A 57,671-nucleotide genomic window follows, 5' to 3' on the forward strand; every position below is an offset into this window, starting at 1 on the left:
AGCCAACCGGATAACCTTCAGAGTAGGCAAGCAAGCCGGGAACAACCTTCGCATCCACCACTGACTTTTGCATTTGGCGATTGCTTTCACCCTTATTTTCACTGTATGCTTTGCCACGTAATTTCCAGTGCATGCACCAACAGCCGCCGCAAGCACCGTTCTCGCCAAAAAGCATCTCAAAATCGCGCCACAGTTTTTGTGTAAGGGAATGAAAGGAGAGGTCTAATTGTTCGTGAGTCATAGAGGGGATATTGAAATTAACAAATTAATGCTGATGGCTAATGCCCTTCAACAAGGTGTTCAGTATCAATTGTACCTGATGTCCATTCCTTGAATTGCGAAAGAATGACCGCCGCGAAGATCATAACGCAACCGATGATCTGAATGCCTGCCAGGCGTTCATCCAGCAGAAGCCAACCCGAAAGGACAGCAAAAACGGACTCAAGCCCAATGATCAAGGCTGCATCGGCGGGCGGTGTATGCTTCTGTGCCCAGATCTGAAGTGTGTAACATAACCCCAGTGACAGGAAGGCGGTATAACCAATGGCAAACAGGAAGTTGGAGTTGAAGACCGGCATCGGTTCGATGAAGATGCCCACACCGAGGTTAAGCAAGCCACAAACGAGCAACTGTCCCACCGAAAAAGACATCGACTCAAAGTTGTGCGCGTACTTGCCGAGAATAACCACATGAACCGCCCAAAACAAAGCGCCGATAAATTCTAAGAGGTCACCAAATTGAATTTGATCGAGCTTCCCGCCGGTGGAAAGCAAAAAAGCGCCAGCCATTGCCATGATCACTGCAAGGATAAATAACCAATGCGGCTTCTCTCCCCAAAAGAAGAAAAGGATAAGTGGAATGAGGACAACGTACAAGCTGGTAATGAAGCCTGCATTACCTGCAGTGGTGTATTGCATGCCTGCCTGCTGTAAGGCACTGCCCATGAAAAGAAAGAAACCAGCAATGAGCATCCATTTGGTTTGGTCGCGAGAAATGGAAGTCTGGCTTTCTGCCTGACGATTTGTACGTAAAACACGCAATGCAAACGGCAAGACAACCAGTCCCGCCAACAAATAGCGGACTCCGTTAAAGATGTAGACGCTGCCGACCTGCCCGGCGACGCGTTGGGCAACAAAGGCAGAGCCCCAGATGATGGCAATGAAAAAAAGAGTAATATCAGCTTTTAGGCGCATGGAATGATTTCAAGTCTCAAGTGTTTATGGTTTCAGATTTTAGCGAGTAGATTTTACTGTATTTAGCGGAGTGTTTCTTGCTGTGTTCTGTTTGTGCTTGTATAATGCTGTTATTAAGTTCACTTACTAACAGTCCAATTTGAAAAATCAACTTTAAAATACGAGGTACAAATGAAAAACTCCGATGCGCACAATCAACGCATAGCAAAATTATCCTTCGCCTCGGTCTATCCGCTGTATATTGAAAAAGTAGAGAAAAAAGGCAGAACCAAAGCGGAATTGGATCAGGTCATACAGTGGTTAACAAATTTCGATCCTAAGAAGCTGAAAGAACTGATCAAGGAAAATGTAACCTTCGAAAGCTTCTTCCAACAGGCTTCGTTAAACCCCAACGCAACCCTCATCACCGGCGTCATCTGTGGAGTCCGCGTGGAGGAGATCGAGAATCCCCTAACCCAGCAGATCCGATATTTGGATAAGTTGGTGGATGAGTTGGCAAAGGGACGGACGATGGAAAAAATTTTGCGCGGCTCGTAGCTATGACCTATTCGATCCAATATCCACGCAATGTCTTCATCCGAGGCATATTTCGTTCCGCAGTACGCGGTTTATCCCCCCTGCTCTCCCAAACAAAAATTACCGGATTAAAAAAATTCCCAAAACACGGTCCGTTGATCGTAGTGGGCAATCACACCGGCGCAATGGAAGTGGTCTTGATGGGAACCTACTCGCCCAGAGCGCTTGAATTCATGGGTGCCGTGGAAATGCCCTGGAATGGTTGGATGGGCAGGATGATCGATGCGTATGGACTGATCCCCGTGCATCGCGGTTCCACCAGCAACACATCCATGAAGATGGGGATCGACGTTCTCAAGCAGGGCGGCATGTTGGGCGTCTTCCCTGAAGGTGGATTTTGGGAACCGGGCAAACAAAAAGCGCAAACCGGCGTGGCATGGTTAAGTCATCTCTCACAAGCGCCGATATTGCCGATCGGCTTCGGCGATACGCGCGGCAAAATGGCAGAGATCTTCCAATGGAAGCGTCCCCTTTTTGAGATGAACGTGGGCGATGTCCTTCCGCCAGTGAAGCTGGAGAAATCTTCCAACAAAAAAGAAGCCTTGCAACAAGCCGCAGATGCGATCATGGATGCAGTTTGGACGCTCGTCCCGGAAGATGAGCGCAAACGCAAGGAAAGCCAGCCTGAAAATGAAATCTTCACATTGGATATTGCCCTCTTCGATAAAAATGGTCAGCCCGTGGAGATTCCCGCCGCATTGAAGTTGAGCGACGGCTCGTGGATCAGTCGCTTCGCCCACCGCCCGAACCTGATCGACTCCATTCGAGACTATATCTTCCTGCCAGTGCAAGTGCTCAAAGAATTAGACCGAAAGCCTGCGGCAGAGGAAATCTATCAGGCTGCTCATTCCATGCTTGAATATGTGGAACGTGATAACCCGCAATATTTTAATTTTCGCTACGGCTACAAAGACGGAGAAGCCTTTCAAGAGAGTTTCAGTCAACTGCGCGAGTTGATGCGCTGGGCGATGGAGCTTCAACTTCAAGTGGAAGCTGAAGCTCGGTATGAGTACACAGACCCAGGTACGGGTGAGAGGCGCGTTCTTCACATCCCGCAAGAATTGGAACAGTGGTAACGTTTTGAAAATATCCGTGTTTTAGTAATCGTTCGAAAATCCCATTTTCAGGAAGTGACAATGAGCGCCACATCCGAACGATTATCGACCCGTTTCAAAATGTTATTTAGCACAGGCGATCTGAGCACCAGCATTCCGCTGGCAATTTTGGCGTTCTTTCAACTGTATTTTCTCACCGATGTAGCCCGCCTGCGCCCAGACTATGCCGCGTGGGCGATTTTAATTCCGCGTTTGTGGGATGCCGTGAATGACCCGCTGTTCGGCATGTTCTCAGACCGTTTGCGCACGCGTTGGGGAAGGCGGCGCGCCCTTCTTTTGTTCGGGTCGGTGCCGCTTGGGTTGAGTTTTATCTTCATGTGGTTCGTGCCATCGTTCGATCAGCTGGGCTTGGCAATTTATTACGCGATCACGTTCATCCTTTTCGATACAGCTTTCACTGTGGTTCATGTTGGGTATAACGCACTCACACCCGAGTTGACTTCTGATTACGATGAACGCAGTTCGCTGAACGGTTACCGCATGGTTTTCTCGATCAGCGGTACGCTTAGCGCGATCATTTTTGCAACGGTCCTGGGTTGGTATATCACCGATGCGCGTTTACTATTCAGCATTCTTGGGGTCGGCTTGGGGGTGGCTTCCATCATTCCGCCGCTGGTGGTATTTAGCATCACCAAAGAAAAATCCTCCGATGAACAACCAGAACCGCTGCCGTGGCTCGAATCCATAAAGTTAACATTAAGCAATCAGCCGTTTCGATATGTGATGGGGCTCTATCTTTTATCATGGACAACCGCCAGCATCCTCGCCGCCATGTTGGTGTACTTTGCCAATTACCGTTTACGTGTGCCAGAGCAAGCCAATTATTTTGTACTCGCGGCGCAAGGCTCGGCAATCCTGTTCATTCCGTTTTGGGTGTGGGTGGCAAAGAAACTCGACAAACGCCGTGCCTTCATCCTCGGCACGTTTACTTGGATCGCAGTTCTGCTCGGGCTTTCGGCTCTGCCCGCCGATGGAATTGCGTTGGCATATATCTTAGCTGCGCTCGCAGGTTCGGGCATTGCCACGGCGTATGTGTTACCGTGGTCGATGATCCCTGACATCATAGAGCATGACCAGCTGCAAACGGGTCAACGGCGTGAGGGTTCGTATTACGCCTTCGCATCGTTCTTTCAAAAACTTGCCACCGCTCTCGCACTTTGGGCAATGGGACAAGCCCTCGCCGCGAACGGATACATCACCCCCGATGTGAACGGGAGTTTGCCCGTTCAACCAGATTCTGCGATTCAAGCCATCCGCTTCTTTACCGGACCCGTGCCTACCGTCCTGCTTCTTTTAGCTGTGGTCTTCGCCTGGAACTATCCTATCACCCGCGAAAGTCATAATGCGACATTGCAAGTGTTGGCAGAACGAGATACATAAGTAAACCACAGACCATAGTCTATGGTCAGCGGTCTCTTTAAAGCGTTTGATATACTATAAACATGGTCATCGAATTCAAAGGCAAGATCTTCCAATGGCGCGGACCGGCTCCTTATCTTTTTGTAGCTGTGCCGGATAAACAAAGCGCTGATATCAAATCTGTCTCCAAGTTGGTGACGTATGGCTGGGGCGTAATTCCAGTTGTAGTAAGGGTGGGCAAAACCGAGTGGAAAACATCGCTCTTCCCAAAAGATGGACGCTATCTTGTACCCATCCGCATGAGCGCACAAAAAGCGGAAAATCTCAAAGAAGATGATGAAATAAAGTTACAGCTTGAATTAAATTTGTAACCTACTTCACTACCTGCCACCATGATCGCTGACAAAATCATCGTCCCACTCAAACGCTTCCTGCTGATCGCGGAATGTCCCTCAGCCTGGAAGAAATTTGACCTTTACCTATTCCGAGACGAAGAGGTTGTCTTTTATATTGGGCAGTCACATCTTGCGTTTGAGCGCGTCTGGGAGCATTTACTCAATGGCTTCAAAGGGCATTCCATTGTCGGGCGTTTTATCTGGTGTAACTGGCCCAGGTCGATGAGTTTCACAGTTGAATTATTGAGTTCAAAATTCTCCATGTTCGACGCTATTGGGAATGACTTAAATGCTTCTGAGCGGCAGCTTATCCAACAACATTCACCCTGTTTCAATGTATCGTTAAACAATCAGCCAACCCCATTGCCAGATTCCTATCTACCTGCCAACGCCCCTTTCCGGCGCAGACGAAGTCTGAATATGCTCATTCATGAAGCAGAACGAGCCGTCAAAGCAGATGATAACAAACGTTGGCTCGAAAGTTTGGAATAACCGATCCGCATACTGCGGATGATACAATTATTTAAATTATCGTTATGCCCGTCAATACGGACAAGTTCACAGAAGACGATAAAATCAAGTTGAGGTCGGCGTATCGGTAATGACTGAAAATAAAGTTTCAAAAACACACCCGGACTTGCAAGACGCATTAAAAAAGATCCCTGCTATTAATTACAATAAAATGAATCTTTGGCTGATCCGTTTAGGTATAGCACTGATACCCGGTCCGAAAGCCCCAGCCGAAGTATCCATTGAAAATATATTTATTGCGGGGAAAGATGAAAAGTCGAAGATCCGATTAAGAATTTATCACCTAAAAGGAAATCAAACGAATACTCCTGTCCTGCTCTGGATCCATGGCGGCGGGTACATCATCGGCAAACCCGAAATGGAAGATACGATTTGCATCCAATTTGTGCGTGAGTTGGGCATCAGCATCGTTTCGGTAGACTATCGCCTCGCTCCCAAACACGCCTTCCCAGCCGGGCTTGAAGATTGCTATTCAGCCTTGATATGGATAAAGCAAAATTCAGAGTCGTTCGGTTTCGATACAACCCGAATTGCGATTGGCGGCACCAGCGCCGGGGGCGGGTTGGCTGCTTCGCTGGCGCAATTGGCGCATGACCGCAAAGAAGTAACACCTGTTTTTCAATTGCTTACCTATCCCATGCTGGATGATAGAACTGCCCTGCACAGAGACATTGACGATAGCAACAGCCCGGCATGGAGCCAAAAGAGCAATCGCTTCGGCTGGGAATCATATCTCGGGGAACATTATGGAGCCGATGAGAACCTTGCATATTCCGTACCCGCCCGTCGCGAAGACCTTACCGGTTTGCCGCCAGCATGGATCGGCGTAGGCACATTGGATGTATTTTACGAAGAAGATATGATGTATGCTCAACGCTTGAAAGAAGCGGGTATCGAGTGTGACCTGAATGTCGTCGAAGGCGCCTTTCATGGATTCGATGTGATCGATCAACACTTATCCATTGTTCAAGAATTCCGAAAGTCGCAGATCGACGCACTTAAAAAATACCTGATCGGTTGAGCTCAAAATACGGATGATACAATTGCGATAACTTACCGTTATGCATAACTCCGATACGATCGCCAACGAAAAAGAAGAATTCAAAGGAGCGGTTTTGAACGCGCGTCCGTTCAAGCCGCTTTATGTTAAGTTCAAGGTCTTTTACGGCTGCAATCTCAAGTGTGAGATGTGCAACCATTGGCGCGAGACCCGCGAACCGCCCGTCAGCGCAGACCGATTCAAAGAAGTCATCACCGAGCTGGCAGAGATGGGCACGAAGAAAATTCACATTTCCGGCGGCGAACCAATGCTGCGCCCGCACATCCCCGATTTTGTGGAATTGGCATCGTCGCTCGGTATCAAAGTGACCATGACCACCAACGGCACACTCATCACCAAAGAAAAAGCCAAACAATTGGTGGAAGCCGGTCTGCGTGGGGTGAATATCTCCATCGACTCGCCCATCCGCAAAATGCACGAAAAGATTCGCGGCGTGGAAGGCGCCTTTAAGTTAACCACCAAAGCTGTCGGGTTCTTCAATCGTTATAAGCATAAAGGCAAACTAACCATCCGCATCAATACCGTGGTCAGCCGCACCAATTACGAAAGTCTCGCCACCCTCCCAGACCTGGCTCACGAACTCGGCGCGGACGGAATCAATTTAATCCCTGTGGACGACCATTGCGGCGAGATCCTATCCATGCGCAAGAAGGATATCGAAAAGTTCAACAACGAGGTCGCGCCGCGTATTGCCGAACGCGCGCTTGAATTAGGTCTGATCGTTTCGGATGAAGATGCTTTTCCCTTTGGGCGAGACGAGTCCGAGGTCCGCTTGGGACGCGCCGGAAGATATGCTTTCGGCTTTTATGAAAAGCATCCCTGTTATGCACCCTGGTCACATACGCTGATCGATTTCAACGGCAATGTGTATGTTTGTTGCATGACTCGCGAAAAAATCCCCCCGTTGGGAAATATCATTCATAAGTCTTTCAAAGAAGTATGGGAAGGTGACGCATATCGTCAAGTCCGCTTGAAGATGCACCCGCCCTCTCTCAAGCCATGTCAACGTTGCGACGATTTTATTGATGAAAACAAAAAGATCTGGGAGATGATTGGTCCGTATTAAATCATAGGAGCGACTTTGCGAGTCGCTCCTATGGAAGTCAGCTTAGATCAGAGAACATATCGTCCGTGTCGTTATCATTCATAGCGCTGGTGGAGCCAAACAATAACATGTCGGCAGGCGTAAACGTGGAAGCAGCGATCGGCAATGCCACGGGCATTTCCAAGCCTTGCTGACAGGCAAGACAAATACGTCCTTCTTTTGTGGCATTCGTATGTTCATCGCAAAACCCGCGTCCACACTTAACGCATGTTCCCAATGCAGGATTTTCACAACGATGCGGAACCAGATAACCAACAACCATTTCACATTTCGCCATAGAGACACCTCATGAAAATTGCCTTGCTCTCTGAAAAGTATACACCAGACATTGGAGGTCTCGCAATCTCAACAGGACGATTGGGGGATTCGTTATCTGCGGCTGGACATGATGTGCGCCTCTTTGCCCCAAGCTCGAACCTGCCACCCGCCATCAAACAGACTCTTCGCTCTGGCGGGGTTCATGTAACCCGTTTTGGCGCCCACAAACGTGTGGATGACACCTTGGTCGATTGGTTCGAGTTGATCGTGGAAGAACATAAGCGCGAGTCGTTCGATCTGATCCATGCCTACTTCCTGCCTATGGCAGGATTCGTCGGCACCTATGCCGGGAAATATCTAGGCATTCCCAGCGTTGTCTCCATTCGCGGAAACGATATTGAACGCGCCGCCTTCGACCCAAGCAAATTCTCGCATGTGATGTATGCCCTGCAAAACGCAAACGCCGTGACCACCAATGCCAGTGAGCTAGCAAAAAAAGCAAAGGCATTCATTGACCGCGATATTCATATCATCCCTAATGGGATTGATACAGATAAATTCAAGCCGATGGAGAGGAATAATATTTTAGCGGAGGCACTGGGCTTGGTGGATGAAAAGAAGAAAGAAGAAAGAAGGTTTGTTATCGGCTTTGTTGGGGAACTACGCGAAAAGAAAGGACTAGCAACTCTCCTTTTTGGCTACGCGCAACTTGCAAAAATCATGCCAGCTTCCCTGCTCGTCGTTGGCGAGATACGAGAAGGTGAAGATAAAAAGGTATTTGAAGAATTCAAAAGCACCCATCCTAAATTACCCATTACGGTCACTGGACATGTTCCCCACAAAGACCTGCCTGCTTATTATTCCTTGATGGACGTTTTCGTGCATCCCTCACTGCGGGATGGCATGCCCAATGCTGTTCTCGAAGCCATGGCATGCGGAAAAACCGTCATTGCCACACCAGTTGGTGGTGTGTTGGATATCGTTGAAGATGATGTAAATGGATTCTTTGTGAACGTGAATGATGCACAGGAGCTGGCAGAGAAAATGGCTGTGGCATTGAATCAGCCTGAAAAAAGGGAAACCATTGGCAGGGCTGCGAGAGAAGCTGCACTGAATCGATTTACGCTTGAAAAAGAATTGCTGGCAAATATACACATCTACGCAAGTCTTGGAGTTAAATCATGAAGCATCGACTTGAACACGATCTATTAGGTGAACGTGAAATCCCACGTGAAGTGTATTACGGCGTTCACACTTTGCGGGCCTTGGAAAATTTCCCCATCAGTAAAATTCCGATCAGCAACTACCCCAGCCTCGTAAATGCCCTGGCGTGTGTAAAGGAAGCTTGCGCAAAAGCAAATTTGGAATTGGAATTACTCGACACAGAAAATGCGAACGCGATCATCAAAGCCTGCAAGGAAATTCGTGCCGGAAGTTTGCATAACCAATTCGTCGTGGATGTGATTCAAGGCGGCGCGGGTACTTCCACAAACATGAACGCTAACGAAGTCATCGCCAATCGCGCGCTGGAGATCCTTGGGCATGAACGCGGGGAGTATAAATTTTTACACCCACTGGAGCATGTCAACCTAAGCCAGAGCACGAATGACGTGTACCCAACGGCAGTGAAAGTGGCTTTGCGATTTTTGATCAACGACCTCATCGAAGGCATGGAAGTGTTGCGTCTCGCCTTTGCAGCCAAGGCTGAAGAGTTCAAAGACTTGCTAAAAATGGGACGCACTCAATTACAAGATGCAGTGCCCATGACTCTTGGGCAGGAATTCAGCACCTATGCTGTGATGCTCGAAGAAGACCAACAACGTCTGCGCGAAGGGGCATTACTCATTCAAGAAATGAACCTCGGCGCAACCGCGATCGGCACAGGCATCAATGCCCACCCCGAGTATGCGTCATTAGCGCGAAAATATCTCAGCGAGATCACTAGTATTGAATACATTACCGCGGGAAATCTCGTGGAAGCGACTCAAGACGTTGGCTCGTTCGTGCAGCTTTCAGGTGTGTTTAAGCGTGTGGCGGTAAAACTTTCAAAGATATGCAACGACTTGCGCCTCCTTTCTTCTGGACCTCGAACTGGATTCGGCGAGATCAACCTGCCCGCCGTTCAAGCGGGTTCGAGCATCATGCCCGGCAAGGTCAATCCCGTCATTCCGGAAGTGGTTAATCAAATTGCGTTTATGGTCATCGGCAATGACGTCACCGTCTCTTTTGCAGCCGATGGCGGGCAGTTGCAACTCAATGCCTTTGAGCCGATCATCGCGCGCAGCCTCTTTGACAGCCTGATCTATTTGCGTAACGGCTGTGTCACTTTAGCGGAACGCTGTGTGAAGGGCATCACTGCCAATGAAGAAAGACTGAACGAGCACATGACCCGCTCGGTGGGAATCGTCACAGCGTTGAATCCGTTTATTGGGTATGAGAATGCAAGTTCAGTGGCGAAAGAAGCGTACACATCCAACAAAAGCGTGACCGAGATCGTGCTGGAACGCGGTCTGCTGACAAAGGCAGAACTGGATGAAATTCTTAAACCCGAAGTGCTAACCAAGCCGCGCTGGATCAAGAAATAAACATGGCAACGAATATTCAAACCTACTTAACCAGAATTGAATACCAAGGTTCACTGGAGCCGAATCTGCAAAATTTGTCAGCACTGCAAAAAGCACACATGCGGACGGTCCCTTTCGAAAACTTGAGCGTTCATTACAAACAGCCGATTTTGCTAAATGAAGAGGCGTTATACAAAAAGATCGTGGAGCAGAATCGCGGCGGATTCTGTTATGAATTGAACGGTCTGTTTGCGTGGCTGTTGCGTTCACTGGGCTACAAAGTGGAAATGCTTTCCGCTGGCGTGATCACAGACGACGGCGGGTTTGGTCCTGAATTCGATCATATGACCTTACTTGTTCATATAGATGAAGACTATCTTGTGGATGTTGGTTTTGGAGATTCTTTCCAGGAGCCGTTGCGAGTCAACTTTCGGGGAGAGCAAAGGCAGGGCGGCATGTCGTATCAATTGTCGGCGGACGCGAAGCGTGATGCGTTGGTCTTATCCGAGCAGAATAATTTGGATGAAAACCCAAACATGCAGCCGCAGTATCGCTTCACATTGAATCCGCATCAAATGAATGAATATGAGGGCATGTGCCAGTATCACCAGACTTCACCCGCTTCACATTTTACACAGAAGCGGGTTTGTTCACGCGCCACTGAAAGCGGGCGGTTTTCCTTGTCTGATCTCAAGTTGATTGTGACGAAAAATGGTACAAGGGAAGAGAAAATACTGGCATCCGAAGATGAGTTCCACGCTGCATTGAAAGAATATTTCAATATCGACCTGCATCTCCATCCATCTAAATAAGATGAAAATACACATTGGACCGGGAGCGCCCGTCAGAAAATCGACCGTCGCATCGTCCAAGTAAGATAGACCCTGAGGAGACATATGAGCACAATTTTCGATTCAACCAAGACCGTAAAAACCGAACTCTCAAAGCAAAATTACATCGCTTCGGATGAGATCGCAACCATCGTCTACCTCGCCCAAAAATTAGGCAAACCTTTGCTGGCGGAAGGTCCCGCAGGTGTAGGCAAGACGGAATTGGCAAAAGCCATTGCCTCTGCAACGGGGCGTGAACTCATCCGCTTGCAGTGCTATGAAGGGCTGGATGAATCCAAGGCATTGTATGAGTGGGAATATTCCAAGCAATTGCTTTACACGCAATTACTGCGCGATAAATTGAACGACACGCTTGGCAAAGCCGAATCTTTGAGCGAAGCCGCAGACAAACTGGCGAAGGAAGAAGATGTCTTTTTCTCCACGCGCTTTTTGCTGCAACGTCCGTTATTGAAGGCGATTTTGAGCGAGAAACCAACAGTTCTTCTCATTGATGAAATTGACCGTGCCGATGCGGAATTTGAAGCCTTCCTTTTGGAAATCTTGGTTGACGTCCAGGTCTCGGTGCCGGAACTCGGAACGCTTGTTGCGAAACATAAACCTGTTGTTGTGCTGACTTCCAACAATACCCGCGAACTCTCCGAGGCGTTGAAGCGTCGCTGCTTGTATCTGTTCGTGGATTACCCAAGTCTGCAAGAGGAACTGGCGGTCGTGCATTTGAAGGTTCCGAATCTAAATCCCAAATTGGCGCAACAAGCCGTGGAATTCGTGCAGAAACTCCGCAAAGCGGATATGCGTAAATCTCCATCCATCAGTGAAACCTTGGATTGGGCAAATGCACTCGTGGCATTGAACGCAACAAATTTGGATAAGGATGTTTTGGAAGATACGCTTTCTGTTTTATTGAAGCATGAAGCCGATCTACAAAAGGCAAAGCGGCAGTTGATGAGTCCGCCGCAAAACCCGAAGCAACGCCCACCTGCGGATGATTTTGGTAAATTCTCCGGGAATTGATCATGTTCAGCGTGGATTATCGCGACCAAGTATGTAATTTCATACTTGGTATGGCAGACACAGATAACCGCATCACTTCAGGTGCTGTTGTCGGCTCGCTTGCATTAAGCGAAGGCGACCGTTGGTCTGACCTCGACCTGACCTTTGCAGTGGCGGACGAGTTCAATCAACTCGATGTGTTGGAAGATTGGACAGACCGGATCGTTGAGAAATTCAACGCGGCTCATCTTTTCGACCTGCCGAGCGGAGCATCCATTTATCGCGTGTTTCTGTTACCTGGTTGTTTGCAATTCGACCTCTCATTTACACCCGCATCAAAATTCGGCGCCACGGGTCCGAAGTTCAAATTACTCTTTGGAAGTGCCGTTGAAAAGCCATACAACCCGCCTCCCGCCGCACGTGACCTGTTCGGCTACGCTGTACATCATGCTTTACGCGCACGCTTTTGTATCGAGCGAGGAAAATTATGGCAAGCTGAATATTGGGTCCACAGTACTCGTGATTACGCGCTAAACCTCGCCTGCCTGCGCCTGGGGCTTCCAAGCAATAATGGTCGCGGCTACGACGCGCTTCCAAAAGAAGTTCTGGATGCCTTCAAAGATACTTTCGTCATAACCCTCGAAAAGAACGAACTACAAAAAGCCCTCAACAATTGCATTAAGGGATTATTGAGTGAGACACACCTTGTTCAAGACCTTGCCTTACAGGTAGAACCACAACTGCAAATTCTGACCGCAGTTTGGGAAGGAATGTAATTTATGGAATCTCGCATCCTCCAATTGATCTCAGCCTTGCGCGCCAGCGGGGTGCGCGTGTCACTCGCCGAATCTGCCGAGGCGTTTTCGGCAGTGGATCTGATGGGCATTCAAGACCGCGAGTCGTTTCGGCTGTCTCTTCGCGCGACCTTGATCAAAGATGTGAAAGACCTCTCCACTTTTGACAAACTCTTCCCGCTCTTCTTCGGCTCAGGGACTCCGCCGGAGATGGGCGGCAACCCATCCGATGACCTGTCGCCGGAAGAGATTCAGATGCTGGCTGAGGCGTTGAAGAATTTCGCGGAGAATCTTCGTCAACGCATGGAAAGGCTGATGAATGGCGATCCACTTTCCCGTGCGGAGTTGGAGGCGCTGGGACAACTTGTCGGCTTGAATCAGGCGGATAATCTCCAATATCAAAACTGGATGACCCAACGCATGATGCGCGCGATGGCATTCCCTGAAGTGCAAAAGGCGATGCGTGAGTTGATGGAACAACTGCAACAGATGGGCATGAACCGCGAGCGCGTGGAGCAGATCCGCGAGATGATCCAGCAGAATATGCAAGGGATGCAGGAACAGATGCAGCAGTTTGCCGGTGAGCGTATTGCTGAGAATATGAGCGAACGCCCGCGCGGCGAAAATATCGAGAACTTGATGAACCGTCCGTTTCAGGCGTTATCCGATTCGGACAAAAAAGTTTTACAACGTGAAGTGAAACGCCTCGCCGCTGCTTTGCGCACAAGAATTGCCTTGCGTCAAAAGAGAATGAAGACCGGGCAAATGGACCCGAAGGCAACCATCCGCGCGAATTTGAAATATCAAGGTGTGCCGATGGAGATCAAACACCGCGACAAGATCCGCAAGCCCAAAATTGTAGTGATCTGTGATGTCAGCACCTCGATGCGTTTTTGCTCGGAGTTGATGTTGAGCTTTCTATTCGCTCTGCAAGGACAAGTACGCAAGACGCACGCCTTTGCCTTCATCGACCATCTTGAATCCATTTCGGAAGATTTCACCGGCACGAATGCGGATGAGGCGATCCAATCTGTGCTGTGGCGTATGCCAAGCGGACATTACAACACCGACCTGGGCTGGTCGCTCAATGATTTCAACAAAGAATACATGGACACACTCAACAGTGGCACCACCTTGCTCATCGTCGGCGATGGGCGTAATAATTACAACGATCCGCGCATTGATATTTTTTCGACGATGGCACGCCGTGCCACCCGTACCATTTGGCTCAACCCCGAACCCGATTACATGTGGAATGGGGATAGTGACATGAAAAAATATGCACCCCTGTGTAATAATGTGCTTAAGGTCAGCAATCTACGCGAGCTGGCAAATGCAGTAGATGAGTTAATGACTGGATGATTCACGAACCTCCTCTAGTCGGGCCTCGTACACAGGAGACAAATGAAAAGGTTATCAAAATTTTTGGGAGCGATCTTGCTTTTCGCATCTCTGAGCGCTTGCGCCGCACCAACTCCAGCGCCTACCCCAATCCCCACGATTGCGCCAACCAATACGTCGATCCCGGATAATTCCCTCCACCTGGGGGTGTGGCATGATATGTTCTACCATGAAGGGCTTGGGCGGATTGTCCTGGTCAATGGTGGACCAGAAAGCGGCAAGTTGGGCAGTGACCCTCTGGAGCTATGGAGTTGGAACGGACGCCAATGGTCATTGCTAAGCTCGGAAGAAAAGGGTCCACGCTGGCGAAATTATGCAAGCATCGCATATGACTCTCAACGCGATGTACTCGTTCTATACGGCGGTTTAACCGAAGAACGAAACTACAACGACACATGGGAGTGGGATGGGCGTAACTGGACTCAGTTCCCGGTGGAAGGTCCGGGTGCAAGAGAAGCAGCGGGAACAACGTTTGATACCGCCCGCAATAAAGTCATCCTGTTCGGCGGCAGTCAATCTGGCAAGTTAATGAACGATATTTGGGAATGGGATGGAAATCAATGGACACAAATTCCAGCACAAAGCTCCCCTGAGCCGCGCTTCCCGGGAGGCTTTGTATACGATCAAACCCATCAAAATGTTTTTCTTTTTGGCGGGCGCAGCGTTCAAGATGAAAAATCTATCACCTATTCAGACACCTGGATATGGAATGGTCTTGGTTGGGAAAAAATCGCTGTAAACGGACCTTCAAAACGGGAAGGAGCCCGCGCTGTATTCGACTCTGTCTTCGGGCATATCGTTCTTTTTGGAGGCGCAGACGCTAGTGACAAGTTCAAACCCCTGAACGACACCTGGATATGGGATGGTATAGAATGGCTAAAACTGGCAGGGAACGCCCCGATTGCCAGAGCGTACCCTGCCATGGCATATGATCCCAAACGCTCCGTGATCGTTCTGACCGGCGGATCAAACGCTCCAAACATCATTCTCAACGATACATGGGAATGGAATGGAGAGAATTGGGCTTGTGTAAGTGAATGCAAATGAATCCAAAAGAGGCGGCTGATTGCCGCCTCTTTTTGTATAACTTCCAGATAGATCACGAAACTGACGTTCCAAAGAGTCTTCCAACGAGGGCGGTTGCCAGCATGGCAAGCAATCCCCAGAAAGTGACGCGCAAAGCGCCCACCCACATATTCGCTCCACCTAGTTTCGCTGCCACCACCCCCATGATCGCCAGAAATACAAGGGAACTTCCTACAACAATTGAGATCATCATTTCAGATGGGGCGAACAACACCGCCAGCAAAGGCAGGATTGCGCCTACAGCAAACGATAACGCCGAAGCCAAAGCGGCCTGAATCGGTTGAGCTGTATGGATCTCGTTTAACCCGAGTTCATCACGGGCATGCGCCATCAAGGCATCTTTTGCCATGAGCTGATCGGCAACTTTTTTTGCCAACTCTGGCTCCAGCCCGCGCTGAATATAAATATTGGTAAGTTCACGGCGTTCCCCCGCGTCATCTGTCTCCAATTCCTTTTTCTCGCGTGCCAGATCGGCTTTCTCAGTATCGGACTGCGAACTGACCGAAACATACTCGCCCGCCGCCATGGACATGGCTCCTGCCACCAGCCCTGCGATACCAGCCACAAGAACATCACCGCGCACTGCGCTTGCCGCAGCCACCCCCACCACCAGACTTGCCGTTGAAACGATCCCGTCATTTGCGCCTAGTACCCCAGCACGCAACCAGCCGATCCTATCGGCATAATGTCGCTCGAAATGAGTTTTAGGCACTGTATGCCTCCTTTTGTTATGCAAATCGCTCTGCATCCACATTCATTCTAGTGCATATTAACGCCCAGGTCACTTCAAGTACAGGTCTGCTGCCGAGAATGCAATCCCCTCTGCGCCTTCCTGTGAATAATCCAAATTCAACAATACGACCACCGTCAATTCTTTTTCTGGAAAACGAAGGTAATAAGACTCGAAGCCCAGCCATGCGCCAGAATGACCTACATAGGTTTCACCTGCATATTCGCCAAGGTCAAAAGCAAAGCCATAAGCCGTTTCATCCCCATTATCAAGAACTCCAGAGACAAAAGCCTCCGCCAACGAATCCTGAGCGACCAATGTATCGGTATACAATGCCTGGTCGTATAGATATAGATCCCCAAGAGTGGAGTAAATACTCCCTGAACCATTCAAAGCATCCAATACATCGGGCTCATAAACACCATCAACAGAATAGCTTTCAGCCACTTTTTCACCATTTAAACGCTCGTCGTTCGGAACAGCAAATGTGCTTGTCATTCCCAACGGTCCAAAGATGCTTTCTTCCATGAACACCGGATACTTCTCTCCAGAAAGCCGTTCGATTAGAGCACCAAGAATATCGTAGCCAGTGTTGCTGTAACTATATTCCTCACCGGGGTCGGTAAGCATGCCACCCTGTTCTGCCAACACACTCAACAAATCCTCGTTTGACGGTCTATCAGAAGACGCCACCAGCGCATTATAGATCTCGTCACTATCGTCATATCCCATTATTCCAGATGTATGGTGCAACAGACGCCGAATTGTCACATCGCTGCCCATCCATTCCAATTCAGTCAAATGCATTCCGATCGGATCGTCATATGTCAACAACCCCTGCTCTTCAAGCATAATAACGCCCAATGCTGTAAATTGCTTCCCCACCGAGCCCAAATGGAAAACTGTATCTATCGTGATCGGCACACCATTTTCCACGTCAGCAAAACCGTATCCTTTTTGATGGACGATCTCACCATTTTTTATAACCATAACCGCGCCGCCAGGACCGTCGGAATATCCTGCCATTAAGTTATCGATCTCCGGAGACGTCACGCCGCCATCAGCACCAGCAGTTGGCTCCTCCTCAATAACCTGCACTTCCTCTTCTGCCTGATCCTCCCCCGCTGGGACACTTCCACAAGCCAGGGCAAATATCATAATCAGGGCTAAAAGTAATGTTTTTCGGCTCATCTGGGTTCCTTATCTTCGGTCAAAAGACCTGTCAAATATTCAAATCTCCATCTGCGAGCCGCCATTATAACGGGAATACCTTGCATTGAAATTACCTTGCCGTAAACCTTCATTCATACTGCAGAGGGTATAATATTTAAATCAAGCAAAAGTCTTAGATAGGAATTGAATAAATGGCAAAAATCTTAATCGTGGATGATGATGAAAAGGTAACCACCCTCCTGGGACGTTATTTATCGTCGTTAGGATACCAGATCACAGCGATCAACCAAAGCGCAAAAGCCGTTTCCACCGCGGAGCAGATCAAACCAGATCTTTTTATCCTGGATATTATGATGCCTCCGCCAGATGGTTTTACCCTCACCAGTATGTTGCGCGACAATCCAAAATTCGCCAAAACCCCGATCCTCATTATTACTGCATTGGATCACAGCAATAGCCGTGCAACCACGCTTGGCGCAAATGGGTATTTGGCGAAACCCTTTAACCTGGACGAATTGGCGGCAAAGATCGTTGAATTGATCGGTGAAGATAAATAAACACACCAAGGAGATTGGCATGGCAAAAATATTGGTAATTGACGATGACTTTGAAACGATAAAGTTACTGGAAGCTATCATACAAATGGAAGGACACGAAGTGCATTCTGTTCACGAAAGCCGGAATGCACTTAAAGTGGTAGAAGATCTAATGCCCACCCTTGTCTTGCTTGATATCATGATGCCAGAAATAAATGGGATTGCCATCTGCAAATTGATCAAGTCCAACCCGCACTTGAAACACATCAAGGTTATGATGGTTTCTGCCCTAAGCGACGAAGGCACAAAGCGAGATTCCCTCCATGCAGGCGCAGACCAGTTCGTAACCAAACCAATTCTCCCCAGAATACTTATCCATCAGATCAACGATTTATTAGCGGAGTAACCCGGTTAAATTATACTTTTTGTGACTTGTGTTTAATCCCTGCTGCAAGTATCATAGGCGAAGCTTTTCAAATTTCATTTCAGGATTTATTCTTCTTCAGGGCAAAACGCATGACAAAAATAATGATGGTTGATGACGATAAATTAGTTATCGAATTGCTCCAAAAGCTTCTCAAAGCAGACGGTTTTGAAACGGTAGCCACGAACGACAGCTCAAAAGCTATTGAGCTTGCCAAACAGGAAAAACCAGACCTGCTACTGCTCGACCTGATGATGCCCCAGCCAGATGGTTTCCGTTTGTGCCGTATGCTGCGGGAAGAACCCCTTTTCACCCGCACCCCCATCATCATTGTTACAGCCTTGGATGACTCCGACAGCCGTGCCGTCGCTTTTGGTGCCGGAGCTACAGATTACCTGACAAAACCTTTTCACCCCGGCGAATTAAAAGACAAGATACTTGAAGCCTTGGAAAGTTAATTACAACACAGAACGAAATCAAAAAAACACGCCTCAAGATTTGAGGCGTGTTTTTTTTTGATCAAATCGACTTACTTAAGCGTGCGGATGTAAGCAACCGCCTGCCAGATCTGTTCGTCGGTCAGAACACCCTTCCAGGCAACCATGGCAGTGCCTTCCTTACCTGTATTAATGCGCCAGTACAGGAAATCATCACCGACCTGGGCAGCAAGTTCAGGAAGGTTCTTAGGAGTGGGGTCAAGTGCCGCACCCGCAGGACCATCGCCATGACCCTGAGGTCCGTGGCAGGATTCGCAATTGGTCTTGAAAACTTCAGCACCAGCTGTTGCAGCATCAGCACCCAAAGGGCTGACAGCCCCTGCATAATCAGCAGGAACAGTGGCAATTGCAGTCGCGCTGGAACCACCACCACAAGCCGCGAGCACAATGGCGCTCAAAGCCAAAACCAACAAACCAAAAAAGACTTTCTTCATCGTATACCTCCAGTTGATTATTATCGGCTGATATTATAGTTTTTTTGTGAAAAAAAGCACTGTGACATTAGTTACATTAATCACATGACATCTATAGGCGGATTTCCAAAAAAATAATCGCGGTTATTTTTTTCTGCTACCTTTATGTTGGTCTTCGGCCGCTTTCTTTTTTACCGACACGGCTTCCTCCTTCGCCTCGACCTGATTTTGCTTTCTCGAGCCAAACGCCCAACCAACAATAATGGACAGGGCGAAAAAACCCAACAAAACCATGAGGATCATCAAAAGCTCAGTATTCGGTCCTTCACTAACACCTTCAGACAGTAAGCGTAATGCAAGCATGTTTGCCTCCGTATATTTTTTTACCTGCGACACTTATAAGTGAAAATATGGAGAGTGTCAATTCTAAGGGTAAAATTGCCCAATTCTGTTCCGGAGTCTCAATGAAACTTAAACCCTGGCAAATCATCGTAGTCCTTATTTTCTTCGCACTTCTTGTTCTTCGCCTCACTTCAAAACCTGCGCCACAGCACCCATATTATTCCAACAAATCGAACGAGCCGCTTGTCATCGCCCATCAAGGCGGGGATGGCGTCTGGCCCGGAGAAACATTATTTGCCTATCAAAACGCCGTAGACCTAGGCGTAGATGTCCTCGAAATGGACATCCACATCACTTCCGATGGCATTCTCGTTCTCATGCATGACGAAACCGTAGACCGCACAACCAATGGATCCGGTGAGATCGAATCCATGACATTGAACCAGCTCAAAAAACTCGATGCCGCTTACGACTGGTCACCGGATGAAGGCAAGACCTTTCCATACCGCGGACAGGAACTAACCGTAACCACCCTAGAGGAAGTCTTTCAAGCTTTTCCAGACAAGCATATGACCATTGAGATCAAAAAGACCAACACCTCCATGGCAAAGCCTTTTTGTGACCTCATCCGAAAATACAACATGCAGGAAAAAATTCTGGCGGCATCCTTCCACGACGAACGCCTCAAGGAATTTCGCGCCGAATGTCCTGAGGTCGCCACTTCCAGTGCAAAGAATGAAACAACGCTTTTTGTTCTGCTGACAAAAGCTTACCTTGGCAGTTTTTATTCCCCCAAGTTTTACTCTTTGCAAGTTCCTGAAACATCCGGCGGCATTACCGTCATGACCCCGGGATTCGTCCGCGCGGCACATGCCCGCAACCTTGCCGTAGAGCCGTGGACCATAAACGACGAAGAAACCATGCGCAAACTAATCGAATGGGGTGTGGATGGCATCATCACCGACCGCCCGGATATTATGATGGAAGTATTGGGGAGATAAACATGAACCAATACTCAAGCAGTATCAACGAAGCGCGCAAACGCCGGGATGCACGTGTTGCATCAGACCCATTGGATTGGATCAACCTCGTCGGTTTGTTCTGGCTGGAAGAAGGTGAAAACTCATTCGGCAACAGTGCCGAGGCGAAAATATCCCTACCCAAATTTCCTCAGCCCATTTGCGGGTATTTTCTCTTCAAGAATGGGCAGGTTACTGTGCATGCCGAATCTGCAATGACTATGAACGACGGCATCGTTGATACCCGCCCGCTTCGCACCGATAAAGAACCTCAGGCAGATCTGCTCGAAGTTGGTCAGCTCACTATGAAGATCATCGTCCGTGGGGAAGCTACGCTTGTTCGTATATGGGATCGCAACTCTGAAAGCCAAAAGAATTTCAAAGGCTTCGATTATTACCCCGTTGACCTTGCCTACAAAGTGACCGCAAAGTACATCCGATATGACCCGCCCAAGCCAACCATTCGTGTTGAAGGTATCGGCACCGAAGTCCCTACGTTTTTCATGGGGCAGGCTCAATTCACGCTCAATGGCGTTGAATGTACCCTCGAGGCAGAAGAAAGCGGTGATACACTGCTTTTCAATTTCAAAGATGAAACAAATACCATCACCACCTACGGCGGTGGACGCAGGTTCTACCTTCCACAACCTGAAGGCGACGAGATCGTCCTCGATTTCAACCTGACAGAAAACTGGCCCTGCGCCTACACAGCCTTCGCCAGCTGTCCTATTCCACCCAAAGAGAACAAACTAAAAACACGCGTCGAAGTTGGCGAAAAGGTTTTCAAGAAATAAGATCAAAAAAGAGCAGCGGGAAAATCCCGCTGCTCTTTTTTGATTTCTAATCTAGAATTACTCCACCCAGGTTACACGGTCTTCATAACCTACCCGCGTGTAGGGCTCCGGCATCACATCAGGATGCCCGATATAGATAAACGCGACAATATGCTGGTCTTCTGCAAATCCTAAAAATCCTTTCACTTTCGCATCACGCGCCCATTCACCGGTACGCCAGATCGCACCCAGCCCCAAAGCATGTGCCGCCAACAAAATATTCTGGCAGGCAGCTGCTGCTGCAGAAAGGTTTTCGGCTTCGATCGTTTTTTCGTCCGCTGGTTTATCTGCCCCAACGGCAATGACGACGGGAGCGCGGAGCGGCAATGCCCGGACCTTATCCAAGCCTTCGGCTGGCGCAGCAGGATTTCGGTCCGCGAAAGAGGCGGACATGATATCCCCAAGTTTCTTACGACCATCCCCGGTTAACACCACAAAGCGCCAGGGTCGCGCCTTGTGGTGATTCGGCGCCTGTGCTCCAGCGCTTAATAATTGTTCCACCAACTCACGAGGAAGTGCATCTGCCTTTACTTTGCTAACGGTGGTTCTTCCATGTATTGCTTCAAAAATTTCCATCAAATCCTCCAGGTTCAAAGACGCTTGCGGGTAAAATGGTCTTACCATGAAAATATTTTATTCCGAAAGCCATCGCAGCCATTACCCGCCTTTTGAGGTTTTCGACGGCGGCATACGGGTACCTTATTTTGAGAACCCAGACCGTATGGACCAAATTCTGACCGCGCTCAAACGAACCCAGTGGGCAGACTTCATTCAACCGAATGATTTTGGGCTTGACCCGATCCTGGCAATACACGACCGCGACTACATCAACTTCCTCGCCTCATGCTGGGATGAGTGGCTGGCATCAGACCCCGAGGTTGCAACGGCACCCGAAAAACACGCCTTCCTGCCTGCCACCTTTGCATTGCGGCGAAAAGCCCGCCCAACCACTTCCTTGCGCGGACGCGGCGGATATTACATAATGGACCTTTCTGCCTGCATTGTGGAAGGGACGTACCAGGCAGCACTCGCCTCTGCAAATTGCGCCCTAAGTGCAGCATCCGCATTAGTCAACGGAGAGCGTTCAGCGTTTGGGTTATGCCGTCCGCCGGGTCACCATGCCGGGAAGGATTACGCAGGTGGATATTGTTTTATCAACAATGCGGCTGTGGCTGCAAACTGGCTCTCAAAAAAAGGGAGGACCGCCATCCTTGATGTGGACTATCATGCTGGCAACGGCACTCAGGATATCTTCTATGAGCGTGGCGATGTTTTGACCATCTCCATCCACGGCGATCCTGATTTTGAATACCCTCATTACATCGGTTTTGCAGAGGAAATTGGAGCAGGCGCAGGTTTGGGCTTTCACAGGAATTTTCCGCTGCCAAAAGACACTGGAGACGAAGCGTATCTTTCAGCCTTGGAAGAAGCCTTGCAAATGATTCGCGCATTTGCCCCCGATTATCTTGTTGTATCCCTCGGCGCAGATGCTTTCGACGGCGACCCGCTCGGAATGTTTCGGGTGACACGTAACGGGTTCCATGAAATTGGGAACCGTATCGCTGGATTAAACCTGCCAACAGCGATTATCATGGAAGGCGGCTACGCCAACGAAGCACTTGGACACAATATTCAAACTTTATTGGAGAATTTCAAATGAAAAAATGGCACACTCTATTATTTGTTCCTATCTTTACGTTAGTCTCTTGCGGCGCTCCAGCCACAGCCGTTGAACCGACTGCAACCGACACTCCCGCCATTGTATACATCACCGCTACCCCAGAGCCCGCAACAGAAACTCCAGCCTTCACACCCACTTCCGAAGTCACAGACACTCCCACCACGACTGCTACAGCCGAAGCCACCGGACCGATCGCAACCGTTAATAAACAGGCACACTGCCGTTACGGTCCTGCCGTGGCCTATTTGCACGCCGCTGATTTATTCGCGGGCGATAAGGGCACAGTTCGCTACCGGGCGCTATACAGCAACTGGCTTTACGTCCAATTCGATAAGCTCAGTTATTCCTGCTGGGTTGCGCCTTCCGTTGTAGATCTCACGGGTGATATCAGCACGCTTAAAAAGATCGAACCCGACCTGCTGCGCATTGGCAGCAATATGTATGGTCCGCCGAGAAATGTTCAGGCTGCCCGCAAGGATGATGAAGTGACGATCACCTGGGATCAGGTTGAAATGACCGCCGACGATGACCGCGGCTATCTGATTGAGGCTTTTGTCTGTCAGGACGGCGCCTATCTCTGGTGGACAGATTCATATCCCGATCAATATGAAACCAGCTACACAGTCAAGGACGAAGCCGGATGCAATGCGCCTTCATGGGGCAGGTTGTACACAGTCGAAAAACACGGCTTTTCCGAGTCGGTTGAAATTCCATGGCCTGCGCCATAATTTTACGAAGAATCAAAAACTCCCGCTTGCGAGCGGGAGTTTTGTTTTTTTATATTTGCTTACTTGACGATCCCGGCTTTTTTAAAGGCACCTTCCAGTATATCAATGGTCACTGGTTTGATCACCATGGCTTGCGCTCCCCCGCGCATTACATGCTGACGAGTTTCAGGCTGGTCATCTGAAGTAATGATGACCACAGGGATCTTCATCAACCGCGGTTCACGGCGGATATACGCCAGCACTTCCGTGCCATCCACACCAGGCATATTAATATCAAGGCAAATAAAGTCGGGCACTACGCTCGACAGAACAGACATTGCCGCACTGGAACCATCCGCCACCCTTGCCGGAAGTTCTAAAAGCTCAAGCATCTGCTGTAATGCGTCCGTTGTTTGACGATTATCGTCAATGATCAAACCTTCTGTCATCAGTCCTCCAAAATTAATGTGCCCATCACAGACACATCGTAACCTTTCAGTTTTGATACAGCTTCTCGAAAACGTGCATCCATCAACAGGTCAAAGAGAGGCGTAAGCAGTTCGCCGTCTGCAAACTGCTTGGGAATTACAAGGTCATAACGTTCTTGAAAAAGAGAAATGAATTCCAGATCCAGCGCTTGAGCAGCAGCAGCAACACCCAAACCGCAATCGGCGCGCCCCGACGCAACTGCCGAAGCAATCCCGAGATGAGTATACTCTTCCTGATTATAGCCCGCAATGGAATCTTTTGAGATCGACATCAGATTTAAATGATAATCCAGCAGGACGCGCGTACCAGCGCCGCGCTGCCGGTTCACAAACTGGATTTCAGGATTGGTCAGGTCCTTCAAACTTTTAATTCCTTTTGGGTTCCCCTTCTTAACGATCAAACCCTGATCACGCCCAACCAATGCGACTACTTTCACAGGAATACCCGGCATGTACTGACGGATGTATGAAATGTTATACGTGCCATCCTGCGGGTCCAGTAAATGAGACCCGGCAATATGCGCCTCTCCCCGGCGCAAAGCAACCAAGCCGCCCTGTGAGCCAACATTGGCAGATGCCAAGCGCCGGTCATGTTCAGCGAGGAATTGCGCGATCAGGTCGAGTGTTAGATCATGCGACCCGATGGCAAGAATGGTCTTATCGATCTCGCTGCGATTGCGATACATACGTACCTGGATCTTCTCACCCGCTTCCATACCCTGCGTACCACTTGGAACCAACGCCAAACCGTCTGCCTGGACAAGCGATGTGATCACACCTGCTCCCCGCGAAAGCGGCGCCGCAAGCAATTTGTCACCGACCTTCCCCACCACCACGCGGACGAAATCATCATCACCGGCGGGTGAAACCAGCTTGCGTGTGAGTGTGGCTGTTTCAAGCGGCAACTCTAACGGACGCCGTCCCAGCCACCTAGCGATGAGTGATTCGACAAAGATATCAATGGTCAGAGCGGCAGAAACCGGATAGCCGGGAACACCCACAATCGGAATTTGTCTGGCAGGAGATTGAGAGGTTACTCCTCGATCCACCATTCCTAAAATCACCGGGTGTCCCGGGCGCACAGCCACGCCATGCACCAACAATGTACCCAATTTTTCCACCACACGAGAGGAAAAATCCTCTGCGCCTGCTGAGGAACCGGCATTTAGAAGGACAAGGTCATGTGTCTGTGCAGCTTCAGCAACTCGCTGACAGATCAAATCAAAATCATCTTTAGTGATGGGGTACCGCGTTGGATTACCGCCCATCTGCTTGATCTGTGAAGCCAGCACAAGTGAGTTGTATTCGAGGATATCTCCCGACTTAAGTTTGGAACCGATCGGAACAAGTTCTGTGCCTGTCGGTAAGATGGCAACCTTCGGCTTACACGCCACTCGAATGGTCTGATGCCCCGATGCAGCGATCGCACCCAAATCTGCCGGGCGCAGGACATGCCCTGCAGGCAAAACCAACTGCGTTGCGACAATATCCTCTCCCAATGGGCGCACGTGACTCCACGGCGTCACTGCGGCACGGACACGGATCGACTTGGGCTTACGTATCTCTGTCGTGATCTGGTCGTGCTCATCCAGCGACTCGACATTCTCGATCGGGATCACTGCATTCGCCCACTCCGGCAACGGGTCACCGGTATCCACATACTGCGCTTCGGGACCCGTATATAACGTCACAGGTGCGGATGGCATGGCTCCATTTGTAGCCACCGCGCGGACAGCAAACCCATCCATGGCAGAGGCGTGATAATGCGGCGAAGAAATTTCCGCCCAGATCGGCTCCGTGGTAACACGCCCAAGGGCGTTCTCATCGAGTGGAATTTCTTCCACGTTGAGAACACGCCAAAGGTCAGCCTCTTGCAAAGCTTCACGCAAGCGGGCTTGGGCTTGAGAGAGAGGGATATCGTGGAGGTATACAGACATACGGTTTACGATTTACGATATTGGATACTCGATTTTCGAATATCCAATATCGTTTTATGAAATCCCATCCATTGCGGCGCCGAGGCGCTTCACGATCTCATCCACTTCATCTTCCGTGATCGAAAGCGGAGGTGAGAACGCCAGTGTACTGCCAAGCGGACGCGAACGCAATCCATTCGCTTCTGCAGCTTTGAAAACCTTCATCGCCATGGCAGGGTCGGCAGCCCGCGTTTCTTTACTGGAGACGATCTCCACACCGCAGACCAAACCAAGTCCGCGTACATCGCCGACAAAGGAAAATTCTTCGAGTTTCTTCAAACCATCGATCAATCTTTTCCCTAATTCACGGGCGCGCTTCGGAAAATCCTCCCGCTCCATGATCTCCAAATTTTTCAATCCCACGGCGCAAGCCATTGCATGACCTGAATAAGTATAACCATGCATATACGCTTCAGTATCTGCTGCGGATTCCATCGTTTCGCGAATTTCATCAGAGATCTGAATGCCGCCAAGCTGGGCATACCCACTGGTGATGGCTTTGGCGAAAGAAAGAATATCCGGTTTGACATTCCAATGTTTGAGCGCAAACCATTCGCCTGTGCGTCCAAAACCGGTAATAACTTCATCTGCAATAAATAAAACCTCGTATTTATCGCAGATATTACGAATTAACGGGAAATAATCGTCGGGTGGAACGATCACGCCGCCGACGCCCATCACAGGCTCAGCGATGAAAGCGGCGACCGTATCGGCTCCTTCGCGAAGGATGGCTTCCTCCAACTCCCGAGCTGCCGCCTGCCCGACGGTTTCCCCATCCTTCAATTTGCCTTCATAACGATACGGATTCGGTGCAGGGATGTGAGCAAATCCATCTGGTGCAGGACCGAACATGGTGTGATATTTTTCAAGCCCGGTGGCAAATGTGGTGGAAAGCGTCACGCCGTGATAAGCGCCCTTGCGCGCAATGACTTTGTATTTGCCTGGCTTGCCTTTGCGCTTCCAATAATAGCGGGCAGTCTTAAAAGCCGAGTCATTTGCCTCGGAGCCACCAGATGTGAACAAGGTTGTATTTAAACCTTCATACGCAAAGCCTGCCAGTTTATCTGCCAATTGAATGGATGGCAGGTTGGTCATGCCGGAGAAATTGGAAGTGAACGCCAATTCTTTCATCTGGTCATAGGCAGCTTTGGCAAGTTCCTCCCGCCCATAACCAGCGTTCACATTCCACAGCCCTGCCATGCCGTCCAGGATCTTACGCCCATCAGAGAGATGAAGCCACACACCTTCGCCGCGTTCGATCACCATCGGGTTGGCATGGGTCTTTGGATGATAAGTGGGATGAAGTTGTTTCTTATCTTTCTCGATCCAGGTCTTTGTTTGGTCGCTCATAATATTCTCCTGTTTTATCCTAATACGGAAAGCACGAAACAATATCCATTAACGCGCTCCATATTTTATCGTTCATTATTCCATATTCGTCAATTACCCAAGAACTTCCACATCATGCGGACCTGACTCTCGCAAACCAGCCCCGGTCATGCGGGTAAAAATGGCTTTTTGCTGGAATTCAAGGATATCCTTCGCGCCACTGTAGCTCATCCCAGATTGTAAACCACCAACGAGTTGATTTAATACTTCACGTGCCTTGCCGCGATACGGAACCGCCGCCTCAACCCCTTCCGCCACGTAGTCTTCGATCTCCTCACGAGTCAGGTCGTTCCCTTCACGCTTGTTGCGGTCTATATTCGCTGCCAGCGATGCCATGCCGCGCGACGCCTTGTAGCGATGTCCACGGCGGGTCATGATCATGCCCGGGCTTTCATCGGTGCCTGCCAACATCGAGCCGATCATCACGGTCTGGGCGCCAGCCGCAATGGCTTTGGCAACATCACCAGGGAAACGAATGCCGCCATCCGCAATAATGGGTACACCACTATCACGAGCTGCACCCGCACATTCGATCACAGCCGTCAACTGCGGAACGCCAGACCCCGCCACCTGCCGGGTGATACAGATCGAGCCGGGACCCACACCCACTTTGACCGCATCAACGCCAGCATCGATTAAACGTTTGGTTCCTTCCGCCGTTGCCACGTTCCCGCCGATGACTTGCGCCTCGGGGAAATGCTTGCGGATGTTTTTGAGCATTTCAATTTCGAGAAGCGAATCGCCGTGCGCAATATCCACTACGATGCAATCCGCTCCTGCTTGCAAAGCGGCTTCCACTCGACGCATTTCCTTATCCCGTACACCTACTGCAGCACCAACCGCCAAACGTCCCTTCGAGTCCTTGGTCGCTTTGGGAAACTTGGTGATCTTCATAATATCTTTCAAGGTCACCAAACCGGTCACTTTACCATTCTTATCCACCAGTGGAAGTTTCTCCACGCGGTGCTCATGCAGCAAACGCTCGGCATCTTTCAACGATGTGTTCGGCGAAGCGCTGTGTACAGGGCGCGTCATGATGGCGGTCACTGGTTTACTGTCATCTTCTTCAAATAAAAGATCGCGGGTGGTGATAATACCTATCAGTTTTTCATCTTTATCCACGATCAAGATCCCGCCCGTATCGGTTTCCTCCACCACGCGCTTCACGTCGCCCACTGTATGCTGATCTGTCATCGTTAGTGGATTTTCCACCATGAACGACTCAGCTTTCTTTACCCGCTCGATCTGGCGGGTTTGTTCGGCAATGGTCATAAAACGGTGGATAATACCGACGCCGCCTTCACGCGCCATCGTGATCGCCATTTCACTCTCCGTCACCACATCCATATTTGCGGAAACAATGGGTGAATTCAGAAAAATCTTTTTTGTTAACGGGCTTTTTGTAGAAAGGACGCGCCGAGAATCGATGTCTGAATACTGCGGCACCAAAAGCACGTCATCATAGGTCAGAGCTGTATCCTGCAAGATCTTCATGAGAACTCCTGTAATCCAAAATCAAACCGCCCGAATTATACCCAGCACAGCCGCAATTAGCTCATTTTCTTAAGTGTGAATTCACCATTTGTAGCTACGGGTATTATATAATGACGTCAATGAGCCTTCACGCATTATCTTCACTGGATGGACGTTACGAAAAAGAGACTGCCCCCCTGCGGGACTTCCTCTCAGAGTTTGCCTATTTACGCACCCGCACCCGCCTCGAACTGGACTTTGTGGCTGCCCTTTCCAAAACAGGCATTATCCCAGCCGGGAGTTTGTCCGGCTGGAAACCGGACCTACAGGGCTTCGTCGATGAAGATGCACTAAAAATTCAAGAGTACGAAAAGACCACACGGCACGATGTCAAAGCCATCGAATACTATCTGCGCGAAAAGATCCCAGCAGAACTACATCCATGGATCCATTTCGGGCTTACTTCTGAAGATGTAAATAACCTCGCCCAAGCCCTTGCATTGCGCGACTCTCGAGACCTCGTCCTACTCCCTGCTCTCGACAGCCTGCTCAACTCTCTGCGAGATTTTGCAAAAAAATACCGAGCTGCCCCCATGCTCGCGCGGACTCATGGACAGCCTGCCGTGCCCACCACGTTGGGAAAAGAGATCGCCGTTTATCTGGCTCGTTTGCAGAAATGTCGAAACGAATTGGCGCGCCATACATTCGAAGGTAAGTTAACTGGCGCGGTGGGAAATTTCAACGCATTGCAATCTGCCTACCCAAACATAGACTGGCTTGCATTCAGCACAGACTTTATCACAAGGCTTGGGCTACAACCCAACCTTGTCACTAATCAGATCCTGCCATACGACAATTGGAATCGATATTTCCAATCCATTCAATTAACCAATGCCATCCTGGTCGATTTTGCGCAGGATATGTGGCGTTACATCAGCGACGGTGTGCTCAAACAAAAGGTCGTGGCAGGTGAAGTCGGTTCTTCGACCATGCCGCAAAAGGTCAATCCCATTGACTTTGAAAATGCCGAGGGCAATCTCGGTGTGGCAAATGCCATGTTCGGGCATTATGTTCAGAAATTATCTGTTTCCAGATTGCAGCGCGATCTCTCCGACTCAACCGTGCGCAGAACATTTGGTACGGCACTGGGGCATACCCTGCTGGCATGGAAAAATGCCGCCAGGGGCATGTCGCGTGTGGATGCAGATGAAGAAAAAATCAAAGCTGACTTGAACGCCCATTGGGAAGTCGTTAGCGAAGGGGCGCAAACGATCCTGCGGGCTGCCGGAAAGAGCGACGCCTACGAAACGCTCAAGTCACAGACGAGGGGCAGCCAAATGGACAGAAACAGTTACAAATCCTGGGTGGAGGCGCTGCAAGTAGATGAAGAAACGCGTCAGCGTTTGATCGGCTTGTCGCCAGAATCTTATATCGGCGTTGCAATTCAAATCACAGATCAAGTCATTACAGATCACGAATCACATAATCTGTAACAAGCACAAGGAGATACTATGACGGTTATTGCAGTAATTGGTTCACAGTGGGGGGATGAGGGCAAAGGCAAGGTAGTGGATTTTCTAGCAGAACGGGCAGATTATGTGGCGCGCTTCAATGGCGGGAATAATGCCGGGCATACCGTAATCAATGAGTTTGGCACATTCAAGATCCATTTGGTGCCTTCGGGTATTTTTGCGCAGAACACAACTGGTTTGATCGGCGGCGGCGTGGTGATCGACCCGGCAGTGTTGATCGAAGAAATTGAAATGCTCAATAAAGCTGGCGTGAACGTGGATGGACGTTTGTGGGTTTCGCCGCGTTCTCACATCATCATGCCATATCATAAAATTTTGGATGGCTTGTACGAAGAAGCCAAAGGCAAAGGCGCCACCGGCACCACGCGCCGCGGCATTGGTCCCGTATTTGCAGACAAGGTCAGCTATAACGGAATCCGCTGGACGGATTTTGCAAGTGACATGTTCGAGCAGCGGCTTGAAGTGCAGTTGACGTTGAAGAATAAGATCATCGTTGCATTGGGCGGCGAGGCGCTGAAGTTCGAGGCAGTGCGCGATGAGTATCGCAGCTATTATGCCAGGATCAAACCATATCTCAAAGAATTGTTCTCGTTGGTACAGGATGGTTTGAAAACGGATAAAACTTTTTTGCTCGAACAAGCCATGGGAACATTCCTGGATACGGATTGGGGCACCTATCCGTTCGTGACCGCATCCACGACCATCCCCTCGGCGGCATCGGCAGGTCTGGGCATTCCACCCAAGTACATTCAAAATGTGATCGGTGTGACCAAAGCCTACACCACCCGCGTCGGCGGTGGACCGTTGCCCACGGAAATCCATGATTACGAAAGTGAAGTGTATAAAAAGTTTGGCGAAGTTGCAGCGACAACAGGGCGTGTCCGTAGAGTGGGCTGGCTGGATTTGGAGATCGTGAAAACCGCGGCTGAGTTGAGCGGCATGACCGAAATCTGCCTGACCAAGTTGGATGTGCTCAGCGGCTTGAAGGAAATTCAGGTTTGCACAGGCTATAAGCTGAACGGCGAAACGATCCGCTATGCAGATGTGGATGCCTACGGTTTGGATAAGGTCGAGTGTGTGTACGAAACCTTCCCCGGCTGGAGCGAAGACATCAGCAAGGCGAAGTCGTTTGAAGAGTTACCGGTCAACGCACAGAAGTACGTGAAGATGATCGAAGAGGCGGCAGGCGTGCCCGTGAAGTGGATCGGGGTGGGACCTGCAAGGGATGAGACGATTCGGCGATAGCGAGAATGAGAAGTGGACAGGTGGCGGTCATTTCATAAGTGGCCGTCACTTGTTTTATTAGTACGATTGTACCGCGGGTAAATTTTGCGAAATTCATATAATTACAAAAATTCATCTTAGGAGAATACTTCATGTCAACTGGAAGGAAGATCGCAATTGGGGTTGTCGTTCTCTTTGTCTGCTTATGTGTTGCCGCCATTGCCTTCGTCAACTGGTCAAACTCAGATAAAGCACAAGCCGAGTTCAAAGCCATTGACACCCAACAAGCCATCGAGAGCGCCACTGCCGTTGTCGCGACACAGCAAGCCTCAGGAACTGCAACCGCCGTCTGGTCTGAGATCGAAGCGAGGCTTCAAAATACAACTCTCGTTTATGAAAACACATTCGAGGAAGGCACACTCATCGTCAATAAATTTGGTGAAGACCTCGAACCCTATTACCGCGATGGCATCCCCGAAGTCATCGTTAGTTGGAACGGCTTTACCATCCTGCCCAGTGAAAAAAACCTCAGCGATTTCGTCGCCGAAGTGGACTGCATGACCAACGGCGCATTCTGCGGCATCGCCTACAACATCATCAGCGACTCTGCTGACAAAGAAATATTTTTCGCATCGGGCATTGGCACCACCGATCAATATTTCTTCGACAACCACTACGCCTCACTACCCTCATCAACTTGGAAACACAAAAATTTCGCACCCTCTTCTGCCGAAGGATTTTTACATCACCTGCGCCTCGAGCGCTTCGGACAAGTAATGCGCTTCTATGTCAACGGCGAGCTGATGGAAGAACGCCTCTTGGACTACCCCGAAGCTGTATCCGGCGACGTTGGCTTTTACTTCGGGAAAGCATCCGACGAGAGTGGCATCCAAACTGTGCAATTCGACAACTTCCGCGTGTGGGAATTGCCATAAATTCCGCAAGTAGAACTTGCGGAATCCAGATATGCGGAATCCAGAATTTCTATTTCTGGATATAACCCATGCTATACTCGCCCCTATGAAAAAACAAAAAGCCCTTCAATTCAAATGGGACGAAGACAAAGCCGCCCGCAACGAAGCCAAGTACGGCGTATCTTTCGGCGAAGCCTCAACCATTTTCAATGACAAGCATGCCATCTATCAAAACGACCTGGAGCATTCGCAAAAAGAAATGCGCGAGATCATCATTGGGCGTGCGCCAGCGACGAAACGTCACCTGACCTGTTTCTTCACCCGTGTGGACGGTGTCATTCACATTATTGGTGCAAGGCTCGCCACACACAGAGAGCGGCAGGGTTACAAAGACAACTCCGACGAAAAGACAAGAATCGTTTATCAAATAAAATAACCCATCAAAAATCCCCGTCAAAACTAGCGGGGATTTTTGATGCTATACTCTTTCCGATTTTTACAAAGACCAAATACATCAACCCAACCTACAACAAACAGAAGGAAATAATTCATGCAGCTTTATTTCATCCGTCACGGACAATCCATTAACAACGCAAATTCAGACAGCGAGACGTATCAGGAACACTCCGATCCATATCTGACAATGAACGGCAAACAACAGGCGCGCCTGCTGGCAGAATACCTCAAGAACAGTCAAAAGATCAGCAACCCAGCCTCGCGAAACCTGCACAACGAATATGGCTTCGGCTTTACCCACATCTATACCAGCCTGATGGAACGTGCCGTCGAAACAGCCTCCTACACTGCCCGCGCCTTGGGAAACATCCCTTTCACAGCCTGGGTGGAAATCCATGAAGAGGGCGGCATCTATGCTCGCGAAGAGGGCGAACGGTTCAATGGGCTGCCGGGTAAGCCGCGCTCGTTCTTTGAAACGAATTTCCCCGAACTGGAACTCCCAACTTCACTAAGTGAAGCTGGCTGGTGGAATCGCCCCTTTGAGGATGAAATTCAACGACAACCCCGCGCCGATAAAGTCCTCGCGGAATTACTTGCAAAACATGGTGATAAGGAAGGTCAACCCGAGGAACGCATCGTCTTCGTCAGCCATGGCGGCTTCTTCGTGCGCTTCTTATCTGCCGTTTTACAGCTTCCCTGGCGGCAGGGCGCCCACGGATTAAGATCCTGGTTCATGCTGCACAATTGCTCCATCAGCCGCTTTGACTTTCAAAAAGACTACGCGATGATCTCTTATGTCAACAACACCAGTCACCTTCCCGCCGAATTGATCACTGGCTAAGGAATTAAGACAGTCTGCCAATATTTTTCCATCAGAACATCATAGTAACCAGTATTGAAACGAACGATCTCCAGGAGACGCCCCGGAGCGTTCAAATCTGCACGCGTCAAAATAGACAACTTATCAAAGTAAAGCCGCAGGTTCGAATCCTGGATCAAATTCTCTTTAAAGTCTGCCTGAATGGTTTCCAGATAACCGGCAGGAAAACCACGGTCATAGTGACCTACACGCGACATCCCCACATTCACAGGGATATGAGCGCGCAATGGATCAGACAATGCATAACTATCGATGATATAGATATCGGGACCGGCATAATAGCCATACATACCGATCGTGTTCATTTCCACTGGAGTTTCTTTTGCCTGCCCTACCATCATTCCTTGGTAAGCAAGCTCATGCAAGCCGCCATGCTTTATGTAATTGAGCCAGCCATTACCGCCGAAATAATAATATTTTTCATTGGCGATCCCAAACTGATAATCAGACATCCCTGGCTGACTGGCATACATCAACAATGGCGGGCGGTCTGCAGAAAGACCAATAATCGCCAACAAAGCCAACATGAGGTTTACGGCTTGCCGAGGCATTGAACCAAAAGCCTTTTCGGCATCAAAAGTCATCAATAAAACCCAACCTATCAGGAAGACCCCCGAAAAGAACCTGCCGGACATAAAGTCGCCGCCAATCCAGAGAATATAGAAAAGATAAAGCAGTCCACCAAGTGCGATACTGATTCGTCTGGTTTCACGCTGCCAAAACACGGAAAGCATCCCAACCCACACTGCACCAAGTGTCAATGGATCCCAATGGAAAGAGTTTTGGATATAAACCGCCCCCTGTTTAAAAAGGAGACTGGTAGGAAGACCGGTCGCCGCTTTTACATAATAAGTATTGGGGAAGGGAAAGCCGTAATAATACAATGCAAAAAATTCCCAGACCAAGATCGGTAAAAATCCAGCAGCCAGCGCCAGAACTGCCTGCCACTTATGATCCTTTTGGCGCATGAACTGTTCAAACAGCGCGGGTAGGTAAAAAACCACGGTATCCAAACGATTCAAGGCAGCCAGTCCCGCCAAAAGCGAAAGTTTAAACAATCGCATCCGAGAATCGGGTTCGTCTTTGAAGTACTGGATCAAAAAGAGGGCAAGCAGAAAATGCGTCAGCGGATTCTCCAACCCGGAGGAGGAATAATCAATAAATGACATTGAGCCGCCAAAAAGGATAACCGCGAGGATCATTCGGGTGGTGCTACCGGCAAAATTCCGGATTAACAGTACGATCAACCATATGGATAAAAGCAGAGATGGCACATAAAATACATATAAGGGGCTTGGAATTAAGAATGCGAAAATGACCAGAAGGAACATCCACAAAGGATGAGTGAATACTTGCACCCGCTCGCCGATATTCCAAACCAATCCATACCCATGCAGGAAGTTATCCACGGTGCGCAGGGTGATGAACGCATCATCAGATACCCATAAATTTCGGATCAGAATGAACACCAACAAGATCAGGCTGGAATAATACAAAACCCGATCTGGGTTATCGATCCTAAATCTCAACTCAAGGGGAGGTGGGGTTTTGACTGACTCTTCTTTGGATTCGGTCATCGCATTTCTCCTTTAGATCTAAATTATACTGGAAACTCAATAGCGAATTCACTTCCTGCCTTCAATTTAATTAGCGAAACCCCACGGGACAGTTTTATTCATAGACGGTATAATCGGCGAAAATTAAATTTAGTATCTCGGAGGCATTAATGAATTTGATCGGTATTCTCACCTGGATCGTCTTTGGCGCACTGGCAGGCTGGATCGCCAGCCTCATTATGAAAACTGACCGCCAAATGGGTGCAGTTGCCAATATTGTCGTCGGTATTGCAGGCGCATTCATTGGCGGTTTCATTATGGAGAACTTTTTGGGACAGACTGGGGTGAACGGTTTCAATCTCTATAGTCTGCTGGTAGCGATCGGCGGGGCAGCTCTTTTGATCTGGCTTGTTGGTTTGATCAGCGGACGTCGCAGCCGCAGACGCAGATAAGTCGGTCTCAACAAATAAAAAAAATCTCCGCCTAAACAGCGGAGATTTTTTTTATTCAGGTTTCATCTTATGTCCGCGCCGCAGCCAACACATACTCGATCATTTTCTGCGGAATGTTCACGCCGGTGGTCGTGATGCTATTACGGAATTCCATGGTGTGATTGATCTCGTTGATCGTAAAACCGTCTTCATCTTCGAAAAGGTCAAGTGCTAATAAGCCGCCGCCCACTGCGCGCGCCGCACGTTGACACAAGTCCGCGATCTCTGGCGTGACCGGGCAATTGGTCGCTACACCGCCGCGTGCGGTGTTCGTGATCCAATTCTCCGATGAGCGATAGATGGCAGCAATGCATTCCTCGCCCACCACAAAGGCGCGGATATCGCGCCCGGGTTTATGGATGTATTCCTGAATATAAAAGACCTGATGATTAACTCCCAGTGTGGCTTTGTGCTCGATCAAAGATTCCGCCATGTGACGATTGTCAACTTTTGCCAGCAGCCGCCCCCATGACCCGACCACCGGCTTGAGCACACAGGGATAGCCCATCGCCTCGACCGCCTGTAGAGCTGATTCTTCATCAAAAGCCATAAACACTCTGGGAGTTGGGATGCCGTTCTTTGCCAGCAGTTGACTGGTGACATATTTATCTCCGCAGCGCTCCGCCACCAATGATGAGTTCACAACAGGGATGCCATGCGCTTCGAAGATGCGTGAGATATACAGTCCACGCGAATACGAGATGGAGCGCTCAAAGAGCACATCCACTTGTTCGGGCGCCTGGTGAATGTCGAAATAGTGGTCACCATCATTGATGCGAACCACTTCAACATCCGGTTGTTTTTCAAATTCATCCAAAAGATATTTTTCTTCCGCGCGCAGGCGGGTGTATAAAAATCCGATTCGGGTCACAACAACACTCCTTTTGATTGTCTCCCTGAGCGATAGCGAAGGGTCTCTTAGACTATCGTAGAGATGCTTCGCTATCGCTCAGCATGACAAAATTAAATTTTCTCAATCACTTTCTCAGTCACCTGATTGGTTGTCAACTCTCCACTCAGATCTGGTGTGGACTCGCCATTTAAAATACAGGCATTCACAGCATTCCTCAAACGTTGAGCCGATTCAACTTCATTCAAATAATCCAGCATCATGGCCGTGGCAAGGAACATGGCAACAGGGTTGGCTTTGCCCGTCCCCATCAGAGGTGGTGCGCTGCCATGTACCGGCTCAAAGACTGCCGCCTCCGCACCAATATTGCCGGATGCTGCCACACCGAGTCCGCCTACGAACATGCAGGCTTCGTCACTGAGAATATCGCCAAATAAATTTGTGGTGACGACGACCTCAAATTGCTCCGGCGCACGGACAAGTTCCATCGCGCAGGTGTCCACCAGCATTTCTTTCAACTCGATGTCTGCATACTCCTTTGCGATCTCAAAAGCGACGCTGCGAAAGAGTCCGCAGGTTTGGCGTAGGACATTGGCTTTGTGAACCACATGCACAGACTTTCGATTTGTTTGCCGTGCCATATCAAAGGCTTTGCGAATGATCCGTTCTGAACCTTTGCGAGTGATGACACGTTCAGTGATGGCGCGATCGCCGTCGTCTTCGAGACGTTCAATGCCGGAATACAATCCCTCCGTGTTTTCGCGAACGATGAGAATATCTATGTTCGGGCGCGAAGACTCGTGTGGAATAGAGCGGGTTGGGCGCAAGTTGGCATACAAATCAAGAGATTGGCGCATGCGCACAACAGGGGAAAAATAATTTGGGATGGCTGGCGGCGTGGTCACGGCACCGAAGAGAGTGGCATCAGCGTGGCGAATGGCTTGAAGTGTTGAATCAGGCAAGGGTGAGCCTGAGCGTTGAAATTCCTCAAAGCCGATGCCAGATTCAGCGAAATCCAATTCCAATGGCAGCGCGGTCAACACGTCCTTCGCACAAGCGATCACTTCGGGACCGATGCCATCACCGGGGAGTAAACAGATTTTGTAACTCATCATTCATCATTCCGCATTCATCATTAGCTCTTGAATATCGTGTTGTTTTAGAAAGTTGACGATGCCGCCCGCGTCCGCGATCTTCAAAACAAAATCAGGCAGGGGTTGCGCTTGAAAGTGATTCCCGGTTGTGCGATTAAAGATCTCGCCGGTAGCAAGGTTGACATCGACATCATCTCCTTCGGTAATGTCCACCACGGCTTCGGGGCATTCAAGGATGGGCAGACCGATATTGATGGCATTCCGAAAGAAGATGCGCGCAAAAGACGGGGCAATAATGCACTTGGCTTGCGAGCCTTTGATGGCGATCGGGGCATGCTCGCGTGAAGAACCGCAGCCAAAGTTTTGTCCGCCGACGATGATGTCGCCGGGTTGAGCAGTTCGTTGCATATTCAGGCTTGACTTCGCAAAAGACATTCTTTGCAAGTTCAAGCGGGTCGATCGTGATGTTGTACCGACCGGGAATGATCTCGTCGGTGTTCATGTTCTCTCCGAACGTCCAGACTCTAGACATGATGTACTCCTTATGAAATGGTTTCCAGAATATTGCGCGGGTCAGTGATTCGACCTGTTAATGCGGATACAGCAGCAGTTGCCGGGCTTGCCAGATAAATCTCTGATAACGGACTGCCCATGCGCCCGACAAAATTACGGTTCATGGTCGTAAGTGCCCGGTCACCAGGGGCAAGCACACCGCCGTGACGCCCAATGCATGCGCCGCAGCCGGTACCGGTCACAGTGCAGCCTGCATCCATGAATATCTCGATCAAACCGTTGCGCAGCGCTTTCTTGTAAATCCGCGCACTGGCTGGCGTAACCACTACTCGTGTTTGTGGATGAACTTTTTTACCCCTTAAGATCTCTGCAGCGATCTCAAGATCTTCGTAACGAGCATTAGTGCAAGTGCCGATATAAACCTGATGGATCTCAAGTCCTTCCACGTCAGGCAGCGCCTTAACATTGTCCACATCAGGGTGGCATGCCACTTGCGGAACCAGTGTGGACACATCGATCTCGAGGACACGCTCATAACTCGGGTTGACCGGAACAATGCGCTCAAAATTTCCTTTCGCTGGTGTCTCTTCCTGCAAATAACGGATCGTCTCATCATCCGCTGCGATCAAGCCGCACTTCGCGCCGATCTCCGTGGACATGTTCGGGAAGATGATGCGTTCGTGCATGGGCAGGTTGTCGATGTATTCGCCGCCAAATTCCACTGAACGATAGGTGCCACCGTCCATGCCGAGCAGACCCGCAATATGGATCATCACATCCTTGGCATACACACCCGATTGGGTCTGCCCGCGCAATTCCACGCGGATGGTCTCCGGAACTTTGAACCAGGATTTTCCTGTGACCCATGCCACACCGATCTCCGTAGAACCAAGCCCCGTGCCGAATGCGCCAAATGCGCCATAGGTATTCGAGTGCGAGTCCGCGCCGATGATGATGGAACCGGGTGTGACAAAACCTTCTTCGATCATCACTTGATGACAGACGCCCTGTTGAAAGAGATAGGGCAATTCCTGTTCTTTCACAAAGTCCATGATCTTGCGATGGTTCTCAGCCGCCAGAATATTCGGCGCCGGGTAGGCATGATCGAGATGCAGAACGATCTTGTTCTTGTCGAAGATCGGCTTGCCGATATCTCGAAATGCCTTAATGGCTAATGGCGTGGTGTTATCGTGGCTCATGATGTAATCCACATCCAACAACAGAATTTCGCCTGCGTGGACTTGTTTGCCCGCTTTGCGGGAAAAGATTTCTTCAATTAGGGTGCCCATAAAATTCTCCTTTGTGATGTAGGGCGACTCGCGAGTCGCCCTTACTTGTTGTTTCCGTTATATTTTTTCAACACCATGCGCGTCTCTGTCCGCTTTATGCCAGGGACGGTGCGAATCTCTTCGATCAAATTATTCAACGCCATCATGTTCTCTGCATTCGCAAAAGCGCTGATATCGTAATCACCGGTCACTTCGTAGATATTCGAGACGTTCGAAAAGCTGCGTAAACGCCGCACCACCGAAGAGGTGTACACATGCGACTCGACTTCAAGCATGAGCATGGCGTTGATGTCGTGCGGGATCACATCCATTTCGCGCCCGGTCACCTGTTCGGCGATCTCTAAAATATCGGCATCAAAAAGCTGTTTGCGTTGGTCACCAATATTCTTGATGCGTGTGACGATGACTTCCAATTCTGCCAAGCTGACTTCGATGCCGTACTCTTCCAACCTAGCCGCCACAGCGGATTTGCCCGTGTATTTGTCAATGACGATCTTGCGCTCACGCCCCAGCATGGATGGGTCGAATGGCTCGTACGTCTTGGGGTTTTTGAGAATGCCATTGGTGTGGACTCCGCTTTTATGGCTGAACGCGTTCTGCCCGGTGATGGGTTTATTCGGCGCAAGCAAAAAGCCAGAGACTTTCTCCAGATAGCTCGATAACTCCACCAATGGGCGCAGATCATATTTCTGCGTGCCTTCAAGGTTGTGAAAAGCGAGGATGGTTTCTGCCAGGTCTGGAATGCCAACTCTTTCCCCCAATCCGTTCACCGTGGTGTGGACGCAATTGGCGCCAGCGCGAATCCCTGCCATGGCATTGGCTAAAGCCAGCCCATAATCGTTGTGGCAGTGCAAGTCGATCTTGCAAGGAAGCAAGCGTGCCCGTAGGGTTTGAATCCGCTCGAAGAGGACGTGTGGCTGCATGATTCCCAGCGTGTCGGCAAAGCTGATTCGGTCCGCACCGGCTTGGATGGCGGTGTTACACACTTGCACAAGAAATTCAAAGTCAGTCCGGGTAGCGTCTTCGGGCGTGTAGCGGACTTTTAGCCCTAAGCTTTTGGCATAACTCACATGCTCACGGATGATCTCCAAGGCTTCGCTCTCGGTCTTGTGCAATTTCGAGTCGAGATGGATCTTGGAAGTGGCGTAAAAGATCGCAACACGATTTGCGCCGCAGGCTTTGGCACGGTCAATGCCTGAGCGTGTGGCAGTGCTATGGGCGACCACTTCCGCTCGAAGTCGGAGAGAGGCGATGCGTTCGATCGCTTTGGAAACGTTCGGCGAAACAGACGGATCCCCCGCTTCGATCATATCCACACCGACAGCATCCAAACGCTTGGCGATCTCTATCTTTTCATCAACTGTAAAATTGACATAAGGTGTTTGCTCACCTTCACGCAATGTTGTATCTAAAATTTCAAGCATACATTCTCCTTTTTCCGTCATTGGGGGGGCCAGAGAGCCCGGGGGGGGGCCCGGGGCGGGGGGGGGGGGGGGGGGGGGGGGGGGGGGACGCCCTCGCAATGACGATGAACAAAATTAAACAAAAAAAACGCCATCCGTTACCGGGTGGCGTTTGGATACATAAACAGGGATAAGCGACTATGACAGCGCTATGCACAGCATAACTATACGTTGATACTTTTCATTTTCCTGTTCGACCAAAAACAGCCCAGATCCGGCAACGGCAGTTGCTGAATTGGGCTTGCGCTTAGCTTTAGCCTCCATGAGGATGCTTGCGTGGTCTCTGAACATATTGGGCGCTATTCTACTCGCTGTAGAAAATATGTCAATGATTTTGTGGGTGATCTTTTGAAATTCATGAAGCAATAAAAATATATCAAGATGTGATTCTCGCAAGAATAAAATTCATTCTCCATCGTGAAACTGCAAAAACCCTCACATGGATTCAAAAGCCTTCAAATCACAGTAAATCAATGGGTAATCTTTTCTAACAGTACCCGTATGGGTAGTAGCAATTCATCTCAAGAATCATACGATGGACTGAATTAAGAATCCCAATTCAACGAGGTGAAGTTATGGATAAGGAGCCTTTTCAGCAAAGGTCATTCAACTGGTTAACATCGCAAGATGTAAAGAGTTGGCTCGACGAACGTGATGCATGTGCATTAGTGGCTGCGGTTCGTAAAGATGGCGTAGCGACTCACGGGAATCTCAAACGGGCGTTAGCTGCATTGAGCATTATGGGACATCGCGCCGGGGAAGTGAATGGCGAAGGCGATGGTGTGGGGGTTATGACGGATATTCCACGTATTTTATGGTCGCACGCATTGGAACAGGAAGGCAAACCCGGCTGGCTGGCTGAAGATCGCCGTTTTTTTGTGGGACATTTAATGATCCCCAATACCGAAACGGATCTCACCGCCGCAAAAGAAAAAGTATTATCGCTCTTCAAAGGTAAGGGCATTGACCTCTTGCTCGAACGCCCCATGCTCACCCGTCCACAGGCGTTGGGCAAAATGGCAAGGCAGCAAGTTCCATATTTATGGCAGGTGGCAGGAGTGGTCAGCAATGGTCCGCTGGAAAATGTAGAACGGACTCTCTTCAGCCTTGCGTTGGAGATCGAAAAGAATACAGATGTTTCCATCGCTTCGCTTTCGAGCAATGTCGTCGTTTATAAAGTTCGCGGCTCCAGCGAAACGCTTTATCAGTATTATCCCGACCTTCGCAACCCAGCCTTCACCACCGCCATCACGATCGGACATGCACGCTACTCCACCAATACCGCCACCAGTTTCGAACGCGTACAGCCGTTTAGTCTGCTCGGTCACAACGGCGAGATCAACACCATTGCCCGCCTGCGTGAACAATCGCAAATGCTCGGCGTAGACTTACCCGTAGGTGGCAGCGACTCGCAAGACCTCGACCGTTTGCTTGCTACGCTTATCCATCACTATCATTTCTCGCTCACCGAAGCGATGGAACTCGCCTTCCCGCCCATCCTCACCGAGGTGGAAAAACTCCCGCCCGAACTGCAAACCATTTACAAATATTATCGTCAGGCGCTCGGTCCGTTCGCGCAAGGTCCGGCGGGCATCATCTCACGCTTCGGCGATGAATGTGTCTTCAGCGTCGATGCGCTTGGTCTGCGTCCGCTGTGGTTCGGCGACACCGAGAAGGAATATTTCTTCTCCAGCGAAAAAGGCGTCTATCACCTCGACACCATGCAAACCGACCCGATCCCACTTTCGCCCGGCGAAAAGATGCGCCTGCGCATTCACCGCGAACGCAACGTGGAAGTCTTCGACTACCCCGCCATTCAACAACGCATGTTGAAATTGACGACGCGCCGATTCGGCTCGCTTGAAACGCTGAATAAAAGACTCACACACATTGCAAACGAAGTCACTGCGCCTCTTTCCCCGCCGACAACTGTTCCCGCTCTCGACAATCGACTCTCCGCCTTTGGCTGGGGACGCGAAGACCGCGAATGGGTGCAGGAACTCGCGAACAATGGCAGTGACCCCATCGGCTCGCTCGGCTATGACGGTCCGCTCGCACCGTTATCTGCTGAACGCCAAAACGTCGCGGACTATTTCAAAGAAGCCGTTGCCGTCGTCACCAACCCCGCCATCGACCGCGAACGCGAAGCCGAACATTTCTCCACACAGGTGGTCATCGGCTCACGCCCGCCTCTGCTCCCCAATCAACTCGACGACGATGTGACCTTCACCCTCGAATCTCCCATCGTGTTGGATTACCCAATCACAGATGAAGGTTTGCTAGCAGAAATCGCATCCACGCAAGGCGGCATCACGCTCAATAACTTATTATCTCATTTCTCGCCTAAAGGCATCGCCCGCCTTTTAGCAATCACTTTTCCCGGCGAATCGACTCCACAAGCCTTGGATCGCCTCGCCCAATCTGCCGTGGATGCGGCTCGCGGCGGCGCGCAACTCATCCTACTCGAAGACACCTATGCCTTTGAAAATGGTAACGGCTGGCTCGACCCCATCCTCGCTGTCGGCATCGTGGACAAAGCCTTGCGCAAGAGTTTCGCCGCGTACGAACCTCACGACCCACAACCGACTCCGCTCTCGCGCGATGACAAAGGCAAGATCGATTTCGGCTTGGTCTCCATCGCCGACTCGGTCAACCTGCGCCGACGTGCCGCTCTCGCCATTCGCAGCGGCGCGATCCGCCATTTCCATGATTTGATCCTCACCCTCGGCATGGGCGCAGATGTAGTCGTGCCGTACCTGCTCTTCGAAGCGGCGTTCAAAGAGAAAACCGAAGTCACAGATGAGATCAAATCCAAATTGAAGAACACGCTCAAAGCTTTGCGCTCTGGCATCGAGAAGACCACCAGCACCATGGGCATTCACGAAGCGCGCGGCTATGGACGTTTGTTCGCCAGCATCGGTCTCGGTGCAGAAGTCGCATCCGCGTTGGGCACGCCCAATCATGGCGGCTCGGCGAATGGCGGCTTGCAATGGACAGACATTGATGCCGAGATCGAGAAACGTGCCCAGTCGTATCACAGCGCCGGGCGCGGCGACCTTGCACGCGTGAATCACTTCTATCCGAAAGTGTGGAAGGCGGCAGGAAAGCTTGGGAAGGGCGAAGCAGGCTCGGGCGAGTATGAGGCGCATGTCGAAAGCACAGCAAAAGCCAACCCGGTATCACTCCGTCATATTTTGGAATTCCGCCCGAACGAGTCAGACATCCAAAAAGAAAAAGTGGATACGGGCATCACCTCGCACAGTTTGCCGTTCCTGATCGCATCGATGTCCTTCGGTTCGCAAGGTGAGATCGCCTATCGTGCCTATGCTGAAGCGGCGTTTCGTTTGAACATGCTTTCGGTGAACGGCGAAGGCGGCGAGATCCGCGACCTGCTCGGCAAGTATCCGTTCCATCGCGGCATTCAAATTGCGTCGGGTCGTTTCGGCATCACAGCAGAGACCATCAACTCGTCGAACCTGATCGAGATCAAAGTGGGGCAAGGCGCGAAACCCGGCGAAGGCGGACATCTGCCCGCGCGCAAAGTGACCGACAAAGTGGCGGCGGCTCGCCATGCCCGCAAAGGCGTGGACTTGATCTCGCCTTCGAACAATCACGATATTTATTCCATCGAAGACCTCGCGCAATTTATCGAAGAGTTGAAGACCATCAACCCGAAGGCGCGTGTGGCGGTCAAGGTTCCGGTGGTGCCGGGCATCGGCATCATCGCGGTCGGCATCGCCAAAGCCGGAGCCGATATTATTTACCTGACCGGCTTCGACGGCGGGACGGGCGCGGCGCGACAGCATTCGTTGAAACATGTTGGCTTGCCCGCTGAAATTGGAATCGTTGAAGCGCATCGCACCTTAACGGAGGCTGGGTTGCGCAACGACGTCGAGATCTGGGCTGACGGCGGAGTGCGCACGGCGGCGGACACGGTGAAGTTGATGTGCCTCGGCGCAAACCGTATCGGCTTTGCGACACTGGCAATGGTTGCAATGGGTTGTACGATCTGTCGTGACTGTCAGAGCGGGACGTGTCATACGGGTATCACCACCCAAATAGAGTCCAAAGAACAAGCCACAGGCATGGGGATTAAGCATTTTGTTCCGCGTGATCTTGAACAAGCTACACAAGCCTTAGTGAATGTCTTCAATGAGTTAGGCGAAAGCGTACGTGAGATCGTGGCAAAGCTTGGGTTTGAATCGGCACAAGAAATTGTCGGACGTTCAGACCTGCTCTTGCAAGCCTCGCATCACAAACAGATCGACTTAAGCGAAATGCTCATCCCCGCTGAAGAATATCTTGCCAAACCGATTCCCGTTTCCATCCCTCAGCAAGAAGCGTTGACGATTGACCGTGGTCCGCTGCACCGACCGCGCAATCATCTCACCACTGTCATCTCGAATTTGGTCATGGAAAGTTTTACGACCCACAAACAAGATGCGATTCTCTTCGAAGATGACAAGGTCACGCCTGTAGATCGTGCCCTCGGCACGCATCTCACCGGCGCGATGACCCGCTTCCGCAACAACTGGAGTTGGTCACCGGGTCACGGCGGCATGGGCGGCAACCGCGAGACCTGGCGTTTGCCCATTCAAGATGTCGAGTCGGATGCGGTTCCGCGCACGAATTTGCACTTTACCAGCAGCTCCGTGCCCGGCAATGGACTTGGCGCATACAATGCCGACCCGGTTCACATCCTCGTCGAAGGCGGCGCACAAGATGGCGTGGCAAAAGGTATCTCTGGCGGACGTGTGGTCATCATGAAAGGCTATAACCACAACGGCATCCTGATCGATGGCTCGGTTGGGAAGAGTCTTGCTTATGGCGGCACGGGCGGCGTGGTCGTTGTGCAAGGCAACGCGGACTCGCGCGCCTGTGTGCGCCTCTCCGGCGCCGATGTCATCATCGGCGGCGAGATCAACAAACCGCTCAATGACAGCCTCGGTTTCATCGGGGCGCGTGCCAACGTCAAAGGCTTCTTGTGCGAATATATGACCTCCGGACGTGTGCTCGTGCTCGGTGACCCCGGTCCGTGGATGTGCGCAGGCATGACCGGCGGCGTGTTGTATCTGCGACTTCAGCCGCATTTACACTTTGACTATCCTGCCATTCAACGCCGACTCGCCAAGGGCGCAAAAGTCTCTGTACAAGCCGTAGATGATGCCGACTTCCAAAACTTGCAGCACCTGCTCACTATCTACGCAGAAGAGTTGCGTCAGAATCATCAAGGCGATGAAGCTGATAATGCATTGGGTTTGTTGATCGATTGGAAGAATACATTTATCCGCGTCGTACCGGAAGGTTTACAAGAAGATCAGCGATTCGCAACTGAATAAATAAAATTCTTTTCATCCACGAAGAACACGAATAAAAAATTCGTGTTCTTCGTGGATTCTTTTTTTCTATTAATGAATGCTCCATTTGGGTAATGCCTTCAGTTTCAAAATAACCCATGCGGGGAATAGTAATGCCGTCTCAAATCCATAGAATAAACACAATCGTCTGGTCATCTATGCAAGTTGAAAGAGGCAGCCATGATACTTACCGTAATCATTTTCGTTCTGGCATACATTTTTATTGCAACCGAAAAGTTCCCTCGTCATTGGGTGGCTCTCATCGGTGGTGGGTTGCTGATCGTTTTTGGTATCTTAAGTCCAAAGGAAGCCTTTGGCTATATCAACTGGGAAACCCTCGGCTTATTGGCTGGCATGTTCACGCTTGTCTCCATCCTCGAAGAAGCGGGGTTCTTCAAATGGCTGGCAATGCGCGCCTTGAAAAAATTCGATTATCACCCTGTATCGCTGTTCGTGATCCTGATCGTCTTCGCCGCGATCATGTCCATGTTCATGGATAGCATTACTGTGATGCTTTTTCTCTCCGCCCTCACGCTTCAACTTGGGCGGTTGCTGAAACTCGACCCCGTGCCTTTGGTCATCGCTGAAGTCTGCGCCGCCAACACAGGCGGATCCGCCACCCTCGTGGGCGACCCACCCAATGTCATCCTTGGCACCACACTTGGCTTCAACTTTACCGATTTCGCCACACATACCGGACCGATCTCACTCATTGCATCCTTGCTTTTGCTGGGTATGTTCTATCTAACAAATCGTAAAGCGCTGAAGAACGCACATGATCTGTTGAACGAAGAAACCATCAACGAGATCGAGGAACTGCACAAGGAACCCATGCATGCCCACATGACCCGCATCGGGTTGACCTTTTTCGCCTTTGCCGTGTTCCTATTGATCTTTCACACCCCTTTAAGCCGCGCACTCGGGTTTCACATCAATGCCGCAATGGCAGCCTTAATCCCTGCCGCACTGGCGTTGATCTTCATGCAAAATAATGACCGCAAGAAAACTTTGCTCAAGGTGGATGGGGAAAGCATCCTCTTCTTCGCCGGGCTATTCGTACTGATCGGCGGACTGGAAAAAATGCAACTCTTTGAACAACTTGCGATCAGTCTATCCAATTGGGCGGCGGACGATCACGGAGCGATGGTCATGGCTCTGCATTGGGTACCCGGTCTCGCCAGCGGCATAGTGGATAACGTTCCGCTTGCACTTGGGATGAGCTATGTGCTCAAAGATCTGGCACAAATGCCCGGCGCGCCCGCCCTGGCTCTCATGGTCTGGTCGTTGGCATTGGGCGTCAACCTTGGCGGCAACCTGACCCCCATCGGCGCCTCCGCAAATGTGGTGGCATATTCATTCATGGAAAAAAATCACGGCTCCATCGGCTGGAAGCGCTGGTTGACAGTCGCAGTTCCGCCCACGCTGGCAATCATGATCTTTGCATCCTTTAGCGTGTTATTCAAAGGACAGATTGGTTGGTTCTAAATTTTCTGTTCATGTTGGGTTTAGCTCTCAATATGAACAGGTCTAATAAAGAGGAGAAAAGAATAATGAAAGGCTTAAAAAATCGCTGGTTATACACTCTCATGTTCACCTTGTTCATGGCGCTTGTCGTTGTAACGCCCGTCTTCGCCGACGACGGCGGCCCGACCGCCGAGCAGGTGAACGACCTTACACTGGGTCTTAACATCTTTTGGATGATCCTCGGTGGTTTCATGGTCTTCTTCATGCAGGCGGGTTTCGCGCTGGTTGAAGCCGGCTTCACCCGCAACAAGAATGTTGCCCACACCATGATGATGAATATTATGGTCTTTTGTATCGGCGCGGTAGGCTATTGGTTAACCGGCTTTGCCTTCCAATTTGGCGGCGTCAATTTGCCCTACCCCGAAGTGAGCACTGCCGGAGCCATTGCCGGTGAATGGGCTCACTCGCCCATCACCCTCGGTGATTGGAGCGGTCAGCTCATCACGCCGTTGATCCGCTTTGGTCAACATGGCTTCCTGGGCGGCAGCGGCTTCCTGCTTACTGGTCTGGGAGCAAACACCGGCGTACTGGCATTCTTCCTATTTCAGATGGTCTTTATGGATACAGCTGCGACCATTCCCACCGGCTCGATGGCAGAACGCTTGAAGTTCATTGGCTTTGTCTTGATGGGACTTTGGGTCAGTATGTTCATTTACCCCGTCGCCGCGGGATGGGTTTGGGGTGGCGGCTGGCTCCAGAATATCGGTCGCAGCCTTGGGCTTGGGAATGGAGCCGTTGACTTCGCAGGCTCGGGCCCCGTTCACATGATCGGCGGTGCGATTGCCCTGGCAGGTGCGATCGTGATCGGTCCACGCATTGGCAAGTTCAATAAAGATGGCTCTGCCAATACCATTCCAGGTCATAACTTATCCCTCGGTGTACTTGGAACCATCATCCTCTTCTTCGGTTGGTTTGGTTTCAACCCCGGTTCATCCCTCGGTTTTGTTGGCGCCTTCCGTGACCTGGCTGTAATTGCCGCCATCAACACTTTGATGGCGGGCGCTGCTGGCGGTGTTTCCGCCATGACATATGCCTGGCTGTTCGGCGCCTCCAAAAAACCTGATCCAGCCCTTTCGGTCAACGGGGTGTTGGCGGGTCTGGTTGCCATCACTGCACCTTGTGCCTTTGTAGATGTATGGGCTGCAGTTGTGATCGGTTTGATCGCAGGTGTGTTGGTATGTTTTGCTACCGCCTGGCTCGATGCGTGGAAGATCGACGACCCTGTCGGTGCAGTTCCGGTTCACCTCTTCAACGGAGCCTGGGGTGTGTTGGCAGTGGGCATCTTTGCCAATGGCAACCCTGCAACCGCCGCGTGGAATGGTGTGGAATCTGCGGTAACAGGCTTACTCTATGGCGGTACCACTCAAATCCTTGCCCAGTTTCTCGAAGTGCTCAGCCTCTTTGTTTTCGTGTTCGGTCTATCTTTCGCCTTCTTCAAACTACTTGCCGCATTGAAGGTCCTGCGTGTCTCACGTGAAGTGGAGCTACAGGGGCTGGACATGCCTGAAATGGGCGTGTTGGGTTACCCAGTAGATTGGGAGCCCAGTACAGATGCGCTTGGCGATGACTTGAAAAGCGTTATGCCAAAAGGCGCAGTAGGCTCCCCCGCCGACTAATCCTTGCTATTCTCCCCTCCTTGGTGTGTTCCCGTAAGGGACGAAAAGAATGGATAGGTACGCAACAACCTGTCCATTCTTTTTATTTTAAGTGTACCCATTTGGGTAATAGACCACCCCTCCCCCCACCTCCTATAATCCCGCAATCACAAAAACAAATCAAAAGTAAGGAGAACTCATTCATGGCTAAATCAGTCAAAGAAGTTTTGGAATTGGCAAAAGGCGTTCAGGTCGTAGACCTGCGCTTCATTGATCTCCCCGGCACCTGGCAGCACTTTACCATGCCCGTTCAGCGCCTGACGGAAGATTTTTTCAAGGAAGGCATCCCCTTCGACGGCTCCTCCATCCGCGGCTTCCAGGAAATTCATGAATCGGACATGCTGCTCAAGGCAGACCCCGATACCGCATTTGTTGACCCGACCGCTGAAACTCCCACTTTGGTTGTCTCTTGCAACGTGTTCGACCCGATCACAGAAGAAGCTTATTCCCGCGACCCCCGCTATGTAGCCCAAAAGGCTGAAGCGTACGCCAAAAGCACGGGTCTCGCCGACACAGTCTACTTTGCGCCTGAGGCGGAATTTTTCGTCTTCGATGGCATCCGCTATACATCCACCCCGCATGAATCCGCGTTCTCCATCGAGTCTGAAGAAGGCTGGTGGAGCAGCAATCGTGAAGGCAGCAAGGGCGGACAGATCCAGCCCAAGCGTGGTTACTTCCCGACCTCCCCGACCGATACCCTGCAGGAACTGCGCAACAAGTTCATGCTCGCCATGCAAGCCGCCGGCGTGCAGATGGACTTACACCACCACGAAGTTGCCACCGCCGGTCAGAGCGAAATGAGCATGACCTTCACCACGCTGACCCGCATGGCAGATGACCTCCTGCTTTACAAATACATCATCAAGAACGTTGCCCGCAAGTACGGCAAGACCGTGACCTTCATGCCCAAGCCCATCTTCGGTGACAACGGCTCCGGTATGCACGTTCACTCCTCCATGTGGAAAGACGGCAAGAACGTCTTCTACGATGAAAAGGGCTACGCCGGTCTTTCCCAGACTGCCAAGTACTACATCGGTGGTTTGCTCAAGCACGCTCCTGCGCTTCTCGCGATCACCTCTCCCACTACAAACTCCTACCGCCGCCTCGTGCCCGGTTACGAAGCACCCGTGAACATCGCCTACTCTCAGCGCAACCGCTCCGCGATCTGCCGCATTCCTGCCACCAAGAGTTGGAAAGCCAAGCGTGTTGAGTTCCGCGCACCCGATGCCACCGCCAACCCCTACCTCGCTTTCTCTGCCATCCTCATGGCGGGTATCGACGGTATCTTGAACAAGATCGACCCCGGTGAGCCCAAGGATGTGGATCTGTACGAACTGCCCGCCGCTGAAAAGGCGCTCATCAAGCAGGTACCTTCCAGCCTCGATGCCGTGCTCAATGCCCTCGAAGCCGATCACGAATTCCTGCTCAAGGGCGGCGTGTTCACCCCCGACCTGCTCGAGGAATACATCAAGTACAAGCGCACCAATGAAGTGGACGCCATTCGCCTGCGTCCGACCCCGCACGAATACGTTATGTACTTCGATGCCTAATTTGCACCACTGATCTCGCTTCACCGCCCGCCGACAGTTGGTTGCTGAACTTGGGTATGCAGCTGGCTGTCGGCGTTTTCAACCTATGGGTGTGTCGTACCAATATTATTCAGCATCCTTCAATCTGTCTGGTACGACACACCCATCTTCAAATATGACCCCACTTCTCATTTCCTCCTTTTTTCTTGCGCTCTCCTTTTGCGCCCCTCCCGGAGTCATCACCGCAGAGACATTTCGTCGCGGCTCTGCCAGAGGATTCTTCCCTGCTTTATTTGTGCAGCTTGGGTCCCTTATCGGTGATACCACCTGGGCATTGATCGCGCTGACAGGGCTGGCATTCCTCATTCAGAACACCCTTGCCAGAACCATCCTAAGCCTGATCGGCATTTTTTTGATGGTCAAACTCGCCTGGGATGCGCTCAAGGATGCCCGCCACGGCAAAGGATTGGATGTGTCTGAATCCAGATCCAACCGCGGCGATTTTGCCAGCGGCGCATTCCTCTCGCTTGGCAACCCAATGAACATCGTTTTCTGGACCGGGCTCGGCACCAGCGTGTTTGCCTCCATCACGGGCGGACCTGAACCGATCCATTTTGCTATTTTCTTCGCCGGATTTCTTTCCGGCGCCATCCTGTGGTGCTTCGTCATGGCGGGTCTCGTTGCCTGGGGCAGGCAATGGATGACGGGAACCTTCTTCCGCTTCCTCAATGCTGCCTGTGGATTAATTCTTTTCTACTTTGCGTTTCAGCTTGGTTTACAAACCGTGCAAAGCTTTATTTAAAGATCACGTAGGGGCAAGGTCTCTCCGCCCCATTTTCATCCGCCACCCGCCATGAAGTACAATCGCCTTAACTAAATCTCTTGAACTCACACTCCATGGCACAACCTCCCTTTCCCATTTCATCCGACGACATGAACCCGCGCCTGCTGGAGGCGCTTGCCAGCCTTAACCAGATCAGCACCGCCATCAATCAGATCGGCATCAGCGAAGATCAATCTTCCAGCCTGCAATTGATCGTGGAAAGTGCCATCCGTGTCGTGCCGGGATTTTCCGCTTCCATTTATACCTACGACCCGCTCACAAATTCGCTAGACGCCCAAACACGCGTCGTTGCCTACGCCGAGGGATACGAATCCCAGAACATCAACCCCAGCGAGGATATACCGCGCTCGAACGGCTTCGGCATCCGCTCCATTCAACGCAAGCGACGCACTTTCTCATACGAAGAAACAGACCTGCAGATCCATCCATACCAAAAAAAGCTGGGGGTCAAAGCTGTGGCAGCCTTCCCGCTGACCATTGCAGATGATGTTTTGGGTGTGTTGTACATCTACCTTTACGAAGACAGAAAACTCTCCCAATTCGAAGAATTGATGCTGCACAACTTCGTCAACCAGGCGGCAATGGCGATCTTCCATGCCCGTCACCTGACGGGTATCAAACAAAACCTGGCACAAAAAGAAAACGAGCTGACCCGTCTGCGCCGCGCAGGCATGTTGATCTCCTCAAGGCAAAAACTTGAAGAAACGCTCGAGTCGATCCTGGAACTTGCGCTCGAGCTGACCAACGCACAATATGGCATCTTTCGCCTGCTGGACAAAAGCGGCGAATCGCTGGTCACACGCGCAGTTAGCTCGGTGCAGTTGGAACGTCCACTTGTGGAAAAGCTGCCCATCGACGGCAAAAGCGTAATGGCACATGTAGCACGGACCCGTCAGCCTTTGCTCATCCGTGACTTGCGCGAGAAACAATGGGCAGAGGTGTACTACCCGCTCGACTCAACCCTCGAAATGCGTTCCGAATTATGCGTGCCACTGATCAACGCCAGCGGACGACTCGAAGGCGTACTTAACCTTGAAAGCCCGAGAATTGGCGGCTTCAGCGAAGACGACAGTCACATGCTGCAATCACTCGCAACCTACGCCGTGACCGCCATTCAGGAAGTGCGCCTGCTCGATGCCTTGCAAGAAGCTGCGCAACTACTGATCTCACAGCCCAGTAACATCGTGCTGGATCACCTCTGTGCAATGGCAAACGACTTACTTAACACCGCTTCCAGCGCCATTTGGCTAAAAAACGAAACTGGGATCATGGAGTTAATTGCCTCAAACGGCACAGAAACCTCCAAGGAAGTTCCCATAAGTTCAAAAGATTCCAATGTCTTGCTCATCCCGCTGCTGAGCGGAGAAGAAGACACAGCCTTGGGAACCTTCGGGGCGTTCCACCCAGCAGCAGGCGAAGTCCGAAGCGATACGTCTGAATGGGACAAAAAGGTATTGGCATGTCTCGCCAATTATGCCGTGCTCGCCGTCCAAAACGAATCAAGACAACAAGCTTTGCGTTCCTCGCAGGAACAGCACCTCATCGCCGAGACCTTTGCCGCAGTCGGAGATATCTCTGCGAACCTGCTGCACAACATGAACAACAAGGTCGGTGTGATCCCCGTCCGTGTGCAGGGCATTCAAGATAAATATGAAAAACTTTTGGGAGACGATGCCTACCTTGCCAAAAGCCTGAGCGAGATCGAACGCAGCGCCGCCGCGGCAATGCAGATCGTGCAGGAAAATCTTTCGCACCTGCGCCCTCTTCGCATGGAACGCATTCAAATTGCGCCGCGAGTCACAGATGCCGTGCGCGCGGTTGCAGCGCCTGCTGATATTCAGATCGAAGTGAACGGGCTCGAACAACTGCCGATGGTACATGCCAGCGGACAAAGCCTTTCGTTCGTGTTTCGTAACCTCATCGAAAACGCCGTCGACGCCATGCAAGGCAAAGGCAAGATCACGATTAACGGAAAACAAAATTTGCATTGGGTCGAGATCGAGGTGAGCGACACCGGACGTGGCATCCCTTCCGAATTACACGAACAGATCTTTGAACTGGAGCATTCCAGCCGCACCCACCCCGGCAAGATGGGCTTTGGCTTGTGGTGGGTCAAGACCCTGATGACCCGCCTCGGCGGCAGTGTCACCGTCGACAGTGACGGCGCACACGGCACAACTTTCCATTTACGTTTTCCCATTGCGGAGCAAGCATGAACCTGCGCGCCTTAATTGTTGATGACGATTCTTCCTGGCAGGGCATCCTCAGCGAGCTGCTCACCGATAACGGTTTTGACGTCGATACCGCCAGCAGTGTAGACGAAGCCAACGCCGCACTTAAGGCAAACTCACACCGACTCGCCGTTGTGGATCTCTCCCTCTCCGCCAGCGACCATCATAACCAGGATGGCTTGCGTGTGCTCGACGCCATCCGTCACCTCGACCCGAATTGCCGTGCCATTTTACTGACCGGCTTCGCCACAGTTGAGATCGCCGTCAAAGCGCTGACGGACTACAACGCCTTCACGTTTCTGCGCAAGGAAAGTTTCAAACGCAGTGAATTCAAAGAAGTAATTCAACGGATCCTCGTCACCGCCCCCAAAACAGACGAAGCCAACGCTTCGCCGCTTAATCTGAAACCTGATCCAGTTACTCCAGCCGCCCCCACTCCGAAAGCTCTGGTCGTGGACGATGATGCCGGGTGGCGCAGCATCCTCGAAGACCTGCTCAGCGAAGCAGACTTTCAGCCAGTTGCCTCGGCAAGTTTTGGTGAAGCATTGGGCTTGCTGCGCAAGGATAAATTCTCACTCGCCGTAGTCGACCTCTCATTGCGTGACGGTCAAAACCTGGATGGTGTGCAGCTTCTCAAGATCACACAAGGTCATCACATTCCCACCATCGTCGTCAGCGGACTCTCCGAGCCGGAAGAAATTCAGCGTATTTATGCTGAACATTCCATCTCCACCTACATCGAAAAACAAGCCTTTGACCGCGGCGCCTTTAAACGCATCCTTGCTGAAACCAAACGATCCAGCCAGACCCCCGACGAGTTAAGTATGCTCACCGACCGCGAGCGCGAAGTATTGGAATTACTTGCCCAAGGATTAACCAACAAAGAGATCGCCGAGAAATTGGTCATCACCACCAACACGGTCAAACGTCATCTTAAAGCTATCTTTGAAAAACTGGACGTCCACACGCGGGCAGCTGCCACGGCAATCGCAACGCGCGGAAAATAAAACCGTTATCTGCAAAGCCCGCCTTGGAATGTCAGGAATTATTTGACGCTCCTGGCGGGTTTTGCGATTCATTGAACACAAAAGAATACAGCCCCACATCCGCGGGTAAAATTGGGGCACTATGCCGCATATCCTCCTCCTCAGCAGTGACGCAGAAGTCTATCGCTCCATTCTGGAGTCTGCTAATCTCCCTGATCTGATCATTGAAAAAGAACCCACACAAGCCTGCGAGATCATTTTTGGAGCGCCATCGTCCATTCGCAAGGTGCTGAACGACCTCCCAAACGTCCACTGGGTACAATCCATGTGGGCGGGCGTGGAACCGCTGCTCGAGCCATCACTTCGTAAAAATTACATCCTTACCAATGCGCGCGGGGTGTTTGGGCAGCTCATGTCGGAATACATCCTTGGTTATTTATTGGCACATGAAAGGCAGATCTTTCAGTTGCGCCAAATGCAAAAAGAAAAAGTATGGTTCGACTTTGACACCGGAACATTAAGAGGAAAGACTCTCGGCTTGCTCGGGGTCGGCTCGATCGGTGCAGAAGTAGCGCGGACTGCGAAATTCTTTGGAATGAATGTGCGTGGATATACAAAAGAAAGTGAGGCAAGCTCAGAGGTGGACAAGTATTACCATGGCAACGACCTGCTTGAGTTTGCCCGCGGGTTGGATTATCTCGTCAGCATTCTGCCAAATACTGCAGAGACCAAAAAGATCGTCGACGGAAAGGTTTTGGGTGTCTTGCCGCCTCACGCCTTGTTCATCAATGTAGGGCGCGGCTCGGCGGTGGATGAACCTGCTTTGTTGGCGGCGTTAGGTCAACATAAAATTGCCGGGGCAATACTGGATGTCTTTGAGCAAGAGCCCCTGCCTGAAGACCATCCATTTTGGGAAGCGCCAAATCTGACAATGACCTTCCACACGTCCGCACCGAGTTTGCCAGAAGATATTGCCAGAGTATTTATTGAAAATTACCAGCTTTATGTGGAAGGTAAGCCATTGAAATATGTCGTGGATTTTGAGAGAGGATATTAAATTAAGCCAATAGACGACGGACGATAAAACATGGTCCGCGGTCTATGGTCCATCGTCAAAAAAGGATATGAAATGACAATTACACTGACGGATATTCAGCAAGCTACACAGCGCATCAAGCCATACATTCACCGCACGCCGGTGTTGACCAACAAAAGCTTGAACGAAAAAGTTGGTGCGCAGGTTTACATGAAGTGTGAAAATTTGCAAAAAGTAGGCGCATTTAAATTTCGGGGGGCAAGCAATGCGGTCTGGTCATTGACGGATGAAGAAGCGGCTCGCGGAGTGGTCACCCACTCTTCCGGGAATCATGCGCAAGCATTGGCGTTGGCAGCAAAAATGCGCGGCATCCCGGCGTACATCGTCATGCCCAGTAATGCGCCGCAGGTGAAGAAAAATGCAGTGGCGGGCTACGGAGGGCAGATCACGTTTTGCGAGCCGACGCTTGAAGCGAGAGAAAGCACAATGGAGGGAATCAGGCTGCGCACCGGTGCGAGCGTGGTCCATCCATACGACAATGAACGTGTGATGGCAGGTCAGGGTACAGCGGCATTGGAACTCCTGGAAGAAGTCCCCGACCTGGACGTGATCCTTGCGCCGGTGGGCGGCGGCGGTTTGTTGAGCGGCACATCCATCGCCGCAACTGAAACAAAGAAAGGGATTCGCGTGATCGCTGCCGAACCTGAAATGGCGGATGATGCCTTTCGTTCGATGCAGGCAGGCAAGATCATCCCGTCACAGAACCCCAAGACAATTGCGGATGGCTTGCTTACCTCGCTCGGAGTATTGACCTATCCGGTCATTAAGGAAAGAGTTGAGCAGGTGGTGACGGTCAGCGAGGCAGGGATCGTGGATTCGATGAAGTTTATTTGGGAACGCGCCAAGATCGTCATCGAACCGTCGGCAGCAACAGTGATCGCAGTGCTGTGGGAAAGAAAAATCGATCTGAGTGGATTAAAGGTCGGCGTGATCCTGAGCGGCGGGAATGTAGATCTGGAAAAACTTCCCTGGCAAAAGTGATTATTACTGTTCCATGATTTTCTTATAAATAAAGAGACCTGCCATTCGCAGGTCTCTTTTCCTTTTCCTATCGTCCGCCGCCGGTGATGTAATGTTCCAATTGGGAGATCATGAACTTTTGCACGTCGATGACCTCCTTCAATACATCACGGACGGAGATCAACCCAAGCAGGTCTTTGCCGTCGTAGACAGGCAGATGGCGGATATTCTTGTCGATCATCAAAGCCATGCACTCTTCCAATTGCTG

At 50.6% G+C, this 57,671-nt stretch carries 55 protein-coding genes (2 of these 55 only partly in view); 36 read left to right on the plus strand and 19 right to left on the minus strand.

What is annotated here, in order from left to right; all coding sequences use genetic code 11:
• Both IPG80_RS18100 and IPG80_RS18105 read right to left on the minus strand, forming a co-directional pair.
• Positions 1–241 carry the start of a GNAT family N-acetyltransferase gene (locus tag IPG80_RS18100; RefSeq protein WP_345109874.1) on the minus strand. It extends 335 nt beyond the left edge of the window, so the window shows 241 of its 576 coding nt (coding positions 1–241); it begins with the start codon at positions 239–241; the stop codon falls past the left edge of the window.
• A gap of 37 nt (positions 242–278) precedes the next feature.
• On the minus strand, positions 279–1,193 hold the full coding sequence (locus tag IPG80_RS18105) for a DMT family transporter (protein WP_345109877.1): 915 nt from the start codon (positions 1,191–1,193) through the stop codon (positions 279–281).
• Between the two features lie 171 nt (positions 1,194–1,364).
• On the opposite strand from IPG80_RS18105, the gene IPG80_RS18110 reads away from it, so the two are divergent.
• From IPG80_RS18110 to IPG80_RS18140, 7 genes are all read left to right on the plus strand, one after another.
• Positions 1,365–1,730, plus strand: a complete 366-nt coding sequence (locus tag IPG80_RS18110; RefSeq protein ID WP_345109880.1) for a DUF2200 domain-containing protein — start codon at positions 1,365–1,367, stop codon at positions 1,728–1,730.
• 2 nt (positions 1,731–1,732) lie between these two features.
• Entirely contained in the window at positions 1,733–2,845 is a 1,113-nt protein-coding gene (locus IPG80_RS18115) for a lysophospholipid acyltransferase family protein (protein ID WP_345109882.1), read from the plus strand.
• Between the two features lie 60 nt (positions 2,846–2,905).
• Positions 2,906–4,264, plus strand: a complete 1,359-nt coding sequence (locus IPG80_RS18120) for an MFS transporter (protein WP_345109884.1) — start codon at positions 2,906–2,908, stop codon at positions 4,262–4,264.
• Between the two features lie 62 nt (positions 4,265–4,326).
• Positions 4,327–4,614 carry a DUF1905 domain-containing protein gene (locus IPG80_RS18125; protein ID WP_345109887.1) on the plus strand — a complete coding sequence of 96 codons (288 nt, stop codon included), beginning with the start codon at positions 4,327–4,329 and terminating at the stop codon, positions 4,612–4,614.
• A 21-nt stretch (positions 4,615–4,635) separates the two neighbouring features.
• A complete protein-coding gene (locus IPG80_RS18130; protein ID WP_345109890.1) occupies positions 4,636–5,130 on the plus strand; it encodes a hypothetical protein in 495 nt (164 codons plus the stop codon).
• Between the two features lie 109 nt (positions 5,131–5,239).
• The gene (locus IPG80_RS18135) at positions 5,240–6,190 is read left to right on the plus strand and encodes an alpha/beta hydrolase (protein WP_345109893.1); all 951 of its coding nucleotides are present in this window, start codon (positions 5,240–5,242) and stop codon (positions 6,188–6,190) included.
• Between the two features lie 40 nt (positions 6,191–6,230).
• Complete coding sequence (locus IPG80_RS18140) at positions 6,231–7,295, plus strand: radical SAM protein (protein WP_345109895.1); 1,065 nt, start codon at positions 6,231–6,233, stop codon at positions 7,293–7,295.
• Between the two features lie 37 nt (positions 7,296–7,332).
• Here the strand turns inward: IPG80_RS18140 and IPG80_RS18145 are convergent, their stop codons facing one another.
• Positions 7,333–7,611, minus strand: a complete 279-nt coding sequence (locus tag IPG80_RS18145) for a hypothetical protein (protein WP_345109898.1) — start codon at positions 7,609–7,611, stop codon at positions 7,333–7,335.
• Between the two features lie 11 nt (positions 7,612–7,622).
• Here IPG80_RS18145 and IPG80_RS18150 point away from each other — a divergent pair, with 11 nt between their 5' ends.
• The 7 genes from IPG80_RS18150 to IPG80_RS18180 all read left to right on the plus strand — a co-directional run bounded on the left by IPG80_RS18150 (position 7,623) and on the right by IPG80_RS18180 (position 15,239).
• A complete protein-coding gene (locus IPG80_RS18150) occupies positions 7,623–8,777 on the plus strand; it encodes a glycosyltransferase family 4 protein (protein WP_345109900.1) in 1,155 nt (384 codons plus the stop codon).
• The gene (gene aspA / locus IPG80_RS18155) at positions 8,774–10,177 is read left to right on the plus strand and encodes an aspartate ammonia-lyase (protein WP_345109902.1); all 1,404 of its coding nucleotides are present in this window, start codon (positions 8,774–8,776) and stop codon (positions 10,175–10,177) included. Before IPG80_RS18150 ends, aspA begins: the two co-directional genes overlap by 4 nt.
• A 2-nt stretch (positions 10,178–10,179) precedes the next feature.
• Complete coding sequence (locus IPG80_RS18160) at positions 10,180–10,968, plus strand: arylamine N-acetyltransferase (protein WP_345109904.1); 789 nt, start codon at positions 10,180–10,182, stop codon at positions 10,966–10,968.
• A gap of 84 nt (positions 10,969–11,052) precedes the next feature.
• Positions 11,053–12,018 carry a MoxR family ATPase gene (locus IPG80_RS18165; RefSeq protein WP_345109905.1) on the plus strand — a complete coding sequence of 322 codons (966 nt, stop codon included), beginning with the start codon at positions 11,053–11,055 and terminating at the stop codon, positions 12,016–12,018.
• Between the two features lie 50 nt (positions 12,019–12,068).
• On the plus strand, positions 12,069–12,773 hold the full coding sequence (locus IPG80_RS18170) for a nucleotidyltransferase domain-containing protein (RefSeq protein WP_345109907.1): 705 nt from the start codon (positions 12,069–12,071) through the stop codon (positions 12,771–12,773).
• Between the two features lie 3 nt (positions 12,774–12,776).
• The gene (locus IPG80_RS18175; protein ID WP_345109908.1) at positions 12,777–14,153 is read left to right on the plus strand and encodes a VWA domain-containing protein; all 1,377 of its coding nucleotides are present in this window, start codon (positions 12,777–12,779) and stop codon (positions 14,151–14,153) included.
• 42 nt (positions 14,154–14,195) lie between these two features.
• Positions 14,196–15,239: a kelch repeat-containing protein gene (locus IPG80_RS18180; protein WP_345109911.1), complete on the plus strand. Its 1,044-nt coding sequence runs from the start codon at positions 14,196–14,198 to the stop codon at positions 15,237–15,239.
• 52 nt (positions 15,240–15,291) lie between these two features.
• On the opposite strand, the gene IPG80_RS18185 is transcribed toward IPG80_RS18180, so the two are convergent.
• Together IPG80_RS18185 and IPG80_RS18190 are read right to left on the minus strand one after the other, a co-directional pair.
• On the minus strand, positions 15,292–15,990 hold the full coding sequence (locus IPG80_RS18185) for a VIT family protein (protein WP_345109913.1): 699 nt from the start codon (positions 15,988–15,990) through the stop codon (positions 15,292–15,294).
• A gap of 69 nt (positions 15,991–16,059) precedes the next feature.
• Positions 16,060–17,199, minus strand: a complete 1,140-nt coding sequence (locus tag IPG80_RS18190) for a serine hydrolase domain-containing protein (RefSeq protein WP_345109915.1) — start codon at positions 17,197–17,199, stop codon at positions 16,060–16,062.
• Positions 17,200–17,372: 173 nt separating this feature from the next.
• Between IPG80_RS18190 and IPG80_RS18195 the strand changes: the two genes are divergently transcribed.
• The 3 genes from IPG80_RS18195 to IPG80_RS18205 all read left to right on the plus strand — a co-directional run bounded on the left by IPG80_RS18195 (position 17,373) and on the right by IPG80_RS18205 (position 18,599).
• Entirely contained in the window at positions 17,373–17,738 is a 366-nt protein-coding gene (locus tag IPG80_RS18195; RefSeq protein ID WP_345109918.1) for a response regulator transcription factor, read from the plus strand.
• A gap of 19 nt (positions 17,739–17,757) precedes the next feature.
• Positions 17,758–18,123 carry a response regulator gene (locus IPG80_RS18200; protein WP_345109920.1) on the plus strand — a complete coding sequence of 122 codons (366 nt, stop codon included), beginning with the start codon at positions 17,758–17,760 and terminating at the stop codon, positions 18,121–18,123.
• Between the two features lie 110 nt (positions 18,124–18,233).
• On the plus strand, positions 18,234–18,599 hold the full coding sequence (locus IPG80_RS18205; RefSeq protein ID WP_345109922.1) for a response regulator: 366 nt from the start codon (positions 18,234–18,236) through the stop codon (positions 18,597–18,599).
• A gap of 71 nt (positions 18,600–18,670) precedes the next feature.
• Here IPG80_RS18205 and IPG80_RS18210 read toward each other — a convergent pair whose 3' ends face one another.
• Positions 18,671–19,072: a cytochrome c gene (locus IPG80_RS18210; protein WP_345109924.1), complete on the minus strand. Its 402-nt coding sequence runs from the start codon at positions 19,070–19,072 to the stop codon at positions 18,671–18,673.
• A gap of 123 nt (positions 19,073–19,195) precedes the next feature.
• A complete protein-coding gene (locus IPG80_RS18215; RefSeq protein ID WP_345109927.1) occupies positions 19,196–19,414 on the minus strand; it encodes a hypothetical protein in 219 nt (72 codons plus the stop codon).
• Positions 19,415–19,515: 101 nt separating this feature from the next.
• Here IPG80_RS18215 and IPG80_RS18220 point away from each other — a divergent pair, with 101 nt between their 5' ends.
• The gene (locus tag IPG80_RS18220) at positions 19,516–20,394 is read left to right on the plus strand and encodes a glycerophosphodiester phosphodiesterase (protein ID WP_345109930.1); all 879 of its coding nucleotides are present in this window, start codon (positions 19,516–19,518) and stop codon (positions 20,392–20,394) included.
• Positions 20,395–20,396: 2 nt separating this feature from the next.
• Positions 20,397–21,206 carry a DUF1684 domain-containing protein gene (locus IPG80_RS18225; protein WP_345109933.1) on the plus strand — a complete coding sequence of 270 codons (810 nt, stop codon included), beginning with the start codon at positions 20,397–20,399 and terminating at the stop codon, positions 21,204–21,206.
• A gap of 57 nt (positions 21,207–21,263) precedes the next feature.
• Here IPG80_RS18225 and IPG80_RS18230 read toward each other — a convergent pair whose 3' ends face one another.
• Positions 21,264–21,821, minus strand: a complete 558-nt coding sequence (locus tag IPG80_RS18230; RefSeq protein ID WP_345109936.1) for a nitroreductase — start codon at positions 21,819–21,821, stop codon at positions 21,264–21,266.
• A gap of 46 nt (positions 21,822–21,867) precedes the next feature.
• Between IPG80_RS18230 and IPG80_RS18235 the strand changes: the two genes are divergently transcribed.
• Together IPG80_RS18235 and IPG80_RS18240 are read left to right on the plus strand one after the other, a co-directional pair.
• Complete coding sequence (locus IPG80_RS18235; RefSeq protein WP_345109939.1) at positions 21,868–22,905, plus strand: histone deacetylase family protein; 1,038 nt, start codon at positions 21,868–21,870, stop codon at positions 22,903–22,905.
• The gene (locus IPG80_RS18240; protein WP_345109943.1) at positions 22,902–23,654 is read left to right on the plus strand and encodes a hypothetical protein; all 753 of its coding nucleotides are present in this window, start codon (positions 22,902–22,904) and stop codon (positions 23,652–23,654) included. Before IPG80_RS18235 ends, IPG80_RS18240 begins: the two co-directional genes overlap by 4 nt.
• Positions 23,655–23,713: 59 nt before the next feature.
• On the opposite strand, the gene IPG80_RS18245 is transcribed toward IPG80_RS18240, so the two are convergent.
• The 4 genes from IPG80_RS18245 to guaB all read right to left on the minus strand — a co-directional run bounded on the left by IPG80_RS18245 (position 23,714) and on the right by guaB (position 28,980).
• Complete coding sequence (locus IPG80_RS18245; RefSeq protein WP_345109945.1) at positions 23,714–24,082, minus strand: response regulator; 369 nt, start codon at positions 24,080–24,082, stop codon at positions 23,714–23,716.
• Positions 24,082–26,058 carry a molybdopterin biosynthesis protein gene (locus IPG80_RS18250; RefSeq protein WP_345109948.1) on the minus strand — a complete coding sequence of 659 codons (1,977 nt, stop codon included), beginning with the start codon at positions 26,056–26,058 and terminating at the stop codon, positions 24,082–24,084. Before IPG80_RS18250 ends, IPG80_RS18245 begins: the two co-directional genes overlap by 1 nt.
• A 54-nt stretch (positions 26,059–26,112) precedes the next feature.
• Complete coding sequence (locus IPG80_RS18255; protein WP_345109951.1) at positions 26,113–27,447, minus strand: aspartate aminotransferase family protein; 1,335 nt, start codon at positions 27,445–27,447, stop codon at positions 26,113–26,115.
• 93 nt (positions 27,448–27,540) lie between these two features.
• On the minus strand, positions 27,541–28,980 hold the full coding sequence (gene guaB / locus IPG80_RS18260; RefSeq protein ID WP_345109954.1) for an IMP dehydrogenase: 1,440 nt from the start codon (positions 28,978–28,980) through the stop codon (positions 27,541–27,543).
• A 119-nt stretch (positions 28,981–29,099) separates the two neighbouring features.
• Here guaB and purB point away from each other — a divergent pair, with 119 nt between their 5' ends.
• The 5 genes from purB to IPG80_RS18285 all read left to right on the plus strand — a co-directional run bounded on the left by purB (position 29,100) and on the right by IPG80_RS18285 (position 33,926).
• Positions 29,100–30,452 (plus strand): adenylosuccinate lyase, encoded by a 1,353-nt coding sequence (gene purB / locus IPG80_RS18265; RefSeq protein ID WP_345109957.1) that lies wholly within the window; start codon positions 29,100–29,102, stop codon positions 30,450–30,452.
• A gap of 18 nt (positions 30,453–30,470) precedes the next feature.
• Positions 30,471–31,736, plus strand: a complete 1,266-nt coding sequence (locus tag IPG80_RS18270) for an adenylosuccinate synthase (protein ID WP_345109960.1) — start codon at positions 30,471–30,473, stop codon at positions 31,734–31,736.
• Positions 31,737–31,867: 131 nt separating this feature from the next.
• Complete coding sequence (locus tag IPG80_RS18275; protein WP_345109962.1) at positions 31,868–32,650, plus strand: hypothetical protein; 783 nt, start codon at positions 31,868–31,870, stop codon at positions 32,648–32,650.
• Between the two features lie 85 nt (positions 32,651–32,735).
• Positions 32,736–33,065, plus strand: coding sequence for a BrnT family toxin (locus IPG80_RS18280; RefSeq protein ID WP_345109965.1), 330 nt, complete (start codon positions 32,736–32,738; stop codon positions 33,063–33,065).
• A gap of 114 nt (positions 33,066–33,179) precedes the next feature.
• Complete coding sequence (locus IPG80_RS18285) at positions 33,180–33,926, plus strand: histidine phosphatase family protein (RefSeq protein WP_345109968.1); 747 nt, start codon at positions 33,180–33,182, stop codon at positions 33,924–33,926.
• On the opposite strand, the gene IPG80_RS18290 is transcribed toward IPG80_RS18285, so the two are convergent.
• Positions 33,923–35,542, minus strand: coding sequence for a hypothetical protein (locus tag IPG80_RS18290; protein ID WP_345109971.1), 1,620 nt, complete (start codon positions 35,540–35,542; stop codon positions 33,923–33,925). The genes IPG80_RS18285 and IPG80_RS18290 overlap by 4 nt on opposite strands.
• 158 nt (positions 35,543–35,700) lie before the next feature.
• Here IPG80_RS18290 and IPG80_RS18295 point away from each other — a divergent pair, with 158 nt between their 5' ends.
• A complete protein-coding gene (locus IPG80_RS18295; protein ID WP_345110165.1) occupies positions 35,701–35,973 on the plus strand; it encodes a GlsB/YeaQ/YmgE family stress response membrane protein in 273 nt (90 codons plus the stop codon).
• A 67-nt stretch (positions 35,974–36,040) separates the two neighbouring features.
• On the opposite strand, the gene lysX is transcribed toward IPG80_RS18295, so the two are convergent.
• The 5 genes from lysX to lysS form a co-directional block, all read right to left on the minus strand.
• Positions 36,041–36,883, minus strand: coding sequence for a lysine biosynthesis protein LysX (gene lysX / locus IPG80_RS18300; protein ID WP_345109974.1), 843 nt, complete (start codon positions 36,881–36,883; stop codon positions 36,041–36,043).
• Between the two features lie 92 nt (positions 36,884–36,975).
• A complete protein-coding gene (locus tag IPG80_RS18305) occupies positions 36,976–37,977 on the minus strand; it encodes an isocitrate/isopropylmalate dehydrogenase family protein (RefSeq protein WP_345109977.1) in 1,002 nt (333 codons plus the stop codon).
• Positions 37,978–37,980: 3 nt separating this feature from the next.
• Positions 37,981–38,364, minus strand: a complete 384-nt coding sequence (locus tag IPG80_RS18310; RefSeq protein WP_345109980.1) for a 3-isopropylmalate dehydratase — start codon at positions 38,362–38,364, stop codon at positions 37,981–37,983.
• Positions 38,365–38,498: 134 nt separating this feature from the next.
• Positions 38,499–39,758, minus strand: coding sequence for a 3-isopropylmalate dehydratase large subunit (locus IPG80_RS18315; RefSeq protein WP_345109983.1), 1,260 nt, complete (start codon positions 39,756–39,758; stop codon positions 38,499–38,501).
• Between the two features lie 41 nt (positions 39,759–39,799).
• Positions 39,800–41,182: a homocitrate synthase gene (lysS, locus tag IPG80_RS18320; protein ID WP_345109985.1), complete on the minus strand. Its 1,383-nt coding sequence runs from the start codon at positions 41,180–41,182 to the stop codon at positions 39,800–39,802.
• Between the two features lie 614 nt (positions 41,183–41,796).
• Between lysS and IPG80_RS18325 the strand changes: the two genes are divergently transcribed.
• The 9 genes from IPG80_RS18325 to IPG80_RS18365 all read left to right on the plus strand — a co-directional run bounded on the left by IPG80_RS18325 (position 41,797) and on the right by IPG80_RS18365 (position 57,424).
• The gene (locus IPG80_RS18325) at positions 41,797–46,560 is read left to right on the plus strand and encodes a glutamate synthase-related protein (protein ID WP_345109988.1); all 4,764 of its coding nucleotides are present in this window, start codon (positions 41,797–41,799) and stop codon (positions 46,558–46,560) included.
• Between the two features lie 183 nt (positions 46,561–46,743).
• Complete coding sequence (locus IPG80_RS18330; RefSeq protein WP_345109990.1) at positions 46,744–48,063, plus strand: SLC13 family permease; 1,320 nt, start codon at positions 46,744–46,746, stop codon at positions 48,061–48,063.
• 65 nt (positions 48,064–48,128) lie between these two features.
• Positions 48,129–49,718 carry an ammonium transporter gene (locus tag IPG80_RS18335; protein WP_345109992.1) on the plus strand — a complete coding sequence of 530 codons (1,590 nt, stop codon included), beginning with the start codon at positions 48,129–48,131 and terminating at the stop codon, positions 49,716–49,718.
• A 182-nt stretch (positions 49,719–49,900) separates the two neighbouring features.
• Positions 49,901–51,307, plus strand: coding sequence for a type I glutamate--ammonia ligase (gene glnA, locus IPG80_RS18340; protein WP_345109995.1), 1,407 nt, complete (start codon positions 49,901–49,903; stop codon positions 51,305–51,307).
• A 154-nt stretch (positions 51,308–51,461) separates the two neighbouring features.
• The gene (locus IPG80_RS18345) at positions 51,462–52,088 is read left to right on the plus strand and encodes a LysE family transporter (RefSeq protein ID WP_345109998.1); all 627 of its coding nucleotides are present in this window, start codon (positions 51,462–51,464) and stop codon (positions 52,086–52,088) included.
• 95 nt (positions 52,089–52,183) lie between these two features.
• Positions 52,184–54,346, plus strand: a complete 2,163-nt coding sequence (locus IPG80_RS18350; protein ID WP_345110000.1) for a GAF domain-containing protein — start codon at positions 52,184–52,186, stop codon at positions 54,344–54,346.
• Complete coding sequence (locus tag IPG80_RS18355) at positions 54,343–55,368, plus strand: DNA-binding response regulator (RefSeq protein WP_345110002.1); 1,026 nt, start codon at positions 54,343–54,345, stop codon at positions 55,366–55,368. Before IPG80_RS18350 ends, IPG80_RS18355 begins: the two co-directional genes overlap by 4 nt.
• A gap of 121 nt (positions 55,369–55,489) precedes the next feature.
• On the plus strand, positions 55,490–56,404 hold the full coding sequence (locus tag IPG80_RS18360; protein ID WP_345110004.1) for a D-2-hydroxyacid dehydrogenase: 915 nt from the start codon (positions 55,490–55,492) through the stop codon (positions 56,402–56,404).
• Between the two features lie 72 nt (positions 56,405–56,476).
• Positions 56,477–57,424, plus strand: coding sequence for a pyridoxal-phosphate dependent enzyme (locus IPG80_RS18365; protein ID WP_345110007.1), 948 nt, complete (start codon positions 56,477–56,479; stop codon positions 57,422–57,424).
• Positions 57,425–57,491: 67 nt separating this feature from the next.
• Here the strand turns inward: IPG80_RS18365 and IPG80_RS18370 are convergent, their stop codons facing one another.
• On the minus strand, positions 57,492–57,671 hold the final stretch of the coding sequence (locus IPG80_RS18370) for a CBS domain-containing protein (protein ID WP_345110010.1). The gene runs 258 nt beyond the window's last position; only the last 180 of its 438 coding nucleotides appear in the window; the start codon falls outside the window, past its right edge; it ends in the stop codon at positions 57,492–57,494.

Source organism: Candidatus Villigracilis vicinus (assembly GCF_016702885.1).
GTDB lineage: Bacteria > Chloroflexota > Anaerolineae > Anaerolineales > Villigracilaceae > Villigracilis > Villigracilis vicinus.

Excerpts from the sequence above, each read along its gene's own strand:
- IPG80_RS18105 (WP_345109877.1), bottom strand. The coding sequence starts at position 1,193 with ATGCGCCTAAAAGCTGATATTACTCTTTTTTTCATTGCCATCATCTGG.
- IPG80_RS18110 (WP_345109880.1), top strand. The coding sequence starts at position 1,365 with ATGAAAAACTCCGATGCGCACAATCAACGCATAGCAAAATTATCCTTC.
- IPG80_RS18115 (WP_345109882.1), top strand. The coding sequence starts at position 1,733 with ATGACCTATTCGATCCAATATCCACGCAATGTCTTCATCCGAGGCATA.
- IPG80_RS18120 (WP_345109884.1), top strand. The coding sequence starts at position 2,906 with ATGAGCGCCACATCCGAACGATTATCGACCCGTTTCAAAATGTTATTT.
- IPG80_RS18125 (WP_345109887.1), top strand. The coding sequence starts at position 4,327 with ATGGTCATCGAATTCAAAGGCAAGATCTTCCAATGGCGCGGACCGGCT.
- IPG80_RS18130 (WP_345109890.1), top strand. The coding sequence starts at position 4,636 with ATGATCGCTGACAAAATCATCGTCCCACTCAAACGCTTCCTGCTGATC.
- IPG80_RS18135 (WP_345109893.1), top strand. The coding sequence starts at position 5,240 with ATGACTGAAAATAAAGTTTCAAAAACACACCCGGACTTGCAAGACGCA.
- IPG80_RS18140 (WP_345109895.1), top strand. The coding sequence starts at position 6,231 with ATGCATAACTCCGATACGATCGCCAACGAAAAAGAAGAATTCAAAGGA.
- IPG80_RS18145 (WP_345109898.1), bottom strand. The coding sequence starts at position 7,611 with ATGGCGAAATGTGAAATGGTTGTTGGTTATCTGGTTCCGCATCGTTGT.
- IPG80_RS18150 (WP_345109900.1), top strand. The coding sequence starts at position 7,623 with ATGAAAATTGCCTTGCTCTCTGAAAAGTATACACCAGACATTGGAGGT.
- aspA (WP_345109902.1), top strand. The coding sequence starts at position 8,774 with ATGAAGCATCGACTTGAACACGATCTATTAGGTGAACGTGAAATCCCA.
- IPG80_RS18160 (WP_345109904.1), top strand. The coding sequence starts at position 10,180 with ATGGCAACGAATATTCAAACCTACTTAACCAGAATTGAATACCAAGGT.
- IPG80_RS18165 (WP_345109905.1), top strand. The coding sequence starts at position 11,053 with ATGAGCACAATTTTCGATTCAACCAAGACCGTAAAAACCGAACTCTCA.
- IPG80_RS18170 (WP_345109907.1), top strand. The coding sequence starts at position 12,069 with ATGGCAGACACAGATAACCGCATCACTTCAGGTGCTGTTGTCGGCTCG.
- IPG80_RS18175 (WP_345109908.1), top strand. The coding sequence starts at position 12,777 with ATGGAATCTCGCATCCTCCAATTGATCTCAGCCTTGCGCGCCAGCGGG.
- IPG80_RS18180 (WP_345109911.1), top strand. The coding sequence starts at position 14,196 with ATGAAAAGGTTATCAAAATTTTTGGGAGCGATCTTGCTTTTCGCATCT.
- IPG80_RS18190 (WP_345109915.1), bottom strand. The coding sequence starts at position 17,199 with ATGAGCCGAAAAACATTACTTTTAGCCCTGATTATGATATTTGCCCTG.
- IPG80_RS18195 (WP_345109918.1), top strand. The coding sequence starts at position 17,373 with ATGGCAAAAATCTTAATCGTGGATGATGATGAAAAGGTAACCACCCTC.
- IPG80_RS18200 (WP_345109920.1), top strand. The coding sequence starts at position 17,758 with ATGGCAAAAATATTGGTAATTGACGATGACTTTGAAACGATAAAGTTA.
- IPG80_RS18205 (WP_345109922.1), top strand. The coding sequence starts at position 18,234 with ATGACAAAAATAATGATGGTTGATGACGATAAATTAGTTATCGAATTG.
- IPG80_RS18210 (WP_345109924.1), bottom strand. The coding sequence starts at position 19,072 with ATGAAGAAAGTCTTTTTTGGTTTGTTGGTTTTGGCTTTGAGCGCCATT.
- IPG80_RS18215 (WP_345109927.1), bottom strand. The coding sequence starts at position 19,414 with ATGCTTGCATTACGCTTACTGTCTGAAGGTGTTAGTGAAGGACCGAAT.
- IPG80_RS18220 (WP_345109930.1), top strand. The coding sequence starts at position 19,516 with ATGAAACTTAAACCCTGGCAAATCATCGTAGTCCTTATTTTCTTCGCA.
- IPG80_RS18225 (WP_345109933.1), top strand. The coding sequence starts at position 20,397 with ATGAACCAATACTCAAGCAGTATCAACGAAGCGCGCAAACGCCGGGAT.
- IPG80_RS18230 (WP_345109936.1), bottom strand. The coding sequence starts at position 21,821 with ATGGAAATTTTTGAAGCAATACATGGAAGAACCACCGTTAGCAAAGTA.
- IPG80_RS18235 (WP_345109939.1), top strand. The coding sequence starts at position 21,868 with ATGAAAATATTTTATTCCGAAAGCCATCGCAGCCATTACCCGCCTTTT.
- IPG80_RS18240 (WP_345109943.1), top strand. The coding sequence starts at position 22,902 with ATGAAAAAATGGCACACTCTATTATTTGTTCCTATCTTTACGTTAGTC.
- IPG80_RS18245 (WP_345109945.1), bottom strand. The coding sequence starts at position 24,082 with ATGACAGAAGGTTTGATCATTGACGATAATCGTCAAACAACGGACGCA.
- IPG80_RS18250 (WP_345109948.1), bottom strand. The coding sequence starts at position 26,058 with ATGTCTGTATACCTCCACGATATCCCTCTCTCTCAAGCCCAAGCCCGC.
- IPG80_RS18255 (WP_345109951.1), bottom strand. The coding sequence starts at position 27,447 with ATGAGCGACCAAACAAAGACCTGGATCGAGAAAGATAAGAAACAACTT.
- guaB (WP_345109954.1), bottom strand. The coding sequence starts at position 28,980 with ATGAAGATCTTGCAGGATACAGCTCTGACCTATGATGACGTGCTTTTG.
- purB (WP_345109957.1), top strand. The coding sequence starts at position 29,100 with ATGAGCCTTCACGCATTATCTTCACTGGATGGACGTTACGAAAAAGAG.
- IPG80_RS18270 (WP_345109960.1), top strand. The coding sequence starts at position 30,471 with ATGACGGTTATTGCAGTAATTGGTTCACAGTGGGGGGATGAGGGCAAA.
- IPG80_RS18275 (WP_345109962.1), top strand. The coding sequence starts at position 31,868 with ATGTCAACTGGAAGGAAGATCGCAATTGGGGTTGTCGTTCTCTTTGTC.
- IPG80_RS18280 (WP_345109965.1), top strand. The coding sequence starts at position 32,736 with ATGAAAAAACAAAAAGCCCTTCAATTCAAATGGGACGAAGACAAAGCC.
- IPG80_RS18285 (WP_345109968.1), top strand. The coding sequence starts at position 33,180 with ATGCAGCTTTATTTCATCCGTCACGGACAATCCATTAACAACGCAAAT.
- IPG80_RS18290 (WP_345109971.1), bottom strand. The coding sequence starts at position 35,542 with ATGACCGAATCCAAAGAAGAGTCAGTCAAAACCCCACCTCCCCTTGAG.
- IPG80_RS18305 (WP_345109977.1), bottom strand. The coding sequence starts at position 37,977 with ATGATGAGTTACAAAATCTGTTTACTCCCCGGTGATGGCATCGGTCCC.
- IPG80_RS18310 (WP_345109980.1), bottom strand. The coding sequence starts at position 38,364 with ATGCAACGAACTGCTCAACCCGGCGACATCATCGTCGGCGGACAAAAC.
- IPG80_RS18315 (WP_345109983.1), bottom strand. The coding sequence starts at position 39,758 with ATGGGCACCCTAATTGAAGAAATCTTTTCCCGCAAAGCGGGCAAACAA.
- lysS (WP_345109985.1), bottom strand. The coding sequence starts at position 41,182 with ATGCTTGAAATTTTAGATACAACATTGCGTGAAGGTGAGCAAACACCT.
- IPG80_RS18325 (WP_345109988.1), top strand. The coding sequence starts at position 41,797 with ATGGATAAGGAGCCTTTTCAGCAAAGGTCATTCAACTGGTTAACATCG.
- IPG80_RS18335 (WP_345109992.1), top strand. The coding sequence starts at position 48,129 with ATGAAAGGCTTAAAAAATCGCTGGTTATACACTCTCATGTTCACCTTG.
- glnA (WP_345109995.1), top strand. The coding sequence starts at position 49,901 with ATGGCTAAATCAGTCAAAGAAGTTTTGGAATTGGCAAAAGGCGTTCAG.
- IPG80_RS18345 (WP_345109998.1), top strand. The coding sequence starts at position 51,462 with ATGACCCCACTTCTCATTTCCTCCTTTTTTCTTGCGCTCTCCTTTTGC.
- IPG80_RS18350 (WP_345110000.1), top strand. The coding sequence starts at position 52,184 with ATGGCACAACCTCCCTTTCCCATTTCATCCGACGACATGAACCCGCGC.
- IPG80_RS18355 (WP_345110002.1), top strand. The coding sequence starts at position 54,343 with ATGAACCTGCGCGCCTTAATTGTTGATGACGATTCTTCCTGGCAGGGC.
- IPG80_RS18360 (WP_345110004.1), top strand. The coding sequence starts at position 55,490 with ATGCCGCATATCCTCCTCCTCAGCAGTGACGCAGAAGTCTATCGCTCC.
- IPG80_RS18365 (WP_345110007.1), top strand. The coding sequence starts at position 56,477 with ATGACAATTACACTGACGGATATTCAGCAAGCTACACAGCGCATCAAG.